58 protein-coding genes, 2 tRNA genes and 1 riboswitch (1 of these 61 cut by a window edge) are annotated in these 54079 nt (G+C 61.5%); of the genes, 39 read left to right on the forward strand and 21 right to left on the reverse strand.

Annotation, left to right across the window (positions count from 1 at the left end; genetic code table 11):
* Positions 1–200 precede the first annotated feature (200 nt).
* Entirely contained in the window at positions 201–683 is a 483-nt protein-coding gene (locus tag AC1DLT_RS12445; RefSeq protein ID WP_477486927.1) for an SRPBCC family protein, read from the reverse strand.
* A gap of 47 nt (positions 684–730) precedes the next feature.
* Here AC1DLT_RS12445 and AC1DLT_RS12450 point away from each other — a divergent pair, with 47 nt between their 5' ends.
* The gene (locus AC1DLT_RS12450; protein WP_247036427.1) at positions 731–1054 is read left to right on the forward strand and encodes an ArsR/SmtB family transcription factor; all 324 of its coding nucleotides are present in this window, start codon (positions 731–733) and stop codon (positions 1052–1054) included.
* On the opposite strand, the gene AC1DLT_RS12455 is transcribed toward AC1DLT_RS12450, so the two are convergent.
* Both AC1DLT_RS12455 and AC1DLT_RS12460 read right to left on the reverse strand, forming a co-directional pair.
* Positions 1051–1530, reverse strand: a complete 480-nt coding sequence (locus AC1DLT_RS12455; RefSeq protein WP_247036428.1) for a DUF2938 domain-containing protein — start codon at positions 1528–1530, stop codon at positions 1051–1053. The genes AC1DLT_RS12450 and AC1DLT_RS12455 overlap by 4 nt on opposite strands.
* 83 nt (positions 1531–1613) lie before the next feature.
* Positions 1614–1985 carry a phospholipid-binding protein gene (locus AC1DLT_RS12460; protein ID WP_247137127.1) on the reverse strand — a complete coding sequence of 124 codons (372 nt, stop codon included), beginning with the start codon at positions 1983–1985 and terminating at the stop codon, positions 1614–1616.
* Between the two features lie 281 nt (positions 1986–2266).
* Between AC1DLT_RS12460 and AC1DLT_RS12465 the strand changes: the two genes are divergently transcribed.
* Together AC1DLT_RS12465 and AC1DLT_RS12470 are read left to right on the forward strand one after the other, a co-directional pair.
* Positions 2267–3526, forward strand: coding sequence for a TCR/Tet family MFS transporter (locus AC1DLT_RS12465; protein WP_477486928.1), 1260 nt, complete (start codon positions 2267–2269; stop codon positions 3524–3526).
* A 128-nt stretch (positions 3527–3654) separates the two neighbouring features.
* Entirely contained in the window at positions 3655–5052 is a 1398-nt protein-coding gene (locus AC1DLT_RS12470) for an MATE family efflux transporter (RefSeq protein ID WP_477482921.1), read from the forward strand.
* Between the two features lie 25 nt (positions 5053–5077).
* Here AC1DLT_RS12470 and AC1DLT_RS12475 read toward each other — a convergent pair whose 3' ends face one another.
* Together AC1DLT_RS12475 and carA are read right to left on the reverse strand one after the other, a co-directional pair.
* On the reverse strand, positions 5078–5428 hold the full coding sequence (locus AC1DLT_RS12475; RefSeq protein ID WP_477486929.1) for an antibiotic biosynthesis monooxygenase: 351 nt from the start codon (positions 5426–5428) through the stop codon (positions 5078–5080).
* 99 nt (positions 5429–5527) lie between these two features.
* Positions 5528–6733 (reverse strand): glutamine-hydrolyzing carbamoyl-phosphate synthase small subunit, encoded by a 1206-nt coding sequence (gene carA / locus AC1DLT_RS12480; protein ID WP_477486930.1) that lies wholly within the window; start codon positions 6731–6733, stop codon positions 5528–5530.
* Positions 6734–7058: 325 nt separating this feature from the next.
* Here carA and AC1DLT_RS12485 point away from each other — a divergent pair, with 325 nt between their 5' ends.
* Positions 7059–7511 carry a GatB/YqeY domain-containing protein gene (locus tag AC1DLT_RS12485; protein ID WP_038544126.1) on the forward strand — a complete coding sequence of 151 codons (453 nt, stop codon included), beginning with the start codon at positions 7059–7061 and terminating at the stop codon, positions 7509–7511.
* A 332-nt stretch (positions 7512–7843) separates the two neighbouring features.
* Here AC1DLT_RS12485 and AC1DLT_RS12490 read toward each other — a convergent pair whose 3' ends face one another.
* Positions 7844–8176 carry a BrnA antitoxin family protein gene (locus tag AC1DLT_RS12490; RefSeq protein ID WP_477486931.1) on the reverse strand — a complete coding sequence of 111 codons (333 nt, stop codon included), beginning with the start codon at positions 8174–8176 and terminating at the stop codon, positions 7844–7846.
* The gene (locus AC1DLT_RS12495; protein ID WP_247137132.1) at positions 8139–8432 is read right to left on the reverse strand and encodes a BrnT family toxin; all 294 of its coding nucleotides are present in this window, start codon (positions 8430–8432) and stop codon (positions 8139–8141) included. Before AC1DLT_RS12495 ends, AC1DLT_RS12490 begins: the two co-directional genes overlap by 38 nt.
* A gap of 188 nt (positions 8433–8620) precedes the next feature.
* Here AC1DLT_RS12495 and dnaG point away from each other — a divergent pair, with 188 nt between their 5' ends.
* The 3 genes from dnaG to rpoD all read left to right on the forward strand — a co-directional run bounded on the left by dnaG (position 8621) and on the right by rpoD (position 13543).
* On the forward strand, positions 8621–10627 hold the full coding sequence (gene dnaG / locus AC1DLT_RS12500) for a DNA primase (protein WP_477486932.1): 2007 nt from the start codon (positions 8621–8623) through the stop codon (positions 10625–10627).
* Positions 10628–10716: 89 nt separating this feature from the next.
* Entirely contained in the window at positions 10717–11064 is a 348-nt protein-coding gene (locus AC1DLT_RS12505; RefSeq protein ID WP_477486933.1) for a GFA family protein, read from the forward strand.
* A 415-nt stretch (positions 11065–11479) separates the two neighbouring features.
* On the forward strand, positions 11480–13543 hold the full coding sequence (gene rpoD / locus AC1DLT_RS12510; protein WP_038544121.1) for an RNA polymerase sigma factor RpoD: 2064 nt from the start codon (positions 11480–11482) through the stop codon (positions 13541–13543).
* A 60-nt stretch (positions 13544–13603) separates the two neighbouring features.
* Here the strand turns inward: rpoD and AC1DLT_RS12515 are convergent, their stop codons facing one another.
* Genes AC1DLT_RS12515 through AC1DLT_RS12530 form a run of 4 tightly spaced genes read right to left on the reverse strand, consistent with a single transcriptional unit; the run spans position 13604 to position 15158 of the window.
* A complete protein-coding gene (locus AC1DLT_RS12515) occupies positions 13604–14026 on the reverse strand; it encodes a type II toxin-antitoxin system VapC family toxin (RefSeq protein WP_038544119.1) in 423 nt (140 codons plus the stop codon).
* Complete coding sequence (locus AC1DLT_RS12520; RefSeq protein WP_046633083.1) at positions 14026–14268, reverse strand: type II toxin-antitoxin system Phd/YefM family antitoxin; 243 nt, start codon at positions 14266–14268, stop codon at positions 14026–14028. The genes AC1DLT_RS12515 and AC1DLT_RS12520 overlap by 1 nt, the downstream gene beginning before the upstream one ends.
* A gap of 54 nt (positions 14269–14322) precedes the next feature.
* On the reverse strand, positions 14323–14655 hold the full coding sequence (locus AC1DLT_RS12525) for a DMT family transporter (protein WP_477487232.1): 333 nt from the start codon (positions 14653–14655) through the stop codon (positions 14323–14325).
* A gap of 17 nt (positions 14656–14672) precedes the next feature.
* Positions 14673–15158 carry a TetR/AcrR family transcriptional regulator gene (locus tag AC1DLT_RS12530; RefSeq protein WP_477486934.1) on the reverse strand — a complete coding sequence of 162 codons (486 nt, stop codon included), beginning with the start codon at positions 15156–15158 and terminating at the stop codon, positions 14673–14675.
* Between the two features lie 242 nt (positions 15159–15400).
* On the opposite strand from AC1DLT_RS12530, the gene AC1DLT_RS12535 reads away from it, so the two are divergent.
* The 6 genes from AC1DLT_RS12535 (at position 15401) to AC1DLT_RS12560 (ending at position 19724) form a co-directional block, all read left to right on the forward strand.
* Positions 15401–16528, forward strand: a complete 1128-nt coding sequence (locus tag AC1DLT_RS12535; RefSeq protein WP_477486935.1) for a DUF930 domain-containing protein — start codon at positions 15401–15403, stop codon at positions 16526–16528.
* A gap of 122 nt (positions 16529–16650) precedes the next feature.
* Positions 16651–17691: a zinc-dependent alcohol dehydrogenase family protein gene (locus AC1DLT_RS12540; protein WP_105437691.1), complete on the forward strand. Its 1041-nt coding sequence runs from the start codon at positions 16651–16653 to the stop codon at positions 17689–17691.
* Positions 17692–17807: 116 nt separating this feature from the next.
* The gene (locus AC1DLT_RS12545) at positions 17808–18206 is read left to right on the forward strand and encodes a DUF427 domain-containing protein (RefSeq protein ID WP_247039590.1); all 399 of its coding nucleotides are present in this window, start codon (positions 17808–17810) and stop codon (positions 18204–18206) included.
* Positions 18207–18355: 149 nt separating this feature from the next.
* Positions 18356–18709, forward strand: a complete 354-nt coding sequence (locus AC1DLT_RS12550) for a DUF1428 domain-containing protein (protein ID WP_477486936.1) — start codon at positions 18356–18358, stop codon at positions 18707–18709.
* 81 nt (positions 18710–18790) lie between these two features.
* Positions 18791–19213, forward strand: a complete 423-nt coding sequence (locus AC1DLT_RS12555; protein WP_477486937.1) for a secondary thiamine-phosphate synthase enzyme YjbQ — start codon at positions 18791–18793, stop codon at positions 19211–19213.
* A gap of 154 nt (positions 19214–19367) precedes the next feature.
* Positions 19368–19724 carry a hypothetical protein gene (locus AC1DLT_RS12560; protein ID WP_477486938.1) on the forward strand — a complete coding sequence of 119 codons (357 nt, stop codon included), beginning with the start codon at positions 19368–19370 and terminating at the stop codon, positions 19722–19724.
* A 164-nt stretch (positions 19725–19888) separates the two neighbouring features.
* On the opposite strand, the gene AC1DLT_RS12565 is transcribed toward AC1DLT_RS12560, so the two are convergent.
* Positions 19889–20638 carry an SIMPL domain-containing protein gene (locus tag AC1DLT_RS12565; protein ID WP_477486939.1) on the reverse strand — a complete coding sequence of 250 codons (750 nt, stop codon included), beginning with the start codon at positions 20636–20638 and terminating at the stop codon, positions 19889–19891.
* A 242-nt stretch (positions 20639–20880) separates the two neighbouring features.
* On the opposite strand from AC1DLT_RS12565, the gene AC1DLT_RS12570 reads away from it, so the two are divergent.
* The 8 genes from AC1DLT_RS12570 to AC1DLT_RS12605 all read left to right on the forward strand — a co-directional run bounded on the left by AC1DLT_RS12570 (position 20881) and on the right by AC1DLT_RS12605 (position 28700).
* Positions 20881–20956, forward strand: a tRNA-Ile gene (locus tag AC1DLT_RS12570).
* Positions 20957–21245: 289 nt separating this feature from the next.
* Entirely contained in the window at positions 21246–21542 is a 297-nt protein-coding gene (locus tag AC1DLT_RS12575) for a helix-turn-helix domain-containing protein (RefSeq protein WP_477487233.1), read from the forward strand.
* Positions 21539–23554, forward strand: a complete 2016-nt coding sequence (gene hyfB, locus AC1DLT_RS12580) for a hydrogenase 4 subunit B (protein ID WP_477486940.1) — start codon at positions 21539–21541, stop codon at positions 23552–23554. Before AC1DLT_RS12575 ends, hyfB begins: the two co-directional genes overlap by 4 nt.
* On the forward strand, positions 23545–24501 hold the full coding sequence (locus AC1DLT_RS12585) for a respiratory chain complex I subunit 1 family protein (protein ID WP_477486941.1): 957 nt from the start codon (positions 23545–23547) through the stop codon (positions 24499–24501). The genes hyfB and AC1DLT_RS12585 overlap by 10 nt, the downstream gene beginning before the upstream one ends.
* Positions 24501–25169 carry a hydrogenase-4 component E gene (locus AC1DLT_RS12590; protein WP_038543976.1) on the forward strand — a complete coding sequence of 223 codons (669 nt, stop codon included), beginning with the start codon at positions 24501–24503 and terminating at the stop codon, positions 25167–25169. Before AC1DLT_RS12585 ends, AC1DLT_RS12590 begins: the two co-directional genes overlap by 1 nt.
* On the forward strand, positions 25166–26626 hold the full coding sequence (locus AC1DLT_RS12595) for a hydrogenase 4 subunit F (protein ID WP_038543975.1): 1461 nt from the start codon (positions 25166–25168) through the stop codon (positions 26624–26626). Before AC1DLT_RS12590 ends, AC1DLT_RS12595 begins: the two co-directional genes overlap by 4 nt.
* 13 nt (positions 26627–26639) lie before the next feature.
* A complete protein-coding gene (locus AC1DLT_RS12600) occupies positions 26640–28151 on the forward strand; it encodes a hydrogenase large subunit (protein ID WP_477486942.1) in 1512 nt (503 codons plus the stop codon).
* Positions 28152–28166: 15 nt separating this feature from the next.
* Entirely contained in the window at positions 28167–28700 is a 534-nt protein-coding gene (locus AC1DLT_RS12605; protein WP_038543972.1) for an NADH-quinone oxidoreductase subunit B family protein, read from the forward strand.
* 170 nt (positions 28701–28870) lie between these two features.
* On the opposite strand, the gene AC1DLT_RS12610 is transcribed toward AC1DLT_RS12605, so the two are convergent.
* Entirely contained in the window at positions 28871–29089 is a 219-nt protein-coding gene (locus AC1DLT_RS12610) for a hypothetical protein (RefSeq protein ID WP_309493821.1), read from the reverse strand.
* A gap of 327 nt (positions 29090–29416) precedes the next feature.
* Between AC1DLT_RS12610 and coxB the strand changes: the two genes are divergently transcribed.
* The 5 genes from coxB (at position 29417) to AC1DLT_RS12635 (ending at position 36362) form a co-directional block, all read left to right on the forward strand.
* The gene (gene coxB / locus AC1DLT_RS12615) at positions 29417–30484 is read left to right on the forward strand and encodes a cytochrome c oxidase subunit II (RefSeq protein ID WP_477486943.1); all 1068 of its coding nucleotides are present in this window, start codon (positions 29417–29419) and stop codon (positions 30482–30484) included.
* Positions 30481–32997, forward strand: a complete 2517-nt coding sequence (gene ctaD / locus AC1DLT_RS12620) for a cytochrome c oxidase subunit I (protein WP_477486944.1) — start codon at positions 30481–30483, stop codon at positions 32995–32997. Before coxB ends, ctaD begins: the two co-directional genes overlap by 4 nt.
* On the forward strand, positions 32994–33377 hold the full coding sequence (locus tag AC1DLT_RS12625; RefSeq protein WP_247137657.1) for a hypothetical protein: 384 nt from the start codon (positions 32994–32996) through the stop codon (positions 33375–33377). Before ctaD ends, AC1DLT_RS12625 begins: the two co-directional genes overlap by 4 nt.
* Complete coding sequence (locus AC1DLT_RS12630; protein ID WP_477486945.1) at positions 33374–34000, forward strand: cytochrome c oxidase assembly protein; 627 nt, start codon at positions 33374–33376, stop codon at positions 33998–34000. The genes AC1DLT_RS12625 and AC1DLT_RS12630 overlap by 4 nt, the downstream gene beginning before the upstream one ends.
* A gap of 307 nt (positions 34001–34307) precedes the next feature.
* Positions 34308–36362, forward strand: a complete 2055-nt coding sequence (locus tag AC1DLT_RS12635; protein ID WP_477486946.1) for a response regulator — start codon at positions 34308–34310, stop codon at positions 36360–36362.
* Between the two features lie 21 nt (positions 36363–36383).
* Here the strand turns inward: AC1DLT_RS12635 and rfbA are convergent, their stop codons facing one another.
* The 6 genes from rfbA to AC1DLT_RS12665 form a co-directional block, all read right to left on the reverse strand.
* The gene (gene rfbA, locus AC1DLT_RS12640) at positions 36384–37292 is read right to left on the reverse strand and encodes a glucose-1-phosphate thymidylyltransferase RfbA (protein WP_477487234.1); all 909 of its coding nucleotides are present in this window, start codon (positions 37290–37292) and stop codon (positions 36384–36386) included.
* Positions 37293–37296: 4 nt separating this feature from the next.
* On the reverse strand, positions 37297–38226 hold the full coding sequence (gene rfbD, locus AC1DLT_RS12645; RefSeq protein ID WP_038543963.1) for a dTDP-4-dehydrorhamnose reductase: 930 nt from the start codon (positions 38224–38226) through the stop codon (positions 37297–37299).
* Entirely contained in the window at positions 38223–39281 is a 1059-nt protein-coding gene (gene rfbB / locus AC1DLT_RS12650; RefSeq protein ID WP_477486947.1) for a dTDP-glucose 4,6-dehydratase, read from the reverse strand. Before rfbB ends, rfbD begins: the two co-directional genes overlap by 4 nt.
* 27 nt (positions 39282–39308) lie before the next feature.
* The gene (rfbC, locus tag AC1DLT_RS12655; RefSeq protein ID WP_247137667.1) at positions 39309–39905 is read right to left on the reverse strand and encodes a dTDP-4-dehydrorhamnose 3,5-epimerase; all 597 of its coding nucleotides are present in this window, start codon (positions 39903–39905) and stop codon (positions 39309–39311) included.
* Between the two features lie 305 nt (positions 39906–40210).
* Positions 40211–40284, reverse strand: a tRNA-Gln gene (locus tag AC1DLT_RS12660).
* A 170-nt stretch (positions 40285–40454) separates the two neighbouring features.
* Complete coding sequence (locus tag AC1DLT_RS12665) at positions 40455–42305, reverse strand: PBP1A family penicillin-binding protein (protein WP_477487235.1); 1851 nt, start codon at positions 42303–42305, stop codon at positions 40455–40457.
* 693 nt (positions 42306–42998) lie between these two features.
* Here AC1DLT_RS12665 and AC1DLT_RS12670 point away from each other — a divergent pair.
* Positions 42999–43253, forward strand: coding sequence for a DUF982 domain-containing protein (locus AC1DLT_RS12670; protein WP_038543958.1), 255 nt, complete (start codon positions 42999–43001; stop codon positions 43251–43253).
* 28 nt (positions 43254–43281) lie between these two features.
* Here AC1DLT_RS12670 and AC1DLT_RS12675 read toward each other — a convergent pair whose 3' ends face one another.
* Positions 43282–43425, reverse strand: coding sequence for a hypothetical protein (locus AC1DLT_RS12675; protein WP_157885146.1), 144 nt, complete (start codon positions 43423–43425; stop codon positions 43282–43284).
* 10 nt (positions 43426–43435) lie between these two features.
* Positions 43436–43672 carry a BrnA antitoxin family protein gene (locus tag AC1DLT_RS12680; RefSeq protein ID WP_477486948.1) on the reverse strand — a complete coding sequence of 79 codons (237 nt, stop codon included), beginning with the start codon at positions 43670–43672 and terminating at the stop codon, positions 43436–43438.
* 362 nt (positions 43673–44034) lie between these two features.
* Between AC1DLT_RS12680 and AC1DLT_RS12685 the strand changes: the two genes are divergently transcribed.
* From AC1DLT_RS12685 to nadC, 12 genes are all read left to right on the forward strand, one after another.
* Positions 44035–44553, forward strand: a complete 519-nt coding sequence (locus AC1DLT_RS12685; protein WP_038543954.1) for a Dps family protein — start codon at positions 44035–44037, stop codon at positions 44551–44553.
* 110 nt (positions 44554–44663) lie between these two features.
* The gene (locus AC1DLT_RS12690) at positions 44664–45053 is read left to right on the forward strand and encodes a RidA family protein (protein ID WP_477486949.1); all 390 of its coding nucleotides are present in this window, start codon (positions 44664–44666) and stop codon (positions 45051–45053) included.
* A gap of 156 nt (positions 45054–45209) precedes the next feature.
* Positions 45210–45356: a DUF1127 domain-containing protein gene (locus AC1DLT_RS12695; protein ID WP_065814776.1), complete on the forward strand. Its 147-nt coding sequence runs from the start codon at positions 45210–45212 to the stop codon at positions 45354–45356.
* A gap of 788 nt (positions 45357–46144) precedes the next feature.
* Complete coding sequence (gene minC, locus AC1DLT_RS12700) at positions 46145–46873, forward strand: septum site-determining protein MinC (protein ID WP_038543950.1); 729 nt, start codon at positions 46145–46147, stop codon at positions 46871–46873.
* Positions 46874–46904: 31 nt separating this feature from the next.
* Positions 46905–47720: a septum site-determining protein MinD gene (minD, locus tag AC1DLT_RS12705; RefSeq protein WP_038543948.1), complete on the forward strand. Its 816-nt coding sequence runs from the start codon at positions 46905–46907 to the stop codon at positions 47718–47720.
* Complete coding sequence (minE, locus tag AC1DLT_RS12710) at positions 47717–47977, forward strand: cell division topological specificity factor MinE (RefSeq protein ID WP_038543946.1); 261 nt, start codon at positions 47717–47719, stop codon at positions 47975–47977. The genes minD and minE overlap by 4 nt, the downstream gene beginning before the upstream one ends.
* A 162-nt stretch (positions 47978–48139) precedes the next feature.
* Positions 48140–48243: riboswitch (TPP riboswitch) on the forward strand.
* Between the two features lie 135 nt (positions 48244–48378).
* Positions 48379–49161 carry an ABC transporter permease gene (locus AC1DLT_RS12715; RefSeq protein ID WP_477486950.1) on the forward strand — a complete coding sequence of 261 codons (783 nt, stop codon included), beginning with the start codon at positions 48379–48381 and terminating at the stop codon, positions 49159–49161.
* Positions 49158–50102 (forward strand): ABC transporter substrate-binding protein, encoded by a 945-nt coding sequence (locus AC1DLT_RS12720; protein ID WP_477486951.1) that lies wholly within the window; start codon positions 49158–49160, stop codon positions 50100–50102. Before AC1DLT_RS12715 ends, AC1DLT_RS12720 begins: the two co-directional genes overlap by 4 nt.
* Positions 50103–50199: 97 nt before the next feature.
* Positions 50200–51102, forward strand: a complete 903-nt coding sequence (locus AC1DLT_RS12725) for an NUDIX hydrolase (protein ID WP_247138530.1) — start codon at positions 50200–50202, stop codon at positions 51100–51102.
* Between the two features lie 68 nt (positions 51103–51170).
* A complete protein-coding gene (gene nadA, locus AC1DLT_RS12730; RefSeq protein ID WP_477486952.1) occupies positions 51171–52142 on the forward strand; it encodes a quinolinate synthase NadA in 972 nt (323 codons plus the stop codon).
* Positions 52139–53677: an L-aspartate oxidase gene (locus AC1DLT_RS12735; RefSeq protein WP_477486953.1), complete on the forward strand. Its 1539-nt coding sequence runs from the start codon at positions 52139–52141 to the stop codon at positions 53675–53677. Before nadA ends, AC1DLT_RS12735 begins: the two co-directional genes overlap by 4 nt.
* A 1-nt stretch (position 53678) precedes the next feature.
* Positions 53679–54079, forward strand: the start of a protein-coding gene (gene nadC, locus AC1DLT_RS12740) for a carboxylating nicotinate-nucleotide diphosphorylase (RefSeq protein ID WP_477486954.1). The gene runs 457 nt beyond the window's last position; 401 of the gene's 858 nt are visible here — the first part of the coding sequence; its start codon is at positions 53679–53681; the stop codon falls past the right edge of the window.

Below are 54079 nucleotides of genomic sequence, written 5' to 3' on the forward strand. Positions count from 1 at the left end.
ACCCAGGATCGTCGCCATCGTCGCCACCATGCGAAAGCTCCTCACAATCCTCAACGCCATCATCCGGGACAATAAACCATGGCAAAGCGCTTGACGCACAAGACAGTCGCTCTGCCCTGCCGGGCATCTCCCCCACAGGTGGGGAGATCACAACAGGCACGATCCCCGCTTCCAAATAAGCGGCACCCTCAAGAGCCAAATCACTTATACATGCCGTCACGCAGGTTGATGCCGTATTCCACATAGGCCTTCAAGGCGCAGAGCATCTGCGACCAGCCCTGGCAGTTGCCGTAGGAGGCTGAAAGGCCGCCGGGTGTTTCGCGCCAGCCTTCCTCGGCGATCGTCACCAGCGTGCGATCGCCCTCCAGTGGCTCGAAGGTCATGGTGACCGTCGTCTTGTAGTGGGCGGGGATGACGTTTTCCGGTCCCTGTTCGGCCGCATTGCCCTCCGTCGCGTCCCAACGCAGCACGATCTTGCTGTTCTTTTCCACCTCGACGACTTCAACAGGAAAAGCGCCCGGGAAATCGTGAAAGTCCCAGGTGACAGTCGTGCCGGTCTCTAACCGCCCCTTGGCGCCGCCAGTGGTGAAATAACCCGAAAGCTTTTTGGGATCGGCGACGGCCTCGAACACTTCCTTGACCGGTTTTGAAATCCGGCCGGATACCTTGAATTTCAGTTCCATGATCTTTCTCCCTTGTTTCTCCCTGCATTATGTTATAAAAATATAACATGTCAAGCAGTGAAAAAAACGACCGTATTTTCAAGGCTCTAGCAGCTCCGGTTCGCAGGGAGATTCTGGACGAGCTGAAGGACCGGCCACAGACGACGGGCGATCTCTGTGCCCGGTTTCCGAAGCTCGACCGCTGCACCGTCATGCAGCATCTGAAAGTTCTGGAGGGGGCCGACCTGGTGCTGGTGAAGCGCGAGGGCCGGGAGCGCTGGAACCATTTGAACCCGCTGCCGATCAAGGCGATCCACGACCGCTGGATCGGCGCCTATGCGGCGCATGCCGTGGATATGCTCGACCGGATGAAGCGGGATCTGGAAGACTAGCGGATCAGCAGCGCCGTGCCGTAAAGCCCGAGCGCGAAAACGGTGTGGGCGGCGAAGTTGAGAAAGCGAACCTTGTTCGGCCTCGGCGTCTTCGAAGCGGCCCAGCCGAGGCCAAGGCCGGGCTGCATCAGAAACCAGCCGGCGCCGATGGTGACGATGCCGAGGATCCACGCGGGAATGAAGGTGGGCGCGGCGAACCAGTTCTGCCCCATGACCAGGGCGAGGATCAGACCGTAGAGAACACCGATGGCGTAATGGCCGGCCCAGCCGAGAGCCAGTTCATGTTCGTAGGGTTCGGCTGCCGCGATGCTGTCGTGAAACACCTTTCCGCGGTGCAGGTGCCAGAACCAGCGCCCGGCCGGAGCCCAGTTGGCCTTGGGCTGGCCGAAGACCCTGTTCAGCACGATCGCCCAGAGGTCCATCAGGATGGTGGCGCCGAGCCCGATGAGAATGCCGCGCCAGAGAAGTTCGATCATGAGAGGCCGCCGGAGAGAGGGAAGTTCAATTCCAATCTCTATGAGGTCCGGTTTGGGCTGTCGAGATCCTCCGGGCTCCGAGACTAGGGAAACATCTTGTCGGCGGTGGCTGTCGCGAGCGTCTTGCCGCCGGCGTCCAGAGCATTCACCGTGAAGCGGTATTTGTGCTGGCCGGAGGGAGGGCAGGGGCCGGTATAGCTGAAGGCGCCGTAGGCGAGTGATTTCTGGCCGGAATAGTCCACCTTGCCGCCGCCGTGGTTATACTCCGGCGCGTTCATATCCTTCATGCGGATATCGAGCGCCTTGGTGCCGGCCGGCACGCCCGACAGCGAGATCGGCGGCGATTTCGAATCGAAACATTTTTTTGTCGGTCCCCAGTCGAAGGAGACCTTCATATCCGCCATTGCGGCGGTACACGATGCCAGGAGAAATGCGATCACCATCAATCCGCGCATGACAATCCCCAATCGATCACGGTCGAAGCAACAGGAGGTAGACTAGGCTTTCGCGTGCATCTGTCAACGGAAGTCGCGCATAGATGGTGGATGACCGGGCTGAGGAACTAACGTTCTGGAAGCAGAGGAGCGCCGGGTTGCATGACCATGCGTTGCGGTTGTGCCTTTCATCAAAAACTTTGAAATGTTCACGTATTGTTTCGGTTTTCCTTTACCGCTATGTAGGCAGCCCGGCGAATTGATCGTCTTTCAAGAAAACACCATTGCTAGAGAGACATTTAATGCTCGACCCGAAATTTGTCCGCCGAGGCCTTTTCCTCGTCTTCATGATCCTGTTCCTGGATATCATCGGGATCGCGATCATCATGCCGGTGCTGCCGACCTTCCTGCGCGAGCTGACCGGCGACGACATGAGTGCGGCGGCCGTCGACGGTGGCTGGCTGCTGCTTATCTATTCCGGCATGCAGTTTCTGTTTGCGCCGCTGCTTGGCAATCTCAGCGACCGTTTCGGCCGTCGGCCAATCCTGCTCGCCTCGGTCCTCACCTTCGCTCTCGACAACCTGATCTGCGCGGCCGCCACCAGTTTCTGGATGCTGTTCGTCGGTCGTGTGCTGGCCGGCATTTCCGGCGGCAGTTTTGCCACCTGCTCGGCCTATATTGCCGATATCAGCAATGAGAAAAATCGCGCCAAGAACTTTGGCCTAATCGGGATCGCCTTCGGCGTCGGTTTCACGGTCGGGCCGGTGATCGGAGGGCTGCTCGGCGAACTCGGGCCGCGTGTGCCGTTCCTTGGCGCCGGGCTCTTGTCGCTTGCCAATTTCGTCGCTTCCTGGTTCCTGCTGCCGGAGACGCTCGACAAGGCGAACCGCCGCAAGTTCGAGTTGAAGCGCGCCAATCCGCTCGGTGCGCTGCGCCAGATGCGCCATTATCCGGGCATCGGCTGGATCATGCTGGTGATGTTCCTCTATTGGTTGGCGCACGCGGTCTATCCGTCCGTCTGGTCCTTCGTGTCCACCTATCGTTACGGCTGGAGCGAGGGGCAGATCGGCCTGTCGCTCGGTCTGTTCGGTATCTGCGCCGCGTTTGTTATGGGCTTCATCCTGCCGAAACTGGTGCCTGTGCTCGGCGAATGGAAGACTGCGGTGCTCGGGCTTTGTTTCTGCTGTCTCGGCCTTACCGGTTATGCCTTCGCGTGGCAGGGGTGGATGGTCTATGCCATCATCCTTGTGACGACGATCGAGAACATCGCCGATCCGGCGCTGCGCAGCATTGCTTCGGCCAAGGTGCCGCCGTCGGCCCAAGGGGAGCTGCAGGGCGCGATGACGAGCCTCACCAGCCTGACGACGATCGTCGGTCCGGCGATCTTCACGCAGCTGTTCAGCGCGTTCACGGGGGAGCATGCGAAAATGGAGTTCGCGGGCGCGCCATACATGATGGCGGCGATTTTCATGGCTTGTGCCATTTTGGTGTTCCTGAGCCGGATTTCACGGAAAACACAGGTGGTTGGGCGCGAAACCGAGCTCACGCATCAGATTTCTTGAAGAAACGTCCAAAAATACTGCTGAATCGCCTGTAAGTGTTGCCGCACGGATGATGCTCCTCTATAGGCTGTGTCATCCGCCGCTCGCCAGTTTCTGGAAGCGGCTTTTTTCGTCTGCGGAGGAGTGTCATGTCGAGCCTTTCCACCACCATGGCTGTGACGGTGACGGACAATTCCTGGTCCACGCATATGCGCGCGACCCTTGCCCTCGGCGTGCCGCTGGTCGGCGCGCAGCTGGCACAGATGGCGATCAATACGACCGACGTCATCCTGGTCGGCTGGCTCGGCACGACCGAACTCGCCTCCGTCGTGCTCGCCACGCAGATGTTCTTCCTGGTCTTCATCTTCGGCACCGGTTTCACCAGCGCCGTGGTGCCGATGGTGGCGCAGGCGCTCGGGCATGGCGATAGCCGCTCGGTGCGTCGGTCGGTTCGCATGGGGCTGTGGATCGTGCTTGCATTCGGGGTGCTGACGGCGCCGATCCTGTGGTTCTCGGCACCCATCCTTCTGGCGCTCGGGCAGCAGCCGGATGTCGCGGCAAATGCACAGAGCTATTTGCGCATCGCCCAATGGGGCATTTTCCCGGCGCTGGGGCTGATGGCGCTTCGAAGCTTCGTCACCGGGCTCGAGAAGGGCGGCATCGTGCTTTACGTCACGATCGTGATGTTCCTCATCAATGCCAGCCTTGCCTATCTGCTGATCTTCGGTCATTTCGGTGCACCGGAAATGGGCCTGCACGGGGCGGCAATCGCTTCCGTCGCCGCCAACCTGTTCGGTTTCGTGGCCGCTCTCCTTTATGTGGAAAGCCAGCCGAAGATGCGCGCTTACGAGATCTTCGTGCGCTTCTGGCGGCCGGACTGGAGCATGGTGCGCGAGATTGTCGTGCTCGGCCTGCCGATCAGCTTCACCATTCTGGCGGAAACCAGCCTGTTTTCGGCTGCCTCCCTGCTGATGGGCATCATCGGCAAGCTGGAACTCGCAGCCCACGGCATCGCGCTGCAGCTCGCAGCGATCGCCTTCATGATCCCGCTCGGCCTGTCGCAGGTGGCGACGGTGCGCGTCGGGCTGGCCAATGGCCGCGGTGATCTTCTAGGCGTCAAGCGGGCGGCGCTTGCCGTGCTTGCGGTCAGCGTCCTGTTCACCACAATCGGCAGCGTGCTGTATGCGACGATCCCGCACTTCTTCGGCAATCTCTTCCTGGATACACGCAAGGAGGACGCCGCGACCGTGCTGAAATTGGCGGTGCCGCTGATCGTCATCGCCGGGGCTTTCCAGCTGGTCGACGGGCTACAGGTGGTCGGGGCCAGCCTGTTGCGTGGCCTCAAGGACACCAGGGTGCCAATGGTGCTGGCGCTGATCGCCTATTGGCCGATCGGTTTCGCCTGCGCCTGGGTCTTCGCGTTCCCGCTCGGGTTTCGCGGCGAAGGCGTCTGGTTTGGCTTCGTCACCGGCCTCGCAGCGGCCGCGGTTCTGCTTTGCGGCCGCTTCTGGCTGCTGGTGAGACGCCAGGCCAGAACGACCCGCTGAAGAGCCAGCGGACCGTCTTTGTTGGTCAGGCCGGTTGGAGCTCTTGTAAAACCGCCCTGTGGTAGAAGCCGACATTGGTCTCTACGCCGAGGCGTCGGCTCAACGCCTGCCTATCGATGCCTGCCTCCTCATCGGATTTTGCGACTGCGGCAATGACCGGCTGAAGAGCGTGCTCGCCTTCGAACTGGAGGATGGTGATGATGTTGAACAGTCCGGCGCTGGAAGCCTGTTCCAGGATCAGGTCGTCGACGAAGCCCGGCTGGGCACGGATAACCTTATGCGTTCTGTGAACCAACGCCATGAATTCTTCGCGCCCTTCGACCGGGACCGCAAACCTGTTGACGCGAAAAATGCGTCGATTCTGTATTTCGCTCATATGAAAAACCCCTGCTCGATCTTGAACAGGGGCGTTTATGGGACCTCAACCAATGTTGAGGTCAATAGGCGGCTGCGGATTTTTTAAGCGCGCTGGAATTCAGCGCTCGGCGAGGGCGGGCTCGCCCTTCTTCTCGCGCACCATGTTGATGAAGCGACGGAAGAGATAGTGGCTGTCCTGTGGGCCGGGCGAGGCTTCCGGATGATGCTGGACCGAGAACACCTGCTTGCCAGTGACGCGCAGGCCGCAATTGCTGCCGTCGAAGAGGGAAATGTGAGTCTCCTCAACGCCTTGCGGCAGAGACTTCGAATCCACCGCGAAGCCGTGATTCATCGAGACGATCTCGACCTTGCCGGTGGTGTGGTCCTTGACCGGGTGGTTGGCGCCGTGATGGCCCTGATGCATCTTTTCGGTCTTGGCGCCGAGCGCCAGGCCGAGCATCTGGTGGCCAAGGCAGATGCCGAAGGTCGGGATATCCGTCTTGATGACGTCCCTGATGACCGGCACGGCATATTCGCCGGTCGCGGCCGGGTCGCCCGGGCCGTTCGACAGGAAGATGCCATCCGGCTTCAGAGCCATGATGTCTTCCGCAGAGGTCTGGGCGGGCACCACCGTCACCTTGCAGTCGAGGCCAGCGAAAAGGCGCAGGATGTTGCGCTTTACGCCGTAGTCGACGCAGACGATATGGTATTTTGCGTCTTCCGGCTTCAGGTCGTCATACCCTTCATTCCAGACCCAGGGCTTCTGGTTCCATTGCGAGGACTGACCGGAAGTCGCTTCCTTGGCGAGGTCGAGGCCTTCGAGCCCGCTCCATGCCCTGGCTTCGGCCTTCAGAGCCTCGATATCGAAGACGCCGTTGGGGTCATGGGCGATGACGGCGTTCGGTGCGCCGTTCTGGCGGATCCAGGCGGTGAGCGCGCGGGTGTCGATGCCCGAAAGGCCAATGATGCCGCGGGCTTTCAGCCAGCCGTCGAGATCCTTAGAGGCGCGGTAGTTGGAGGATTCGGTGATGTCGGCCTTGAAGATGGTGCCGACCGCGCCGCGGCGAGCTGCCGGCGTCAGGTCCTCGACGTCTTCTTCGTTGGTGCCGATATTGCCGATATGCGGGAAGGTGAAGGTGACGATCTGGCCGAGATAGGAAGGGTCGGTCAGGATCTCCTGGTAACCGGTCAGCGCGGTGTTGAACACCACTTCGGCCGGCACCTTGCCGGTTGCGCCGATCCCGGTTCCTTCGATCACGGTGCCATCGGCCAGAACGAGCAATGCGGTGGGTTTCTTGGTGGTCCAGGGAGCGGTCGCGGTCATATCCATCCTTCTGCCTCACCGGTCCCGTCCCTTGAAGAGACAGGCTGCGAGGGCCATTTATGGTCGTGAGAGACGGGCGCGCGGAATCCCGGCGCAAGCCCTAACCCTCTAAATCTCGTGCAGGTGCCGGAAAATAGACAAAGCAGGCGAGGTGGTCAATCTCGGCGCCGAAGAATTCCATGGGGATTATAAGCCATCGGATTCAAGGATTTGGGCGAATTGATTTGATCGCCTCCGGCCCGTCGTCTATGACAGCGGTGTGAATGCCAAGGAAAAGCCACAATTCACGATGCCTGCGCCCAGGCTTTTCCCAAGGAGAAAAATGATGTTGCGCGACAAGCTTTCGGATGCGCTCAAGGACGCCATGAGGGCCAGGGAAACCCGCCGGCTTTCGACCGTGCGGCTGATCCAGACTGCGATCAAGGATCGCGATATCGCCAATCGCGGTCTCGGCAAGGACCCGGTCAGCGACGACGATATCCTGCAGATTCTGCAGAAGATGGTGAAGCAGCGCGAGGAATCGGCGAAGATCTACGAAGACGCCGGCCGTGCCGAACTTGCGACGCAGGAACGCGAGGAAATTGACGTCATCAAAGGTTTCATGCCCGAGCAGCTGTCGGACGAGACGGTGCAGGAATTGATCAAGGCGGCGATCGCCGAGTCCGGCGCCCAAGGCCTGCGCGACATGGGCAAGGTCATGGCGGTGCTGAAGGAAAAGCATCCGGGTCAGATGGATTTCGCCAAGGCTTCCGGCGTGGTGAAAGAGCTTTTGAAGTAGGCGGCCCTTTTTTAGGCCGGTGAACGAAAGGCGGGAATCCGGTCACCGGATTCCCGCCTTTTTGCTCTTTCGGATCTTGCCGGCCGACAGCGGACTTGCCGCCGGCGAGATGGTCCGGGGCGCTGCGAAACACTGCGACACGCCCCGTCCGAAGAGCGAAGGAGCTGGACGGTCGAAAAGGCCGTGCCCGATGGCATTTTCGCTGGGGGCTTCGACGCTTTCGATTTTGAGGTGAGGCTAGACGCGCCAATCTGTGTTTGCAAATTACAAAAAGATAATCCGGATTGCTTGTTTCCGGCCTGAAATTTGCCGAATATCGAAGCATGGGAGTGTCATTTCTTGTGACTCTTCTGTTCGCGCATGTAGTGCCTGAGCACCGCGTTGATGCGGGTCTGGTAACCCTTGCCGGTGGACTTAAAGAAATCGATGACGTCCTCATCCACGCGAAGGGAGATTGACTTCTTGGGCTTCGGCACGACGAGCACGGCCTTGGACCAGTCGATATCCTTGAACTCCGCCCAATCGGGATCGTCCGCAATCGCGCGGTCGATATCCTCATCGGTCATGGCGTCGACACGCGCCCAGTCGGTCTGGCTTTTTTCGCCCTGGGCACGCTTCAAGCGAAGTTCATCGAGGGTAACGGTCGTAATAGAGTCTTTGCTCATTCTGTCTGGCCGCCCGTGCTGAGATGATCCGGCATTTTTCGCCTCTCATGGTATAAACGACTGCTATGAGGCGATCCGTATCGGGACAAATTGCAAGGGTGCGGACTTCTCCATTTCGATCCGAGCGAAGTTCGAGACGGGGCTCTTGGAGGGCGAACACCACATCTTCGAAATCGATCTGATGCTTTTCAAGATTGGTTCTCCGCTTGCCTTCATTCCACTCGAAGAGGGAGAGCGGTTCTTGCTCACGATTCATAACGATACCTAAAAGACTTCAGTTGCCTTCAGGCACGTAATGCGCCATGTGTGTAGGCAATATGTATATACAGAGGCGCAAGTTAGTCAAGCCTTTGGACAGCTTGCCTGTGAATAGCGGGCAGCATTTCTCTTGTTGGTGGCGTTCCTTTCGAGCCGTGCTTATATGGACGCCAAGCAGAGGTGAAGATGCGCTTTTCCAACAGTTTTCTCGACGAGATTCGCGACCGCGTGCCGATATCGGGCGTGATCGGCCGGCGGGTGACGTGGGATCGGAAGAAGACCAACGTCTCGCGCGGCGACTACTGGGCCTGCTGCCCCTTCCATGGCGAGAAGAGCCCAAGCTTTCATTGCGAGGACCGCAAGGGCCGATACCACTGCTTCGGCTGCGGTGTCACAGGCGACCATTTCCGGTTCCTGACCGATCTCGAAGGGCAGAGTTTTCCCGAAGCGGTGCAGACTGTCGCAGACATGGCCGGCATCGCCATGCCGCAGCCGGACCCCCAGGCGGAGAAGCGCGAGAAGGAACGCACGACGCTGCTCGACGTCATGGAGCTGGCGACGCAATTTTTCCAGGACCAGCTCCAGAGCGCCGTCGGGGCCAAAGCGCGCGCCTACCTGCGCGACCGCGGGCTGACCGGCCGCACGATCGAGACCTTCCGTCTCGGTTACGCATCGGAAAGCCGCAATGCGCTGAAGGAACATCTGGCCGGCAAAGGCGTGCCGAAGGACCAGATCGAGGCTTGCGGCCTTGTGGTGCACGGGGAGGGGATCGCTGTCTCCTATGACCGCTTTCGCGACCGGGTGATGTTCCCGATCCTGTCGTCGCGGGAAAAGGTGATCGCGTTCGGCGGCCGTGCCATGGCGCCGGATGCGCCGGCGAAATATCTCAACTCCAATGAGACCGAGCTCTTCCACAAGGGGCAGGTGCTCTACAATTTTTCACGGGCACGACGGGCTCAGGGTGTCGGCAAGCCTGGACAGGGCGAGGGCACGATCATCGCCGTCGAAGGCTACATGGACGTCATTGCGCTGCATCAGGCGGGCGTCGAGAATGCCGTGGCGCCGCTTGGCACGGCGCTTACCGAAAACCAGCTCGAGCTTCTCTGGCGGATGACTTCCCAGCCGGTGCTCTGCTTTGACGGCGACGACGCCGGCCTCAGGGCAGCAAGCCGTGCCGCGGATCTGGCGCTGCCGTTCCTGAAGCCGGGAAAATCGGTGCGTTTCGCGCTGCTTCCCGACGGCAAGGATCCGGACGATCTCGTTCGCCATGAAGGCCGCGCGCCCTTCGACAAGGTGCTCAAGGAAGCAAAGCCGCTGGTGGAGATGATCTGGCAGCGCGAGGCGGCGTCGGCAAGTTTCGATACGCCGGAAAAGCGTGCCGAACTCGAAGCGCGGCTGAAGCAGATCGTTTCCGTCATCGCCGACGAAAACGTGCGCCGGCATTACCAACAGGCCATCCGTGACCGGCTGAACAGCTTCTTCGCGCCGGCTCAGCGCGGCGGCAATGATCGGCGCCAGAATTTTCAGCGCGGCGGCGGTGCTGGTGGCAGGCCGGGGCAGGGTGGCCCGCCGCAGGGGCCGCGTGCTGCGGGAAGGGCCGCCGGCGTTTCCGACCGGCTTGCGCGCTCTGGTCTCGTGCGTGGTTACCGCGACCTGCCAGCGCTGCGGGAAAGCGTGCTGGCGCTCACCATCGTCAACCATCCCCAGTTGCTGCTGGAGGAATATGACGAGATTGCCGCGATCGATTTCGAGAACCGCGCCCTGCAGCGCTTCTGGTCGGCGATGTTGCCGGCAGCCGCGACTGTGGGCGCCAACCTTTCGCGCGAATATCTGATGCAGCGGCTTGCCGGCGAGGGGTTTGACGTCATCCTGAAGTCGCTGGACCAGCAGGTGCGCAACGCGCGGCTCTGGACTGCGACCGAGATCGCCGCGCTGGAGGATGCCCGCGAGGGGTATCGCCAGGCGCTGTCGCTGCACAAGCGCACCAAGGCGCTCAGGCTCCAGAAGATCGATCTGGAGCGGGAAATCGCCGAAACGACGGAAGCGGGCGATGCCGGCGAGATCGAGCCGCTGCTACGTGCGCTGTCGGAAGTCCAGCTCGAAATCCTCCGCATGGAAAACCAGGAAGCGATCATCGACGGGTTCGGTGTGCTTTCGGGCCGGGTAAAGGGGGCGGCCGTCAGCCACGGCTGAGGGACCTGCGGTTGGTGAAATCCTGCCCTTGCCGAATGATGACGTGGCTCTATCCTATGCGGCATCGAGTCGCTTGAGCGGGGAGCTTGATGCGGATTACCGGAAGCTGTCATTGCGGCAATATCGCTTTCAATGCGGAAGGCGAGTTCGATACGGCGATGGAATGCAACTGTTCTTTCTGCTGGCGCAAAGGGGTGTTGCTGGCTTTCGTTCCGCGCAGTCAGTTCCAGCTCGCTACCTCGCGGGAGAAACTATCTTCCTACCAGTTCAACAGGCATGTGATCACGCATTACTTCTGCGCCTATTGCGGCATCGCGCCGTTCAGTGAGGCGACGATGCCGAATGGTACGGAGATGGCGGCGATCAATCTGAGATGCGTGCCAGAAATCGACATTGCTACACTGACGGTAACCCAGTATGACGGCGCTTCCCGCTAAGGAATATGCCGGACCAAAAGCATAAACCTTTATGTCTAGGCAAACCCTTGTCTTTCAGGGCCTGCCGCCTACATATCGGTTAAATCTGGTGAGCGTACCCCTATTAGACCCCCTCAAAGGGCATATTTTCGACTTTTCCTGGGTATGACCTATGGAAAAGCTTGACGGAACGTTAATTTGTGGGAATCACCATTTCAGGCAAAATAGGCGGAGTGGGTCAATAGCACCGAACATGACCGGTGATCCTCTAGTAGGACGGTCCTGAGTCAAAAACGGCCGCCGAATGGTAATCGGGAATTAAAGGTCATTCCGTTACGTGTTGGACAGTGATTCGCGGCAAAGGCGGTCAAACCCGTCTTCAGCCGGTGGCCACGAAGCGCGGCGAAAGTGGCGTTCAGGGAAAGTGACTAAATACATGGCAACAAAAGTCAAAGAAAACGAAGAAGCTGAGAACGAACGCGAAGGCTCGCACGACGGTCCGCTTCTCGACCTTTCTGACGACGCCGTCAAGAAGATGATCAAAGCCGCCAAGAAGCGCGGCTATGTGACCATGGACGAGCTGAATTCGGTCCTTCCGTCGGAGGAAGTCACCTCCGAGCAGATCGAAGACACGATGGCGATGCTGTCGGACATGGGCATCAACGTCGTCGAAGACGAAGAGGCAGAAGAAGCCACCGCCAGCGACGATGATGCTGACGGCGATAGCGACGATAACGAGAGCGAAGGCGGCGAAATCGCCACCACCTCCAGCACCGCGCTCGCGACTGCGAAGAAGAAAGAGCCGACCGACCGTACCGACGACCCGGTGCGCATGTATCTGCGCGAAATGGGCTCCGTCGAGCTTCTGTCGCGCGAAGGCGAAATTGCGATCGCCAAGCGCATCGAGGCCGGCCGCGAAACGATGATCGCCGGGCTCTGTGAGAGCCCGCTGACCTTCCAGGCGTTGATCATCTGGCGTGACGAACTGAACGAAGGCACGACGCTGCTTCGCGAGATCATCGATCTCGAAACGACCTATTCTGGTCCCGAAGCCAAGGCTGCGCCGCAGTTCCAGAGCCCGGAAAAGATCGAGGCCGACCGCAAGGCTGCCGAAGAAAAGGAAAAGACCCGCAAGGCTCGGTTCTCCGCGGCCAATGACGACGACATCACCGCCGTCGGCGGCGAAGGCATGAACCTCGAGGAAGAGGAAGAGGACGACGACGAGTCGAGCCTTTCTCTTGCCGCGATGGAAGCCGAGCTGCGTCCGCAGGTCATGGAGACGCTCGACACGATCGCCGACACCTACAAGAAGCTGCGCAAGCTGCAGGACCAGCAGGTAGAGCAGCGTCTGGCGGCAACCGGTACGCTGTCGTCCGCCCAGGAGCGCCGTTACAAGGAACTCAAGGACGAGCTGATCACCGCGGTGAAGTCGCTGTCGCTCAACCAGAATCGCGTCGATTCTCTGGTCGAGCAGCTTTACGACATCTCCAAGCGCCTGATGCAGAACGAGGGCCGCCTGTTGCGTCTCGCCGAATCCTACGGCGTCAAGCGTGATAGTTTCCTCGAACAGTACCAGGGTGCGGAACTCGATCCGAACTGGATGAAGTCGATCGCCAATCTGGCCGCCCGCGGCTGGAAGGAGTTCGCGCGCGCCGAGAACACGACGATCCGCGATATCCGCCAGGAGATCCAGAACCTTGCAACGGAAACCGGCATCTCGATCGCCGAATTCCGCCGGATCGTCTCGATGGTGCAGAAGGGCGAGCGCGAAGCGCGTATCGCCAAGAAGGAAATGGTCGAAGCGAACCTTCGCCTCGTCATCTCGATCGCCAAGAAGTACACGAACCGCGGACTGCAGTTCCTCGACCTCATTCAGGAAGGCAATATCGGCCTGATGAAGGCGGTCGACAAGTTCGAATACCGTCGTGGTTACAAGTTCTCGACCTATGCCACATGGTGGATCCGGCAGGCGATCACCCGTTCGATCGCCGACCAGGCCCGCACGATCCGCATTCCGGTGCACATGATCGAGACGATCAACAAGATCGTCCGCACATCGCGCCAGATGCTGCACGAGATCGGCCGCGAGCCGACCCCGGAAGAACTGGCCGAAAAGCTCGCCATGCCGCTCGAAAAGGTCCGCAAGGTCCTGAAGATCGCCAAGGAGCCGATCTCGCTCGAAACCCCGGTGGGTGACGAAGAGGATAGCCATCTCGGCGATTTCATCGAGGACAAGAACGCCCTTCTGCCGATCGACGCCGCCATCCAGGCGAACCTGCGCGAAACCACGACCCGTGTTCTCGCCTCGCTCACCCCGCGTGAAGAACGCGTGCTGCGCATGCGCTTCGGCATCGGCATGAACACCGACCACACGCTCGAAGAAGTCGGCCAGCAGTTCTCGGTTACCCGCGAACGTATCCGTCAGATCGAAGCCAAGGCGCTGCGCAAGCTCAAGCATCCGAGCCGCAGCCGCAAGCTGCGGAGCTTCCTGGATAGCTGAGCGGTTTCAGCGGTTGGAAAATCAGAGACCCGGTTTGCGAGAGCAGGCTGGGTTTTTCCGTTACAGGAGGATGCTGCGCCCGCCGAGGGCGTTTGCCGCGGAAGCGAACCGCTTGTCCAGCGTAATGATTTCCGCGCCGGCTTCCATTGCGACGGCGAGATGCAGTGCGTCGCCCGAGCGGAGGCCAACGTCGATATCGTCGGCGAGCCGCGCGGCCGCGACGAAATGGCGAGAGAATATCGGGAGTATTTCGAGGGATTGAGAGGCCATGCGATTGAATCCCGCCAGTGCCAGTTGCCGCAGTTCCTGGGGCATTCGTTCGTGTCTCGCTTTCACCGAGAGTGCGGACGAAAACTCGGTGATTGTCCACTCGCTGACGAGAGTTCGCCGGTCTCCGTTCTTCGCAAACCAGTCGAGCACTCTTTCGACGGATGTCTCTCCCACCAGCAAAGCAATCAGGGCTGATGTATCGATGTAGAACATCAGTAGCGTTCGTCGTCCCTGAAACGTCGCATGAACGTTCCGGCGTCTTCACTTTGCGGAGGCATTTTCTCCCGGATCGCCTTGAGCATCTCGAAGTCGATTGGCTGCTTTTTCGATCTCGGCGGCGCCAGCTGCGCGACAGGCTGACCATCACGTAGAATCTCAACCGTCTCGCCTTGGGCGACGCGGTCAATCAATTCGCCGAGTTTTTCTTTTGCTTCCGCCAGAGTGATCGCAGTCATCGTGATCTCCTGATCATTCCCTGCAAATATACGTCCGAAGCGTCGTTTCCGCAATCAATGCCCGACCGAGCTCGAAAACACGTTGACCACGACGACGCCGGAGATGATTAGGCCGAGGCCGATGATGGCGGCGGTGTCGAGGGTCTGGCGGAACAGGATCAGGCCGACGGCCGAGATCAGCACGATGCCGAGGCCGCTCCAGATCGCGTAGGCGATGCCGACCGGCAGGGTGCGCAATGCGATCGACAGGAGATAGAAGGCAGTCGCATAACACATCCCCATCAGGATGGTCGGCAATGCGCGGGTGAACTGCTGGCTCTGCTGCAGGAAGGTGGTGCCGATGACTTCCAGCACGATTGCGCCGGCGAGCGAGCCGTAGGTGAGGATTGCCGGGTTCATTTTCGTTACTCTTGTTTCGTGAGGTTATGCAGCTGGTCGCGGAGTTCTGCGAGTTCTTTTGCCGGTAAACCGTCCGCCTCCATGAGATTGGCAAGCCAGATGCCGTCGGCCGCGTAGCGCGCGAGCTTGAAGGCCGGATGATTGTCGGTCTGCGCATGTTGCGCGAGCCGATCGCGCATCCATTCCGACCAGATTTGCCTGAGCCGCGCGTCGGTCATGCAGGAGATCGACAGCGCAGCCCAGGGGCTTTCAGGTCCGTCGCGGGTCACCTGGAAAAAGGCGTCGACATAAGCGCGCGTGAACCGGCCCCGGCCGATTTCATCCTCGCTCATCAGCCGGTCGATCTCCATATCGAGCTTGCCGAGCAGGTCTTCGAAGACGGCTTCGATCAGCGCCTGTTTGCTCGGGAAATGATGCAGCAATCCGCCCTTGGTGACGGAGGCCGCGTCGGCGACCGCCTGCAGGGTCAGGCTGCCGAGACCTTCGTCCACGGCGCATCGCGCCGCATGATCCAGGAGGGATCGCCGCACTTGTTCGGGTTGTTTTTCGCGTCTGTGAGCTTTCGACATGAATTAAAAATACCGCATGGTCGGTTTGTTTGCAACGGCAAACTCCTTCCGAATCCCATGGGAGAGGGGCGGCAGCGCAACTCGCTCCCGGAAAGCTGGATTTTGCGTCGTTTTGATCATTCGGGGACTCGATCCGGCCGGCTTTCCATCTTACATCCGCTGCCATGACGGATTTATCTGGAAAGCCGCGCGGCGACATAAGATGGGGCATTCCTGCCTCCATCCTGGTGCATGTCGTTTTCGTGGCGGCCCTGTTCTTGCACCTGCCGGCCGATTCCTCCGAGCCGCAGAAGGAGGAGACCGTCCAGGTCGAAATCGTGCCTCCGCCGGAAGAGCCCGAGAAGAAACAGGAAGAGAAGAAGAAGCCCGAGGAAAGGAAGGCCGAGGAGGCGAAACCGGAGGAGAAGAAACCTCCGGAACCTGCAAAACAGGAAGAGGCTAAGAAGGCGGAGCCTCCACCCCCGCCGCCCCCGCCGCCAAAGCAGGAGGAGGCGAAAAAGCAGGAGCCACCCCCGCCTCCGCCGACGCCTGAGGAAAAGCCCGCCGAGGAGGCCAAGAAGCAGCCTTTGCCGGTTCTGCGCCCCGTCGTTGAATTCGGTGAGAAGGATGCCGGGCCGAAGAAATCTCTGACCGGTAATGCATCGAAGGAAACGACCAATCCGCCGGCAGAGAGCAAGGCGGATGCGAAATCCGTCGAACCGGTAAAGCAGGCAAAGGAAGCACCTAAAGTCGTGGAGGCACCACCGGCCAATCCGGTGCCTGACGATATCCAACTGCCGGAGATCGGCATTGCGGCAACCAACGGATTGCAGAACGGCCCGATTGCCGGCACCTCGCCGGACACGACCAAGACCGAGATCGTGACGGCGCCGCCAACCGCGTCGCCCAAGAACGACCCGTCCAAGACGCCGACCCCTGGCAAGCCGGTCGAACTGACCGAGGCAAAGACGCTGTTTTCACAGAGCGAGACGGGTGATGCGATCGCCACGACAGCGATGGGCAATGTGCCGCGCGGGGTGCGTGCCGGTCAGCTCTGCGCGACGGAACTTCGCGAGCAACTGCGACATTCGGCTCAATCCTACAGACCGGAAATGTTGCCGGCTTATCGGCTTCCGAGCGGTACGGTGCTCGAAGTCAGGCGGGGCGCATTCCGTGCCAACGCGCAATGGTATGACCTGAGTTTCCGCTGCGAGGTTGACGAGGATGCCACCAAAATCGTCTCATTTGCGTTCGACATCGGCGCGCCGGTTCCGCAAAGCGAGTGGCGCAAGCGCGGCTTTCCGGAATTGTGAAACCCTCCGGCGACGCCTCGTCGTGACGTAGTCGATGTAGGCATCGCAAAAGGCGCCGCGTGGGTTGATTGACCCGCGAGCCGCGTCGACTATGCTGCGCCACATTCAAGATGAGGCCCGCCATGAAAGCCATGTTCTACGATGCCTTTGAAAAGGCGCCGGAAATCCGCAATGTTCCCGATCCGGAGCCGACATTTGATGGTGTCGTGGTCAAGGTCGGCGCGAGCGGGCTCTGCCGCAGCGATTGGCATGGCTGGATGGGGCATGACCCGGATATTCGCCTGCCGCATGTGCCGGGACATGAACTGGCCGGCAAGGTGGTGGCGACCGGCAAGGGCGTCATGCGTTTCAAGATCGGCGACCGGGTGACGGTGCCGTTCGTGTCGGGCTGCGGCCATTGTTCGGAATGCCATTCCGGCAACCAGCAGGTCTGCCCCAACCAGTTCCAGCCGGGCTTTACCCATTGGGGTTCGTTCGCCGAATATGTGGCGATCGACTATGCCGACACCAACCTCGTGCATCTGCCCGAAGAGATCGACGACGCGACGGCGGCGAGCCTCGGCTGCCGGTTCGCCACCTCCTTCCGGGCAGTTGCCGACCAGGCCCGCACCGGGCCTGGCGACTGGGTCGCGGTGCATGGCTGCGGCGGCGTCGGCCTGTCGGCGATCATGATCGCCACGGCGCTTGGAGCGAACGCGATCGGCATCGATCTTTCCGAAGACAAGCTGGCGTTCGCCCGCCAATGCGGAGCGGTCGCAACCATCAATGCGAGCACGGTTGCCGATGTGGTCGAGGCGGTCCGCGAGATCACCGGGGGCGGCGCGCATGTGTCGATCGACGCGCTCGGCCATCCCGTCACCTGCTTCAATTCGATCAAGAATCTCCGCCGCCGCGGCCGGCATGTGCAGGTCGGGCTGATGCTCGGCGAGCACGCCACGCCCTCGATCCCGATGGCGCAGGTGATCGGCCACGAATTGGAAATCTATGGCAGCCACGGCATGCAAGCCTGGCGCTACGACGCGATGCTCGCCATGCTGAAGGCCGGCAAGATGAAGCCGCAGCAGCTGATCGCCAAGCGGATCAGCCTGGAGGAGGCGGTTCCCGGCCTGATGACTCTCGACAGATCCGAAACACCGGGCATCAGCGTGATCACCACGTTCTGACGCGTGACCCGGCGATTGTTCGCTATCGATGGCCGGAGCATTCCGCTTCGGCCGCTTGGGCGGCGGTTTGGGGCGCCCTATATCGAACACATGCGTCGAACCCGAAAGGACGAACCATGAATGTCAGGGCACAGAAAATTCCAGGGCCGGATCACCCGATCACCGTCGAGCATAACCCCTCGCGGGTGGTCGTGAAGCTCGGCGGCAGGGTGATCGCCGACAGCGTCAATTCGCTGACCTTGCGCGAGTCCTCCTATCCGCCGGTCCACTATATCCCGCGCAAGGATGTGGATATGTCGCTCCTTGAGCGGACCGACCACCAGAGCTATTGCCCGTATAAGGGAGAGGCTTCCTATTTCAGCATTCCGGCTGGCGGCGAACGTTCGAAGAATGCCATCTGGTCCTATGAAAACCCTTACGAAGCCGTCTCCGGGATCAAGGAACATGTCGCCTTCTATCCGGACCGGGTCGATTCCATCGAGGAGCTTGGCGCGCCTGAAGCAGGTCAGTTCTGACAGGCGGATGGGCGGTCGAGGGCGCGCTTGCCGCCCTTCGGAGCGTGTGCGGGTGAAAACCTGAAGGGTGAAGAAAAATCCTCTGCCCTTGTCGACTACGCTGTTATTCCCACGTCCTTGGGGGGGTGACCCAACCAAGGAGGAAAACCATGCCTTATGTCGACGGGTTTATTCTTGCCGTGCCCAAGGCCAATCTCGAACGCTACAAGGACATGGCGCGCGTTGCCGGCGCTGTGTGGATGGAGAACGGCGCGTTGTCCTATGTGGAATGCGTAGCCGACGACGTGCCTTATGGGGAACTCACCTCCTTTCCGCGGGCCGTGCAGGCCAAGGAGGACGAGACTGTCATCTTCTCCTGGATCACCTATGAAAGCCGGGCCCGCCGGGACGAGATCAATGCCAGGGTGATGAAGGACGAGCGGTTCTCTGGAGACGAATGGACGCAGGTCTTCGACGGCAAACGGATGATCTTCGGCGGCTTCGAGCCCTTCCTGACATTGTAGACCGCCGGTGATAGGAGTGCCGTCTCACTGTCGGCGCTTCTATTTCTGCTGCCGGCGCCTTCGCCGATAAAGGATCCCTCCATGTCCCAGACCGTGATTTCGATCTCCACAAGCGGCCAGGGGCTCTACGAATTCACCGACGCGGCGCAGGACTTTTTGCGCCGCGCGCAGGTGGGCGAGGGGTTGCTTACGGTGTTCGTGCGTCATACGTCCTGCTCCTTGATCATTCAGGAAAATGCCGACCCGGATGTCCGACGCGACCTGAAGACCTTCTTCTCCCGTCTGGTGCCGCCGACCACCGATCCCCAAATGCGCTGGGTCACCCACACGACCGAAGGGCCGGACGACATGCCGGCGCATATCAAGGCGGCGTTGACCGCCACTTCGCTCGGCATTCCCGTCCGGGACGGCCGGTTGATGCTCGGCACCTGGCAGGGCATCTACCTCTTCGAACATCGCGACCAGCCGCATGTCCGCCAGGTCGTGCTGCATCTTTCACCATGATTCCGGCTTTGAGCCGGTTATGAATACCGGCTGAATGAGCAGTTAGGATGTTGTTCAGACCCCTTGGGCTAGGGTCGCGCCAATCGCTGGGGAAGGCGAGAGCAACAACCTTGGGGCCTGCGAAAACTGACCCGGATTTCGGAGAAGCAATTTTATGACCAGCATGATTGTCAAAGCCGGCGTGGCCGTTTTCGTCGCGCTTACTGGCCTTTCCGCAACGGCCCCGGTGGCTGCTGCCGCCGGTCCGGACTTCGCCATTCAGGTGCAGTATCGCGACCGTGACCGCGATTGGCGTCCGGATCGTGGCGGTGATCGCGACTGGCGTCCGGATCGCGGTCCGCGCGGTTGCGCTCCGGGGCTGGCAGAAGAAAAGGCAAGCCGCATGGGCCTGCGCCGCGCCCGCGTCGTGGATGCCGGCCGCCGCGTCGTGGTCGTCGCCGGCTTCGGTTATCGGGGTCCGGAGCGCATCCTGTTCGCCAACGAGCGCGGCTGCCCGGTCATCCGCCGCTAGGCTTTAACCCAAAGAGCCCTTCCGTCTCCATCGCCCGTTGACGGAGGACAAGCGCCCCCACCAGGTCTGACGATCTGGTGGGGGCGTTTTATTTTTCGCCTTATCTGCCGGACGGGGGCGGGCGCCATTGGGAAGGGCGTCCGGCTCTGTTCGACAACCCGTCATTATTGCTCGAGGGCAAAGGTGACGTTGACGGTCACCGTATAGGTGTTTTCGCCGCCGGCGACCGGAACTGCCTCGGCGGCCGTATCCTTGGCCATCGCCATGCGCATCATCGGCTGGGGTGCGGGGCGCATGGAATTCTCGCTGATTTCCAGGATCCGCCCGAGCTTGACGCCGGCCGCTTCCGTCAGCGTCTTTGCCTTGGCAAGCGCCTCGGCGACCGCCTTCTTGCGGGCCTCCGTCATCGTGTCGTCCGGCTTGTCGTTGGTGAAGGTGATTTGACCGCCCTGGTTGACGCCGAGCTTCACCGAACGGTCGATCAGGCCGCCGAGCTTCTCGAGATCGCGGACCTTGAGGGTCAAGGTGTTGGAGACCTCATAACCGATGACCTGCGGCGGCTGCATGACGCCGTTCTTCGCCTCGGGCTGGCGGTATTGCGGGTAGATCGAGAAATTGCTGGTCTGGATATCGCGATCGGCGATGCCGTCGCTTTTCAGCGCCGACAGCACATCCTTCATGGCGGCGCTGCTGGCCGAAAGTGCGGCTTGCGCCGTCTGGCCGTTGCGAACCACCGCAAGCGTCAGGATGGCCATGTCGGGCGCCACGGAGGCCTGGCCTTCGCCGAGCACATTGATGACCGGTTCGCGGGGACGAACATCCTGGGCAAAACCCTGACCCGCAGAAGAAATGGCGATCGCACCGGCAAATGCGGCTGCAAGGACGATACGTGACGACGAAAGCGCAGCGCGCATGGATGTTCTCCCCGATCTGTCCGGGCGGAAGGGACGTTTCTCCCTCGACCCGCCCGTCATGTTGCATCTACCCCGCGAACAAATCCAACCGGGAATCGGCTCGGCATATTCGCGCCAGACGAGCCTACCTGCCGGTTGATTGTGAAGCTATTGCGGCAACGGCTTGTGGCTTCCGATGAATTACGTTAGAGCGAACCTCCGGGTGAGGGCGGACCATTGCGCCCCACTTCTGCCGGATCGGCGGGCCTGTAGCTCAATGGTTAGAGCCGGCGGCTCATAACCGCTTGGTTGGGGGTTCGAGTCCCTCCGGGCCCACCAATTCTCTGTCTGTCTGACCGGAGACATAGGTAACAAAACGTACCTAAGACATGGGTGACAACCTCGTGCCGAACGGGTTGTCGATGGTTTGCAATGTCCTCTGCTCCAGGTCGATTTATCCCAGATCATGTCGTCGTCTGCCTGACGGGCACATAACCCGTCAGCCCTCAAAGATGCGTCGTCACCCATCGAAATATTGATCTGAAACATCAGTAGGTATATTATAAACATCGAATATCCGGGTCTGCACAATAAAAGCGATGGTTGAATCGTGATTACTGCTGCTCAGATGCGCGCCGCGAGGGCTCTTCTCGGCATCGACCAGCGGAAGCTGGCGGAGCTGGCGGGGATTTCGGTGCCGACGATCCAGCGCATGGAAGCGAGCGCCGACGTGGTGCGGGGAAACGTCGATTCCCTGATGCGCCTGCTGGCGGCGCTCGACAGGGCCGGGATCGAGCTGATCGGCGAGGGGGCGGCCAGCGAAAATGGGGGGCGGGGGGTCCGGCTGAGGGCTGGAGCGGGACCTTCCGGAAACGAGAAGCCGGAACCATCCGGACGCACGCATGGAGCGAGGAGGCGCCCATGACGTCGGTACTTGTCATGCTGCTATGCGTTGCCGCGCTTCTGGCGACAGCGGCGCTCGCGGTTTTCATGGCCCGATCGAAGCAGGCAACGCCTGTCATCTACGGGCTGAGCCTTTCCATTGCGGCTGTCGCCTTTGCAACCGGGTTGGTGCAGCTCGTCTCGCCGCCCGCCGAGGTTCCGATCCTCATGCTTCCCTTCAGCCTGCCCTGGCTCGGGGCGCATTTCAGGCTCGACCCGCTGGCCGCCTTCTTTCTTCTCGTCGTCGATCTGGGCGGTGCCTTCGCCAGTCTCTATGGCCTCGGCTACGGACGTCACGAACATGCGCCCCACAGGGTCCTGCCCTTCTTCCCGGCGTTCCTTGCCGGCATGAACCTTGTGATCCTGGCGGACGACGCATTCACTTTCCTGCTGTCCTGGGAATTCATGTCGCTGGCCTCGTGGGCGCTGGTGATGGCGCATCACCGCGACGCCGAGAACCGCCGGGCGGGCTATCTCTACATCGTCATGGCGAGCTTCGGTACACTCGCCCTGCTGCTCGCCTTCGGCCTCTTGGCCGGGCCTGACGGCGCCTATGGCTTCGCCGCCATGCGGGGCATGGACCACACTCCACTCGCGACCGGCCTCGTCCTTGTCCTGCTGCTGGTCGGCGCCGGTTCGAAGGCCGGTCTTGTGCCGCTGCATGTCTGGTTGCCGCTGGCACATCCGGCCGCACCCAGCCATGTCTCGGCCTTGATGAGCGGCGTCATGACCAAGGTTGCCGTCTACGGCTTCATCCGCGTCCTCTTCGACCTCGTCGGCACGCCGGCCTGGTGGTCGGGCCTCCTCGTCCTGCTGATCGGCAGCGGCACCGCTGTGCTCGGCATCCTGCATGCCCTGATGGAGCGGGATCTCAAGCGCATGCTCGCCTACAGCACGATCGAGAATATCGGCGTGGTCTTCGTCGGCCTCGGACTGGCGCTCGCGTTCAAGGACGCCGGCATGGAACTGGCGGCGGCGCTTGCCATGACCGCCGCGCTCTTCCACGTCCTCAACCATTCCTTCTTCAAGAGCCTCCTTTTCTTCGGCGCCGGAGCCGTCCTGACCCGGACGGGCGAACGCGACATGGAAAAGCTCGGTGGCCTGATCCATCGCATGCCGGTCACCGCCTTTACTTTCCTAGTCGGGTGCATGGCGATTTCGGCGCTGCCGCCGTTCAACGGCTTTGCGTCGGAATGGCTGGCCTTCCAGGCGATCCTGCAAAGCCCCGACCTGCCCCAATGGGCGCTGACCATTCTCGTGCCGGCCGTCGGCGGATTGCTGGCCCTGTCGGCGGCGCTGGCGGCGGCCTGTTTCGTCAGCGCGTTCGGCATCGCCTTCCTCGGTCGGCCGAGAACCGACCCGGCCGCGAATGCCTCGGAAGCGGACCGCTTCTCGCTGGCGGCCATGTCCATTCTGGCGGCTCTGTGCCTGCTGGCCGGCATCCTGCCCGGGATCGTCATCGACGCCCTCGCGCCGGTCACGCAGCTTCTCGTCGGCGGCCGGATGCCGGTACAAACCGACATGCCGTGGCTGTCGATCGTGCCGGTCACGGAAAGCCGCAGTTCCTATAACGGCCTGCTCGTGTTCCTGTTCATCGGGTTCTCGGCCTGGCTCGCCGCCGGTCTCGTCCACCGTTTCGCTTCGCGTGCCCTTCGCCGGGCGCCGGCCTGGGACTGCGGCTTTGCGCAGATCGACGCCACGATGCAATATTCGGCCGGCAGCTTTGCCCAGCCGGTCCGGCGGGTCTTCGGGACGCTGGTTTTCCGCGTCCGCGAGCGGGTCGACATGCCGCCGCCCGGTACGCTGAGCCCGGCACGCTTTGCATTGGAGACCCATGATCTCGTCTGGGAAGGTCTCTATCTGCCGATCGCCGGCGCCGTGGGTTACGTGGCCGAGAAGCTCAACTATCTGCAATTCCTCACCATCCGGCGCTATCTGAGCCTCGTCTTCCTCGCGCTCGTCCTCCTGCTTCTGGTGCTGGCGTTATGGTCCTGATCCACGACCTTCTCGTCCAGATCGTCCAGATGGCGTTCGTCGTGGCGCTTGCGCCGCTGCTGACCGGCTTCGTCCGCAAGGCGAAGGCGCGGCTCCTGCGCCGGCGCGGAGCATCGGTCATTCAGCCCTATCGCGACCTGTCGAGACTTCTGCGCAAGGAGGCGGTGGTGGCGGAAAACGCATCCTGGCTGTTCAGGATGGCGCCCTACCTTATCTTCGCGGCGACCTGGGTTGCAGCCTCGGTTATTCCCACCTTCGCGACAGGCCTCATTTTCAGCTGGACGGTCGATCTGATCGCCATCGTCGGCCTGCTCGGCAGCGCCCGTTTTTTCCTGGCGCTCGCGGGCATGGATGTCGGCACCAGTTTCGGCGGGATAGGATCGAGCCGCGAAATGCTGATCGCCACGCTCGCCGAACCGGCGATGCTGCTGATCATCTTCGCGGTGGCACTTATTGCCGGTTCCACCCAGCTTTCGACGATCGCCGCTTTCATGACGTCCCCGCAGGTGGGATTGCGCGTTTCGCTGGCCGTGGCGCTGATCGCCATCATCATGGTCGCGATCGCCGAGAACGCGCGCATCCCGATTGACAATCCGGCGACCCACCTCGAACTCACCATGGTGCACGAGGCCATGGTGCTCGAATATTCCGGCCGGCATCTGGCGATGATCGAGCTCGCGGCCATGCTCAAGCTGCTGCTCTATCTCTCCATGATCGTCTGCATCTTCGTGCCCTGGAACATCAAGGGCCCGGAGGCGGGGTATCCGGCCTACCTCGTCGGCTTTGCATCCTACGTCGTCAAGCTTGCGGTCGGCGGCGCGATGCTTGCGCTGTTCGAGACGGCGACGGCCAAGATGCGAGTCTTCCGGGTGCCGCAGTTCCTCGGCGCAGCGCTGATGCTCGGCCTGCTTGCCACGCTGCTCAGATTCGTATCGAGGAGCCTGTGATGCAGGGACCGGTCTATTTCGACATCGCCCACATGCTCGCTGGCGGCCTCGTCCTGGTCAGCATGATGATGCTCTACCAGGACCGGCTCTATGCGCTGCTCAACGTGTTCGCCCTGCATTCGCTGCTGCTCACCCTTTCGGTCGCCTGGCAGGCCTTCATCCAGGGCGCCCCGCATCTCTATGTCACGGCGGCGATCGCGCTCGTCTTTAAGGTCGTCGTCATCCCGGTCGCGCTCCATCATATGATCCGCAAGCTCGGCATCCACCGGGAGATCGAGACGGTGGTTGGCATAGGCCTCACCATGCTGGCCGGCATCGGCCTCGTGGCGCTGTCGATCGTGGTGATGCTGCGGGTGACGCCCGAAGCCGACCCGCTGACCCGCGAGGACCTCGCCTTCGCGCTCTCCGTCCTGCTGCTCGGGCTGCTGATCATGGTGACGCGGCGCAATGCCGTCAGCCAGGTCGTCGGCTTCATGTCGCTCGAAAACGGACTGGTGCTCGCCGCGACCGGCGCCAAGGGCATGCCGCTGGTGGTGGAGATCAGTGTCGCCTTCTCGATCCTGATCGCCTTCATCGTCATCGGCGTCTTCCTGTTCCGGATCCGCGAGCGGTTCGACACCGTCGATGTCAGGGCGCTCGACGACGTCAGGGGAAGGCGGCGGAAATGAACGCATCCTCCCTCTTCGCCTTCGATGCGGTCGCGGCCATTTTGGCGATCCCGGTCGTCGCGGCGACGCTGCTCGCTCTCATGCCTGGCTACAAGGTGACGGCGCGCGTCAACGTGGCGGCCAGCCTGCTGACGCTCGTCGCCGCCCTTTGCCTGTTCGTCACCGAGCGGCCGGAGCCGGGCCGGTACCTGCTGGTCGACGACCTCAACATCGTCTTCATCGTTCTCAACACCTTCGTCGGCTTCACGACCAGCCTGTTCAGCGCCAGCTATATCGCCCACGAACTGGAGACCGGCCGGCTGACGCCGGCGAACCTGCGCTTCTACCACGCCATGTATCAGATCATGATGTTCGGCATGAACCTGGCGTTCGTCTCGAACAATATCGGCCTGATGTGGGTGGCCGTGGAACTGGCGACGCTGACCACCGTGCTGATGGTCGGCATCTATCGCACCCATGAGGCGCTGGAAGCGGCCTGGAAATACTTCATTCTGGGCAGCGTCGGTATCGCCTTCGCGCTGTTCGGCACCATTCTCGTCTATCTGGCAGCACAGCCGGTGGTCGGAGAAGGGTACGACGCCATGGTCTGGACCCTTCTCGTCGAGCGGGTCGCAGACTTCGACCCGGCGCTGCTCAACGTCGCCTTCATCTTTCTGCTGCTCGGTTACGGCACCAAGGTCGGCCTCGCGCCGCTGCATGCCTGGCTGCCGGACGCGCATGCCGAGGGGCCGACGCCAATTTCCGCCGTGCTGTCGGGACTGCTCCTGAATGTCGCGCTTTATGCCGTGCTGCGCTTCAAGATCCTGCTCGCCGCCAGTCCGGAAGCGATCAGCCCTGGGCCGCTGATGATGACCATGGGGCTGGCGTCGCTGATCTTCGCGGCGTTCATGCTTTACCGGCGCCGCGATATTAAGCGTATGTTCGCCTATTCCTCGATCGAGCATATGGGCATCATCGTTTTCGCCTTCGGCCTCGGCGGCCCGCTCGCCAATTTCGCCGGGCTGCTGCATATGGTCATGCATTCGCTGACCAAATCGGCGATCTTCTTCGCCGTCGGCCACATCTCCCAGATCAAGGGAACCCAGCGGCTTTCGGCGATCCGCGGCCTCACCGAAACCCATCCGGTCCTCGGCTGGGGTCTGGTGATCAGCGTTGCAGCCATTGCCGGCCTGCCACCCATGGGCGTCTTCATGAGCGAGTTTCTGCTTGTCAGCTCCACCTTCGCGCGACATCCCCTGCTGGCCGTGCCGCTGGTGTTCGGGCTGCTGGTGGCGTTCGGGGCCCTGTTGCTGCGGCTGACGGGCGTCGCCTTTGGCCAGCCGCGCGGCAGCCGGAAACCGGCCGATGCCTCTTATCTGCCGATGTATTCGCATCTCGTGCTGGTCTTGATCGCCGGCATCTATCTGCCGCCGCCGCTGGTCGCCTGGTTCCAGCATATCGCCAACCTGCTCCGATGAAGGACTGTTTGTCATGCCGGCCTTGATCGCCACCGCCCCGGAGAGCCGTCTGGTCCAGCACCATCGTCCATGGCCGCGCGCGGTCGCCAATACTGCGGGCTGGATTGCGGTAACAGAGACCCTTGCGGACAGGCAAAGGACATTGCTCGGGCTCTGGGGAGAAGCGGATGCCGTGCACATGGCGGTGTTCGACGAGACCGACGGCACCGTCGGCGTTATCAGCCTGGAAGGGCTTGAAGGCAACTATCCTTCGGTGGCTCGCCGTCATCCTCCCGCTCTTCGGCTGGAACGGGCGCTACGGGACCTGACCGGCCTTGAACCGCAGGGCCTGCCCGACAGCCGGCCGTGGCTCGACCATGGCCGCTGGACCCTGCGCTTTCCGCTGGGTGAGAAGGCCATCGGGCCTGCGGAAGCTGTGCCTTACGAATTCCTGCCGGCGGAAGGCGAAAGCCTGCACCGGATTCCGGTCGGTCCGGTGCATGCGGGCATCATCGAGCCGGGACATTTCCGCTTCACGGCCAATGGCGAGACGGTCGTCCGCCTCGAAGAGCGCCTCGGTTATGTCCATAAGGGCATCGAAGGCCTGATGGCGGGGGCCGATCTCGGCAGGGCACTCCAGCTTGCCGGCCGGACCTCCGGCGACAGCACTGTCGCCTATGCCTATGCCTTCTCGCGGGCGGCCGAGGCAGCGCTCGGGCTCGACATCCCGCCGCGCGCAGTCTGGCTCCGGGCGCTGATGGCGGAGTTGGAACGGCTCGCCAACCATCTCGGCGATATCGGCGCCATCTGCAACGACGCCGCCTTCCCGCTGATGCTTGCCCATTGCGGCGCGCTGCGTGAGCGTGTGCTGAGGGTTGCCGATGCCGCTTTCGGCCATCGCCTGATGCGCGACTGCATCGTGCCCGGCGGCGTCGCCGCCGATCTCGACGAGGCCGGTGCGGCGGGCCTGCGCACGCTGCTTGCCGAGATCCGCAGAAAGTTTCCGGCATTGGTGGATCTCTATGACAATACCGCGTCTTTGCAGGACCGGATGGTGGGCACAGGCATCCTCGTGCCGAATCTCGCCCGTCTTTACGGCGCCGGGGGCTATGTCGGGCGTGCGTCCGGGCGCGCCTTCGATGTCCGGCGCGCTTTGCCCTATCCGCCCTACGATGTTCTCCGCTTCGATGTGCCGGTACTCGACCAAGGAGACGTCAACGCGCGCATCTGGATCCGCATCCGTGAGGTCGAGCAGAGCCTCTCGCTCATCGAACAGATTCTCGACCAGTTGCCGCCCGGCCCCACACGGCATGACGTAGCCGACAACGGGGAGGTGCGCGAAGGCATGGCCGTCGTGGAAGGTTTTCGCGGCGACATCCTTGTCTGGCTCAGGCTTGCCGGCAACCGGGTGGATCGCTGCCATCTGCGCGATCCTTCGTGGTTCCAGTGGCCGTTGCTGGAAGCCGCCATCGAAGGGAACATCGTTGCCGATTTCCCGCTCTGCAACAAATCCTTCAACTGCTCCTATTCCGGCCACGATCTCTAACGGAGGCAGATAGCCATGCGCAGGCTCCTTTTCGAAAGTCTGATCCGGCCGCCGCTCACAGAAGCGGCCCCGCGACAATCCGATGCGGCGATAGAGGAGCTTGCCACGGCCGTCGACAGGTCGGCCCGTCGCCGGCTTGGCCGCAGCCTGTCGATCCGCGCCGTCGACGCAGGCTCCTGCAACGGCTGCGAATTGGAAATGCACGCGCTGAGCAACGTCTTCTACGATATCGAGCGTTTCGGCATCCGCTTCGTCGCCTCGCCGCGGCATGCCGACGTGCTGATGGTCACCGGTCCGGTGACGCGGAACATGGCCGAGGCGCTGGAACGGACCTACAACGCCACGCCCGGCCCCAAATGGGTCGTGGCGCTCGGCAGTTGCGCCCGCGACGGCGGCTGCTTCGCAGATAGCTATGCGGTCATCGGCGGGGTTTCGAAGGTCGTGCCGGTGGACCTTCATATTCCAGGCTGCCCGCCGCCCCCGACAGAGATCCTGAAGGGCCTGCTTGCATTGCTCGATCAGGCGGACAAGGGAGCCCGCGCTTCGTGAGGCTACTCCAATGGCCCGACCTCTTCAGACCACAGGGCGAATGACAGGTATCCGGAAGGGGCCGGTTGCGGCGCTGTCTTGCAGGTTCGCCGTCGTCCGGAACCTGCTGTGGCCTGAGCAGCCTCCACGTCTTCAGGTGCTATATTGGCTGGGCCTGGAGCATCCGACATCTATCGGCCGATATTGCGCCACGTGCGGACGTCCTCGGACGTCACGCGAATATGGCCGGTCGGATCGAATTGTTTTCCGTCGAACTTGTCGCTCGCAATCCGGCTGAAGACTTCGATATGTTCCTGCAGCCTGAATTCATCGGCGCGTGGGGGATCGGCGATGGCCTCAAGCGCATTGTGGGTAACCACGACGACCTGGTCGCCGATCCCTGTATCCATCAACAGGCGACCCTCCTGTCCGGAGGATGTCAAGAATCCTGACTTCAATTTCAGCGGCATGGTAACCTCCCTTTTGGGTTAAAAGGTGAAACTACGCGCATCAGCAGCGTCATCAGTGATCGAGATCAATCCGGGCACTATTTTCGAGTGCTCACGGGATCGGATGCGCGGCGACCGGTCGCTACTTCGCTCGTGCTGATTTCCCTTCGGAGGCCGACCTGTTTTAAACATCTTGGTCCGGTCTTCTTTCCTGGAACAAAGCCTCAGGTCGTGCGTTGCGGCTCCATGTCCGGCTGACGGCCGAATGGCACGATGGGTGCTTGTCGAATGGATGATGACCGCTTGACCGGCGTTGGCCGGCCAATCCGATCAGGACGAGACATCGGCCGGGACGGCATTTCGGGCGGCCATCGGCCGGCAATCCGAGCCACGATCATCCTTCTTCTGTTTCCGCTTTTGGCATCATGTTCCGGCGTCCAGTCGGCATTCGATCCGGCAGGCAGCGAGGCCAGCGCGGTCGCAACCCTCTTTTTCGTCATGCTGATCGGCGGCGCGGTGATCTGGGCGGGTGTCGTCGGGCTGCTGTTCCATGCCGCGCGCAAGCGTCGAACCTATTCGGAAAAAGGCGCGGGGCAGCTCATCCTCTGGGGCGGGGCTGTTTTGCCGTCGGTCATCCTTGCGGCCCTCCTTTCCTATGCCGTCTGGCTGATGCCCAATGTCCGGCCCTGGTTCCAGGCAGAAGATCGCGGCCTGCGGCGCGTCGAGGTGACGGGCGAGCAGTTCTGGTGGCGGGTGCGTTATCTCGATGACGGTGGCGCGGTCGTTTTCGAAACGGCCAATGAAGTGCGCGTACCGACCGGAGAGCGCGTCGTCTTTCTGCTGAAATCGCCCGACGTTATCCATTCCTTCTGGATACCCGTGCTCGGCGGCAAGATGGACATGATACCCGGCCGTGAGAACCGCCTCACATTGCAGGCGGAAAAGCCCGGTACCTATCGGGGCGTCTGCGCAGAGTTCTGCGGCGCCAGTCACGCGCTGATGGCTTTCACCGTCCATGCGATGGAACCGGAAGCGTACGAGGACTGGTACAAGGCGCGGCAGGGATCCTCCGCCACCCGTGACGCACAGGGGTTGGAGCTGTTCCTCAGACATGGCTGTGGTGCCTGCCATGGCATTTCCGGCACCGAGGCAGGGGGAACGATAGGCCCCGACCTTACTGCCTTCGGCGAGCGGGGCTCGGTCGGAGCCGGCACCCTGGCCAATGAGAAGGACCAAATTGCGCGGTTTCTGCGCGATCCCGATACCGTGAAGCCGGAGGCCCGCATGCCTCATTTCAGCATGCTGCCGGAGGCCGAGATCGATCGGATCGCCGCCTACCTGAAGGGGCTCAGATGACCATGGAGCTCGGCAATTTTTCGCCGGAGGAGAGGGCGGCGCAGGAGGAACGGCTCCGCAAGGTATGGGAGACGCCGAAGGGCATCCGCTACTGGACCTCTGTCAACAACAGCGAGATCGGCCTTTGGTACGGCGTCACCGCCTTTGCCTTCATGCTGTTCGCCGGCCTGCTCGGGCTCCTGATGCGCCTGCAACTGGCGGTGCCGCAGAATGACTTCATCTCCGCCGAACTCTTCAACCAGGCCTTCACGCTGCATGGGACGGTGATGATGTTCCTGTTCGCGGTGCCGATCTTCGAAGCCGTCGCGATCTTTCTGCTGCCGTCGATGCTCGGCGCCCGGGAGCTGCCGTTTCCGCGGCTGTCCGGCTTCGGCTTCTGGAGTTTTCTGATCGGCGGCGTCTTCGTCTGCGGCTCGATCTTCTTCAACGCCGCCCCGAACGCCGGCTGGTTCATGTATCCGCCGCTTGCGACCGACGACGAATATGCCGGCATCGGCGCGGATATCTGGCTGCTCGGCCTGTCCTTCATCGAAGTGGCGTCGATTGCCGCAGCCGTCGAGATCATCGTCGGCATCATGAAATGCCGGGCGCCCGGCATGCGTATCAACATCATGCCGATGTTCGCCTGGTACCTGCTGATCGTCGCGGGCATGATCCTTTTTGCCTTTCCGCCGTTGATCGCGGGCGACATCCTGTTCGAGATGGAGCGGATGTTCGACTGGCCGTTCTTCGACGCGAGGCGAGGCGGCGATCCGCTGCTTTGGCAGCACCTGTTCTGGATCTTCGGCCACCCGGAAGTCTACATCATCTTCCTGCCCGCAATCGCTTTGATGGCGATGATCGTGCCGACCTTCTCGCAGCGGCCGATCGTTGGTTATTCGTGGATCGTCCTGGCTGCCGTCGGTACGGGTTTCCTAAGTTTCGGGCTCTGGGTGCACCATATGTTCGCGACCGGCCTGCCGCAGATCTCGCTTGCCTTTTTCTCGGCGGCATCGGAGGCGGTGGCGATCCCGACCGGCGTGCAGATCTTTGTGTTCATCGCCACCATGCTCGCCGGCCGGGTGGTCTTTTCGGTGCCGATGCTGTTCGGGGCCGGCGGGCTGATCATCTTCGTGATCGGCGGACTGACGGGCGTCATGGTGGCGCTCGTGCCGTTCGACTGGCAGGCGCATGACACGTATTTCGTCGTCGCGCACCTGCACTACGTGCTGATCGGCGGCATGCTGTTTCCGGTCGTCGCCGGCATCTATTATTATTTTCCGTTCGTGACGGGTAAGAAGCTCAGCGATGCCTGGGGCAGGGCCGCTTTCTGGCTGATGTTTGCCGGGTTCAACGTCGCCTTCTTCCCCATGCACTTCTCCGGCCTGCGCGGCATGCCGCGGCGAGTCTTCACCTATCCGGAAGATATCGGCTGGGACTGGTTCAACCTCATCTCGACCATCGGTGCCTTCGTCTTCGCCGCCGGTGTTGCGACCTTCGTCATCGACATTTTTCGCCCGAAGCAACAACCGGCAGGGCGCGATCTCAACCCTTGGAATTCCGGGACGCTCGAATGGACCAACGATCCATCGGAAAGCTGGGGCATGCGGTCGGTGCCGATCATCAACAGCCGTTATCCGCTCTGGGATCAGCCAAACCTGCAGGCGGATATCGAGGCCGGGCGCTTTTATTTGCCGGATGCGAAGTCCGGCAAGCGCGAGACCCTGGTGACCTCTGTTCTGGATGCCAAGCCGATCCAGTGCCTGAGGGTCGGCGGCGTTTCCTACGTGACGATCATCGCGGCGATCGCGCTCGGCGGCGTGTTCATCGCGCTGACCTTCAAATTGTGGATCACGACGATCGTCTTCGCGATCATCACCTTCATCGCCATCATTCACTGGCTGTGGAAGGGGACTGCGCCGATCCCCGAAGCGTCGGAGATCGATGTCGGGCTTGGCCTTAAATTGCCGATCTATGTCTCCGGGCCGGCGTCAGTCGGCTGGTGGGCGATGTTCATCACCATGGTCGGCGACGGCACGGCGTTCGCGAGCCTGATCTTCGGCTATTTCTTCTACTGGACCGACCATGACAACTTCACCACGGTCGCCAATGGACCCGGCGTCCTGTGGCCGATGGCGGCGCTGGTGCTCTACGTCATCGCCTGGGGCCTGACGTTGCTGGCGCGCGAACTCAACGACAAGGGCCGGCCGGATGCGCGGTTGGCGCTCACCGCCGCCTTCGCCGTTTCGGTCGCCGCCTCGCTTGCGGGCCTTGCCGGTCCCTATCTGCATGGCATGGATCCGACAGCGAATGTCTATCCGGCCATCGTCTGGATCGTCGCAATCTGGACGGTGACGCACGGCGTGGTCGGCGCGATCATGCAGGCCTATTGCCTCGCCCGCAGCGTCGCTGGACGGATGACCGCGGAATATGACCAGGATATCCGCAACGTCGCACTCTACTGGCATTTCATGGCCTTCACCGCCGTCGTCACTTTCGCGGTTATCGGCCTTTTCCCGCTGGTGGCGTCATGAAAAGCATCATTCCGCGCGAAGTCGAAACGCTTTGGACCCTATTTACGGCGCCGACCGTCTGGGCGCTGCATTTCATTGCCTGTTACGTCACGGTTGCGGTCTTCTGCGCGAAACGGCTGCCGTCCTCTTTCACTTTCGACGGCGTGCGGATCGCACTTGTCATCGTGACTGTGCTGGCGCTGGCGATGATCGTGCTGTCGGGGTATCTCGCCTGGCGGCAATGGGGTTTCGGAGCGGCCGATCCGCCGCATGACGAGCCGACCCGCGATGCCCGTACCCTGTTCCAAGGCTTTGCGACACTGCTGCTGTCTGGCCTCAGCTTCGTCGCCGTGGTTTTCGCGTCCATCCCGCTGATCTTCATCGCCGAGTGTCAGCCATGACAAAGGCGGCGCTCACAACCGGCCTCGTCATGCTGCTGTTGTTATGGGCGGTGCTGTTGCCCTTTGCCGATCGCAGCTCTTTTTCCGTCCACATGATTGCGCATATGGGAGTGGTGGCCGGCGCTGCGCCGCTGGTTGCTGTCGGAATATCGGGGACGGAGCGGGACCTTACCGCCGGCCGAGCGTGGTTCACTCCCCTGCTTGCCTCCGTCATCGAGCTTTTCGCGGTCTGGATCTGGCATATCCCGGCGCTTCGGGCGCTTTCCGAAAGCTCGATTGCTTTCGCGGCACTCGAGCAGGCAATCTTTTTCGGGGCAGGGCTGGCGCTTTGGCTCGCCTGCCTCGGCAGCGGCTTAGCCGGAAGGGAGGAGCGGCGCCTTGCCGGCACGTTCGGCCTGCTTTTAACATCCATGCATATGACCCTGCTTGGCGCGCTGCTGGCACTTTCGCCGCGCCCGCTTTATGGAGAAGGAGAAGTGACCTGCCTCGGCGTCACTCTCGATGCCGCCGCGGATCAGCAGGTCGGCGGCGTTGTCATGCTGCTGGTCGGCGCTGCGGTCTATTTGGCCGGCGGCGTGGTGCTATTGGCCCGCATGCTGAACGCGCCGGTGCCGGATCGCTGAGTCGCGGCGGAAAAGTGGATATGCTTCGCTCCGGTTGGTTGGAAGAGCAGGTCCACAGGTCTGCGGTTGCGGGACAGGTCGCCTCCGGTCATTGCAGAATCCGATCTTACGGAGAACATGTCGTTGTGGCGTGGAAAAGGCGGAGGAAAGAACGGTCGACCGTTGACATCGTCGTTTGCATGACGCTGATCGATGCCATCTCTCCAGCCATCCGGCGCGGCGCTGACCTTCCGGCCCAAATTGGCGTTGCAAGTTTCAGGCTCTGGCTTATTTGATGGAACGTGAACAACGGATATCGGAGTATCAGTTGAATCAAACCCGGCCAGCGCTCCTTCTCGTTACTGCGTCGCTCATCCCGCTCATCATTCTCGCCGCAGTGATGGGCAGGTTCTTCATTCAGGAGCAGCAGAACGCGCTCGACGCCGACATTCGCAGCAAAGCGACGGCCATGGCCGCCACGCTTCAGCGCGAGCTTAAAAGCCAGATTCAGCTTCTGACCGTCGTTGCAGATTCGCCCCGTCTCGATCCGCCGATTCCCCGTTCCGCCTTCGCCGAGACCGCTCGACGCCTGCGGGAGCGAGTACCTGAATGGGAGCAGATCCGGATATCGGACGAAAAAGGCGAGGTGGTGCTGTCGCTGCCGCCGCTGGAGGGTTCGGTTGAAAAACAGGTCGTCGACATCGAGAGCCACCAGGCCGTGGTTCGCACGGGCGGCGCTGTGATCGGCAATGTTTCGATCGGCCCCCGGGGGCAGGCCGCCTTTGCCGTGAGGGTTCCGATCCAGAGGAATGACAAGCTTCGAGCCATTCTGTCGGTTGTCATCCGCCCGACGATCGTGACGAACCTCCTCTATGCCAACGGGCTGCCGGAAAACTGGGCTGCCTGGATCGTCGACGGTCAGGATCGCCTTGTCGCTTCCACCGGCGCTCCTGCTCTCGCCGGCAATGCGGCAAGCGAGTTCGCAAGCTTTTCCGGAACGGATTTTGGCCTGGCGACGCTCAAAAACGGGCAGGAGTTGCGGGTTGCCGAAGTTGCGCTTGGGGAAACCCCATGGCGGGTGAGGGTAGGTCTGCCGGTTGCCGAATATGACAGGCTGGCACGCAAGGCGACCTTGCTGCTCGCCGCAGCCAGCTGCTTTACGCTGCTGCTCTCAGGTTCGGCTGCATTTCTCTTTCACAGGGAGATTCGGGCCAGGAACCGCGAACGCGAAAGCATGGCAAACTGGCAGCGAATGGATGCGCTTGGAAAGCTGACGGGCCAGGCAGCCCATGATTTCAACAACCTGCTCATGGTGTTTCAGTCGGGCGTCGAGGGCATCAGGAGGAGGCGGAACGATGAGCAGCGGGTGACGCAGCTCCTTTCGCACATGAGTGACGGAGTGACGAGGGGAAAGACGATCACCCAACGACTGCTGTCTTTCTCCAGGCGCTCCAACCAAGGTGCCGGACATGTGGAGCTGGACATCAAGCTTGCCGAATTGAGACCGCTGCTGCGACAAGCCGTCGATGACACGATTGTCATGGACATCAACGTTCCGGATGACATCTGGCCCGTTCACGTGGATCCCGCGGGTCTTGAGATCGCGCTGATCAATTTCCTGACCAATGCGCGCGAGGCGATGGGCAGCGGTGGTCAGGTAACGATTTCGGCAAGAAATGTCCTCGATGGCGCTGCGGAAGATCCGACGCTTCAAGGACAATTTATTGCCTTGACGATCGCAGACACCGGAACAGGCGTCGCATCCGAGCATCTGGGGCGGGTGTTCGAGCCGTTTTTCTCCACGAAGAAGAACGGCGGCCCAGGTCTCGGACTGACCCAGGTCCATAGCTTTGCGAAAGGGAGCGGCGGTGCCGTCAAGGTGTCGAGCGTGGTTGGCCACGGCAGTGCCTTCACGTTGCTGCTTCCTCGCTCGAACGAACAGCGCATTCCACGCGAACCCGCAAAGCCAGGGGTAGATCTTCCTGGCCAGCTGTTGATAGTGGACGACACGCCGTCTTCGCTGGAATCGGTGCGCCTGGCTTTGGAAGGATTGGTTTCCACGATTTTCGTGGCGACAAGCGGCAGCGAGGCAATCGAGGTTCTCGAACGTCACCCGGAGATCGAGGCGGTGATCAGCGACATCATGATGCCGGGCATGTCCGGCATCGAGCTTGCCGAAGAAATACGTCGGAAGAACTCGCGCCTGCCGGTTGTTCTGATGACCGGCTACAGCGACAAGCTTGAGGCTGGCACGGAGGTCGGGTGCCCGGTTGTGGCCAAGCCGTTCAAGATCGAAGACCTGACTGCTTCACTGGAGGCGGCCCAGATTTCGACGGAGAAATCAACAAACGTCGTGCGCCTGGAGATCCCGGCGAAAAGCTGATCGGCGCGAGAGCGCTTCAACTTACCCGACCAGGCTAAGCGGTTTGTGGACCTGCAGCGGTTCGGGAGCCTCCAGAAGCCCCGTCAGATAGCGTCCATAGGCGCTCTTCCCATATTGCTTGGCGAGGCATTCGAGCTGAACGGCGTCGATGAAGTTCAGGCGATAGGCAATCTCCTCGGGGCAGGAAATCTTGACGCCCTGGCGGCGTTCCAGCGTCGACACGAATTCCGACGCTTCCAGCAGGCTGTCCGGTGTTCCTGTGTCGAGCCAGGCATACCCGCGTCCCATCATCTCGACATGGAGCGTGCCGCGATCGAGATAGGCCCGATTGACGTCGGTGATCTCCAGTTCGCCTCGGGCGGAAGGTCTCAGGTTGGCAGCAATGTCGACGACGTCCTTGTCATAGAAATAGAGGCCGGTAACGGCCCAGTTCGAACGAGGGCGTTCCGGCTTTTCTTCAATCGAAGCCGCTTTCATCTGCTTGTCGAACTCGACCACGCCGTAACGCTGCGGATCGTTGACATGGTAGGCAAAAACCGTGGCGCCGCTTTCCCGCGCCATGGCGCTTTTGAAGAGGTCGGTAATGCCATGGCCGAAAAAGATGTTGTCGCCGAGGACGAGGCAGGACGAGCTGGAGCCAATGAAGTCCGCCCCGATGATATAGGCCTGCGCAAGGCCGTCAGGAGAGGGCTGTTCCGCATAGGACAACGAGAGACCCCATTTGGAACCGTCGCCGAGCAGCAGCTGGAAATTCGGGAGATCCTTGGGCGTCGATATGATCAGGATGTCGCGGATCCCCGCCAGCATCAGCGTCGACAGGGGATAATAGATCATCGGCTTGTCATAGATCGGCATCAACTGTTTGGACAGCACCTGGGTCATCGGGTGTAGCCGCGTACCGCTGCCTCCGGCGAGAATAATCCCCTTCATCATTTCATCTCCCGAACTTTCTGTTTTCAAGATCGGCCGGCTCCAGCAGGCGCCTGACGACATATCCCGTCGAACCCCGCCAATCGGGCATGACGATGCCGTGGCGCCTGTAGAGTCTTGAACAGTCCAGTTGCGAATTGGCGGGTCGCCGGGCGGGTGTCGGGTAGGCGCTGGTGGGGATGCGGACGACCCTTGCGGAAGGCCCGCCATTTGCCGCCGAAATTTTGAAAATCTCGTCTGCGAAGTCTGCCCAGCTCGCCGCGCCCGTTCCGGCCATATGAAAGATGCCGCGCAGTGCACGGTCGTTTGAAGCCAGCAGATTTTGCCCGACGGCGATGATGGCATCGGCAATATCGATCGCCGAAGTCGGGTTTCCGATCTGATCCTCGACGACCTGCACCTCTTCCCTTGCCTCGGCGACCCTCAGCATGGTGCGCAAGAAATTCCGGCTGAACGGGCTGTAGACCCAGGCGGTGCGGAGGATGGCATGGTTTTCGGTTGCGGCCGCCACGTTCCGCTCGCCTACCAATTTGTCGCGGCCATAGACGCCAAGCGGTGCGACCGGATCGGATTCGACATAGGGGGAGGACTTGCTGCCGTCGAAGACATAGTCTGTGGACAGGTGGACGATCGGCACTTGGAGTGCTGCCGCTACGCGCGCCAGTTCCGCAGGACCTGTTGCGTTGACGGTGAAGGCCACTTCCCTGTCGATTTCGGCCTGATCCACCCCGGTGAAGGCGGCTGCGGAGACGATCAGGTCGGGACGCGCGGCTTCGACGGCTGCAGCGATCGTCTCCGGCATCGCCAGATCGAGTTCAGGGCGGCCGAGCGCAATGATCTCGACATCGGTTCGCTTCTTCGTGTTTTCGAGGAGAGACTGAACGACCTGTCCCTTGAGCCCGGTGACCACGTATCGCTTGGGATTGCCCATCATCCAGCCCCGGCCTTGAGAAGCCCGAGGCGACTGCCGTCATATCCCTGGCGAAGCGGCGCCCACCACCATTCATTGTCGAGATACCAGCGCACCGTCTTTTTGATCCCGGTCTCGAAGCTCTCCTGCGCCTTCCAGCCCAGTTCCGTTTCCAGTTTGCTCGCGTCGATCGCGTAACGTGCATCATGCCCCGGCCTGTCGGTCACGAACCGGACCAGATTTTCATGGCGGCCTCCGCCCGGCCGCAAATCGTCGAGGATCGCGCAGATGTGCTTTACTACGTCGATATTGCTGCGCTCATTGCCGCCTCCGACGTTGTAGGTTTCGCCGACCCTGCCGCGCTCGGCGATGAGATCCAGTGCCCGGGCATGATCCTCGACGTAAAGCCAGTCGCGAATATTCGCGCCGCTCCCATAGACTGGCAGAGATTTGCCTTCGAGCGCATTGAGGATCGTCAGCGGGATCAGCTTTTCCGGAAAGTGGAAGGGGCCGTAATTGTTCGAGCAGTTGGAGACGATGACCGGCATGTCGTAGGTGCGTGCCCATGCCTTGGCGAGATGGTCCGATGCGGCCTTCGATGCAGAATAGGGTGAACTCGGGTCGTAGGGCGTCGTTTCCGAGAACAGCCCATCTCGCCCCAGCGAGCCGTAGACCTCATCCGTCGAAACATGCAGGAAGCGGAAAGCATCCTTTTTCCGACGCTCAAGCGACGCCCAGTACTCCCGGACACATTCGAGCATGGTGAAAGAACCGAGAATATTGGTTTCGACGAATTGGCGCGCACCGAGGATGGAACGGTCGACATGGCTTTCGGCGGCCAGATGCATCACGCGGTTTGGCCCGAATGTCGAAATCGCGGAACTCACCGCCGCAGCATCGCATATGTCTATCTTGAAGAACCGATAAGACGGCTTGCCTTCAACCGACCTCAGCGATGTCAGCGTGCCGGCATAGGTCAATTTATCGATGTTCAGGACCTCGTACCCCTTTTCGAGCACGAGGTAGCGGATGACCGCCGATCCAATGAACCCCGCCCCACCGGTCACAAGCACGCGCATGCCTTGGATTACCCCCAAAAGCTCTCGTCAACCGCTGCGGCTGAGTCTGCCGAATTGATCGTTGACGGCATAACTGAAGTTGGACTGAAGCTCGGCGAGCGTCGGCTGCCCCCGATCCTTTTCCGAGAGAATCGCCTTGTCTGCCGCGACAGGCCATTCGATCCCAAGCTCGGGATCGTTCCAGAGCAGGCCGCGCTCATGTTCTGCGCTGTAATAGTCGGTCACTTTGTAGGTGATGACCGTATCTGCCGTCAGGGTGCAGAACCCATGTGCGAAACCCGGCGGCAGCCAAAGCTGAAGGGCATTTTCGGCCGATAGTTCCACCGAGACGAACTTGCCATAGGTCGGCGATCCGGTACGGATATCAACCGCCACATCCAGGAATGCGCCGCTGGAACACGAGACCAGCTTGCCTTGCGCACGAGGATTGGTTTGAAAGTGAAGACCGCGGACAGTTCCTGCTTCTGCCGAATAGGACCGGTTGTCCTGAACGAACGTGAAAGGACCTACTTCGGATTCAAAAAGGCTTTTCCGAAATGTCTCCAGGAAATAACCTCGGGAATCTCCGAATTTCTTCGGAACCAGTAGTAAAACGTCCTCAATGATCGTTTTATCGAAGCGCACAGGGCCCCCATGATCCTGAAACTGCGGAATGTCTAGTGATAAGGCCACATGGATATTCGCAGCGCAATTCAGACGCGGCTCATCAGATCGGCCATGGATCGTCCAATAGCGGTAGTGAAGCCTACGCCCGCTATCTTCCGTCGTTCCGACGGCAAAAGTGTTGGGGGAACGAATACGGGCAGATCGACGCCGCGGTAAATCGTCGTCTGGGTGCTCGACCGAGATCACCCGTTCGGGACGAAAGTGTTACCTATGTCCCAGGAATAAACCGTAACCCATGTGTCCAGAACGGACCCGGAAATAGCTGGCTGGGGCGCCTGGATTCGAACCAGGGATGACGGTACCAAAAACCGTTGCCTTACCGCTTGGCGACGCCCCACCATGACGGCGGTGATGATACCGCCCAGGCAATGCGGCTTGCTCTAGCAAAGCTTCATTCGGCGAGCAATCACAGAGCGGTCGTTTTTTGTTAAATCTCATACTTTCATTTGGCTTGGGAAATTTGCTCGGAGCTGGTGCGCGACCACTCCGCGCTCCGAATGCCAGCGTTCACCTTTCGCAAAGCCTGCGCTCACCCCGAAAAGGTTGATAGGTGCAGTCGGAGGCCCGGAAAGAGCGGTAGCTGCGGGAGCAGGCGGTGATATTGCAGGAGGGCGCAGCGCCCGGCTCGCCGGTCGCCAGACCCTTGTCCAGATCGAAATCGGGAGCGGGCTCGGTCATTGCCGCGCGGATGAAGTCCCGCCAAATCCGGGCTGGAAGCGAGCCGCCCGTCACGCCTTTCATCGGCGTGTCGTCATCATTTCCGACCCAGACGCCGACGACCAGGGGCTCGGTGAAGCCGACGAACCAGGCATCGCGATTGTTCTGGCTGGTGCCCGTCTTGCCGGCCGCGAACGTGCCGGGATCTGCGTCGCGGCCGGTACCGCGTTCGATGACGAGCTGCAGCAGGCCGAGTAGGTCGGACTCGTAGGGCGACAGATCGATGGAGGGTGTCGTCTTTTCGCCAACTCTGAAAGTCTGGGATTGCCCCGATGCTCGAAAATCAACAATCCCCCATGGCTCGACCGGCGCCTTGCCGAGGCGAACCGACGCATAGGCGCTGGTGAGGTCGAGCAGGTTCACCTCCGATGTTCCGAGCGCCAGAGATGGGGTCGGTGCCAGGGGTGTATCGATGCCGAGCTCCTTGGCGGCGGCAACGACGTTGTCGAGCCCGACATCCTGGGCGAGGGCGACGGTTGCGGCGTTCAACGAACGGGCGAAAGCTTCCGCTAATGTGACCCAGCCGCGGTAGGCGCCGCCGGAATTTTCAGGTGACCACCCGTCGATTTCGATCGGTGCGTCGAGGACGCGGTCGAAAAGGGTCAGTCCTCTCTTCAGGGCGGCGTAATAGACGAAAAGTTTGAACGTGGAGCCGGGCTGCCGCATCGCCGTGACGGCGCGGTTGAACTGGCTCGTCTTGTAGTCGTGCCCGCCGACCATGGCGACGACGGCGCCCTCTGGCGTCATCGCCACAAGCGCCGCCTGGCTGGCGCCAAGCGACTTTCCGTCTTCGTCGAGAGCCTGTGTTATCACCTTTTCGGCAATGCGCTGAAGACGCGGGACCAGGGTTGTGCGTACCGTCGTCGAGCCTGGGGTGGCGCCTGCGATCTCGCTTGCCTGCGGCGAAATCCAGTCGGCGAACCAGCTTCCCGAACGGGGTGTCGGCGTCGTCGGGCGGAGCTTGCCAAATTCCGCCCTGGCGGCGGCTGCTTCGTCTGGCGTCAGCTTGGCATTGTCAACCATCGCGGCGAGCACAGTCGCTGTCCGTTGGCGGGCGCCCTCGATATTGTCGATCGGGTTCAACTGGCTCGGCGCCTTCAAGAGGCCCGCGAGTAGCGCTGATTCCGAGACGTTGAGGTCTCGGATGTCTTTGTTGAAGTAAATCCGTGCGGCGGCCGGCATTCCGGTCGCACCCGAACCGAGATAGGCGGCATTCAGATAGCGGGTCAGGATTTCCTGCTTGCCCAGTTTCCATTCCAGCCAGAACGCAATGACCACTTCCTGGATCTTCCGCTTCAGCGTCCGATCGCTTTGCAGATATTGCAGCTTGATCAATTGCTGGGTGATCGTGCTGCCGCCCTGGACCACCGAGCCTGCCTGAAAATTCCTGATGAATGCGCGGCCGATTCCCTGCGGATCGACACCGTAGTGGGTCATGAACCGCCTGTCCTCGATCGACAGGACAGCGTCGACGAGGGACTTCGGAAACTGATTGTAAGCCGCATATGGTCCCTGATACGGGCCTTGCCGCACAAGCGGCGCGCCATCCGCCGTTTCAAGCACGATGACAGGCTTCAGTGTGCCTGCCGCGATCTCCCGCCACGGCACGTCCTTCAAGGCCCATACTAGAACGCCCGCCATGACGAGGACGCAGGCAAATGATGCGAGTGCAGCCACGGTTATCCAGGACAACCGTCTTGACTGCCGGTTCTGCCTTGAAATTGGCCGCCAATGCCGCAAGGCGACCATTGCGGAGAGGGCTTTGCTGCGGAGGCCTGAAAGGCGTTCCGCTGCCGCCCTGGATGTCGGGTCCCGTTCTCGCTTTTTCGGCCTTGCGTGTTTCCCCCAAAGCGTAGCGGCGGCGTTGCTTATCCAGAGAGAGCCCGATTGCCACGACGTCCCGATATCCTGGCGGAGCGCGGTCAGCAATTCACGGACGGCCCGCCCGCTTTGCCCAAAGACAGGAGCAGAATTGCCGCTGGCTTTCTGCTCGTCTGGCGATTCACCCAGGGGCAAGCCTTCTTCGTGAAGCTCGCCCGTCTCCGGCACGCCTTTGGGTGCCGCCTCTGTGTCAGTCATCGGCGCGGGCTCGCTGAGGGCACGTTCATCCGGTTTCTTCGAGTTGTCCTCAGGGCGGGTCATTCACTGCGGTGCGGTTGGATCTCGTAAATGAAATAGTGCGTGACAGCACAAAAGGAAGGTGCTGCCGCGCCTATCGGTGATCAGAAGCCGTGATGCTCTACTCCCAATGAAGTAAGCGCGGTCAAATAGATAGACGGCGAAAGCCATGTCACTATCGGATCTGCAAGTTTGATCTGCAAGCGGAGGAAATGCATGAAAAAACGGGTGATGAGCGATCCGAACTGGCCGGAGCCGGTGATCGTAACAGTCGGGCGGAGGTCTCCGGAAATTATTCGAACTCCTGCAGAGGCCTTGATCTACCTTACCAACAAATGGCCTGGCGCGCGCAACGAGCGCTACAGAACAGCAACCGAGTTCTGCTCGGCTGCGCTGCGCAGACAGGTAGACGCCGCATCTGCACGTGAGACGTTTCTGTCCGCCGCACTCGAAGCGGGAATGCTCCAATAAGCCTGATCTTTTGCGACACAGCCAATCTTCATGGACCTGTTCGCGGATGGATATAGCGAAGCGCCGAAAAATCCCGGGCCGCAAGACGGTGGCTGTCGAGCAGCGTCGGTTGGGCGCTGCTTGTACGGCCGGAAGCGAGGCCGAAGATCACCTGCCATAGCGTGGTGACCATGCCATGTCGTTCAATCCCTGTCGTTCATGGCCGCACGGAGCGTATCGTTGATGCGATCCTGCCAGCCGGGGCCATCGTCCTGAAAATAGGCGAGCACGTCGCTATCGAGCTTCAGCGACACGAGTTCCTTGACATTGGGTGGCGCCCGCCGCTCGACGGCGGGAGCCGGGGCGGCCTTCTTGGTCGGCGAGAACAGTGCCTCGGCAGCTTCGAGTGGATTGACGGGCCGGCGCGGGGGACGTGTCATGATGATCTCCGTAGTCAAAAGGGGAGGGTATTCGCCGTCGCAGTTCTGGCCTGCAGACGCGGCTCTTTTCTCGAACTATCAGCAAGCTTGGCGAAATAGCAATCACGGAGCAGGGCGGTCAGCGGGAAGAGGCATTGCCAATCGGTATGTGGGCCGTACCGGCATCCGCAAACCTCGGAAACCCACTATGGGATTTCTGCTCTTGGTCGTATAACCGTCCTCGATCCTGAGAACGCTCTCCCGAGCACTTCTGTTGACGCACGCTGTCTCCGCCGATCGTCCTCGGATCAGTCCCGTTCGACTGGCCTCCGGTCAGTCTGTCCAAGTCCGAAGCCCATCCGTCTCACCCAAGGAGAACGACCATGGATCGTACCGCCGTTGAAAACCGCCGCAAGGCATCGTTGAACACTCCCTCCGATCTGCCCTCCAACGCCACCGCCGATATTGCCGGTGCGCTTGCGGCGCTGCTGGCGGATACGTTCGCGCTCTATCTCAAGACCAAGAATTTTCACTGGCATATGAGCGGCCCGCATTTTCGCGATTACCACGTGATGCTTGACGAACAGGGCGAGCAGATTTTTGCCATGACCGACGCGATTGCCGAACGTGCCCGCAAGATCGGCGGCACGACGATCCGCTCGATCGGCCATATCGGCCGGCTGCAGCGCCTTCTCGACAACGACGCCGATTTCGTCACCCCGCGCGACATGCTTGCCGAATTGAAGGACGACAACCAGCAACTCGTGTCGTTCCTGCGCCAGGCCCACGAAGTCTGCGCCGAACATAACGACGTAGCCACCACGAGCCTGCTGGAAGTCTGGATCGACGAGACGGAACGCCGCGCCTGGTTCCTGTTCGAGACGACACGCGGCGCCGAATAAATCGGTCACCAATTGAAATCTATAAAGAACCCCACGGCGGCAACGGCATCGCTGCCGCCGATCGTCGCGATGACATCTCATCCACCGTTCAGAACCAGTACAGGCATTTCATGAAACAAGACTTCTCCTCCATCATCGACCGCTTCGGTATCGGCAGCCGCGGAAGTTCGGCTGTCGTGCATCAAGGCACCGGCTATTTCGCCGTGACGCCTCAATCCCCTTATGACGGTGATTTGAGCACTGCCGAACAGACCCGGCAACTGCTCGCCAAAGCCGAAGCGCGGCTTGCCGAAATCGGCAGCGCCAAGCAGGGCCTGATCTTCTGCGCGATCATATTGGCCGACATGGACGGTTATGCCGAAATGAACGAGGTCTGGGACGCCTGGGTTTCGGGCATGGCTCCGCCCGCCCGGGCCTGTTTCGAGGCGCGGCTTGCCAATCCCAATCTGAAGGTGGAGATGATCATGGTGTGCGCTGCGGCATCGACCAAGGCGGCATAACAGGCGTTCCCGCAAGACCAATGCAGGTTTTGCATGGGTGCCCTGAGGCTTTGTTGCTTTTACAGGCAGGTGGGAAGGATTATATCCCTGTCATCGAACGACGCCGGAGCCAGAACGGTTGCTGACGTCAGACAGTCTCAGGAAAGGGACCCGATCATGAACGTAGCACGCTCTTTCAACAACTGGCGCAAGTATCGTCAGACCGTCACCGAACTCGGCCGCATGACCAGCCGCGAACTGCAGGACCTCGGCATCGACCGCTCCGACATTCGCAACGTCGCCCGCGCAGCCATCGGTCGCTAATCGCGATATAGCCCGCCCGGACCATGCACGACGCCCGCCATTGCCGCGGGCGTTTCTGCGTCAGAAGATGTTCTGCGCGCCAGACCTCTTTGAGACTTCACTACCCGTTTGCAGGTATGCATTTTTCGTATAGCTGCACTGCAACATAATGACTATCAATAGTGCAGGATCGTTGTATAGTCATACTTATCGAAGCGATGCACCTCCTCCCGCAGAGCTTCGTGTTATCAGACGGCCCACTCCTCCTCCCAGGGACGTCTGTAGGAACGGCGGCACTCCTCCTCCCAGCCGCTGTTCGGTTCTTTACGGAAAGCCTGCCGCACCTCCTCCCGCGGCAGGCTTTTTCGTTTTGAGGCTGAGGGTTTTTCAGAATTCAAAATCGCGCGTTTAACCGAGGTCGCTCAGGTGGCATCCGGCGATGTCGATTCGTGCCTGAAAGTCGAAGACGCGGCGAGGCGATCCGTTGCCGCATCGCGGAGAAGGGGCACTCGCCGGAAAACGGTCTTCTACGGATTCTCACGGCAACCGAATCTCCATGGCAGCCCAGAATCACAGCCACCATCGAAGTGCCGGGAGAGATGATTCGCGCCTGGCGCATCGCCTTGTCGACCGCCCCTTTTCTTCCTCGCGCCCGGTCTTCTCTTCATTGCGAAGCCTATGTCGGCGAGGTGGGCCTGGTGCAAGGGAAGATCGTAACGATCGGTTAAAACCAGGCCGTCCAAGAGCTTCTTGTTTACCAATTGTTAACCATATCGGGGCTAAAAAACGGTCACGATTTCTTTACGCAGATGACCAAAATGCTAACAGACGCTCGCGCTATCCGTATCAAGGGCCGTTCTTTTCTGGCGGTCGTGCTTGCTCCCGATCTTCCTTTCGACGATTGGCTCGTCCGGCTGGATGATCTCGCGGCGCGTTCCGCCGGGTTCTTCCTTGGCCGACCGGTCGTGCTCGATGTTACCGATCTGCCAATCGATCGCGCTCAGTTGAAAGAGCTCATCGCCGAGCTTGCCGGGCGCAGTGTCAATATCATGGGTATCGAAGGCGGCCGTCCTTCGATCCTGGGGCCAGGCATGCCTCCGGCACTCAAAGGTGGTCGGCCGGTCTCCGACGAAGCCGTCGCCAAGGAGCCGATCATCGAGTTGCACAACAGCGAGCCGAAACCGTCGGTGCCCGAGATGCGCCCGACCTTGCAGTCTATCGTCATTCGCGATCCGGTGCGGTCGGGGCAGTCGGTGATCTTCCCCGAAGGCGACGTGACGATTATCGGATCGGTCGCCTCGGGAGCTGAAATCATCGCTGGTGGCTCGATCCACATTTACGGGACCCTGCGTGGCAGGGCCATGGCAGGATCGCTCGGAAACGCATCGGCACGCATCTTCTGCCGCAAGCTCGAAGCCGAGCTTTTGGCAATCGACGGCATCTACAAGATGGCGGACGACATGGCCCCCGGCCTTCGCGGACATTCAGTCCAGCTTTGGCTCGAAGGGGATTCGATCATGGCAGAGAAACTTATTTGAGCCGCAACCGGCCAGCAAACAGGAGAGCAAGATGGGGAAAGTCATCGTAGTCACTTCAGGCAAGGGCGGGGTTGGCAAGACGACCTCGACTGCCGCACTCGGAGCGGCTCTGGCCCAGCGAAACGAACGGGTTGTCGTCGTCGATTTTGACGTCGGGCTGCGCAACCTCGACCTCGTGATGGGCGCCGAACGTCGGGTCGTTTACGATCTGATCAACGTCATCCAGGGCGAGGCGAAGCTCTCGCAGGCTCTGATTCGCGACAAGCGCCTGGAGACGCTGTTCCTGCTGCCGGCATCGCAGACGCGCGACAAGGACAACCTGACGCCCGAGGGCGTGGAGCGGGTCATTACCGAATTGAAGCGGGTCTTCGACTGGGTTATCTGCGATAGCCCCGCCGGTATCGAGAGCGGCGCCACGCTTGCCATGCGCCACGCCGACATGGCTGTGGTGGTCACCAATCCGGAAGTCTCGTCCGTCCGCGACTCGGACCGCATCATCGGCCTGCTGGACTCGAAGACGATGAAGGCCGAGCGCGGCGAGCGGATGGAAAAGCACCTGCTTCTGACGCGCTACGACGCCAACCGCGCTGAGCGGGGCGATATGCTGAAGGTCGAGGACGTGCTGGAGATCCTCTCCATCCCGCTGATCGGCATCATCCCCGAAAGCATGGATGTCCTGCGCGCCTCGAATATCGGTGCGCCGGTCACCCTGGCGGATGCACGCAGCGCACCGGCCATGGCCTATTTCGATGCCGCACGCCGGCTTGCAGGAGAAGTTCTGCCGATCACGATCCCCGGGGAAAAGCGGGGGATATTCGGCAAGATCTTCGCACGGAGGGCCGCATGACCATATTCAACCTTTTCCGCAAACAGCGCTCCGCACCCACGGCCCGCGAACGCCTGCAGGTGCTTCTCGCCCACGAACGCTCATCGAACGGCTCGGACCTCGTATCCTTGCTTCGCGAAGAAATCCTTGCGGTGATCGCCAAGCACGTGCAGGTCGACAGCGACAAGGTGCAGGTCAAGATGGACCGCGACGAGAACGTCACGATCCTCGAGATCGACGTCGAGATCCCGTTGGATGCTGTCAGCCAGGCTGCCTGAGCCGACAGCATTCGGCAAACTCGAATTTTGAAACGCGGACAACCAGGTTGTCCGCGTTTCGTATTTCGCTTTCTTGCGCGAAGGAAGACGGCGACGCGCTGAGTGGAAACGGCCGCCAATCCGGTCCGCTTGACAGGATTGCTGAAAACCGACAGTTATCGTCGTAATTCCGAGGGGGGCATCTTGACGATGCTGAGATGGCGGCGAGCCGGACCCTTGAACCTGATCCGGGTCATGCCGGCGTAGGAACGGAAATAGGCGTCGTCCGACGGCACTTTCTCTTCTCCGCTTCACCTGGGTCTCCGTGATTGACTGATCTGGAGATCGACCGATGACATCCATTCTTTCCGTTGTCCCCAACGGGTATCCGGCCGTCACGTGCAGGTTCGACGCGTAGCGTCATGCGTGCGTCCCATGCGGTCATCGGCCTCGTCCTGCTTGTCGCCCTCTGGCAAGCCGGCGTCTGGCTGTTTGCTCCGCCCCGCTATATTCTGCCGTCGCCTGTAGCCGTCGCGTCCGCCTTCCTGCGGCAGCCTGGTTTCCTGCTGCAGAACAGCGCCGTCACGCTGATCGAAATCGCGCTAGGCCTCGCGATCGGCGCAGGCCTCGGCATTGCCACGGCCTTCGGCGTTGCGGCGCTGCCGCGGCTCGGCCGTCTCGTCTGGCCGATGGTGCTGATCCTGCAGGCCTTTCCCGTCTTCGTGCTGGCGCCGATCCTGGTTCTCTGGCTGGGTTTCGGCCTTGCCTCGAAAGTGGCGATGACGACGATCATCATCTTCTTTCCGGTCGCCTCCGCTTTTGCCGACGGCCTTCGCCGCACCGATCAGGAAATCCTCGACGCTGTCTCGCTGGAGGGCGCCAGCCATTGGCAGACGCTGGTGTCGATGCGCGTGCCGCTGGCGATCCCGAGCCTCGTTTCCGGCCTTCGGGTCGCCGCCCCGCTGGCGCCGCTCGGTGCCGTTGTCGGGGAATGGGTCGGGGCGTCCGGCGGGCTCGGCTTCGTGATGGTCCAGGCCAATGCCCGCATGCAGACCGACACGGTGTTCGCGGCGATGGCCATACTGGCAATCCTTACCCTCATTCTAAGGCTTCTCATCGACCGGCTGACCGCCGGGCTCGCCCCGTGGGCAAGCGAAGCCGACCCTTCATCTTCATCCGCATCAGGGAGTTCCGTCCGATCATGATCCGTATCCTCACCGCGTCCTTCATCGCGCTGGCCAGCCTTGCCACCCCGATTTCTGCGCAGGCCGCCGACAAGCTGAGCGTGCTGCTCGAATGGTTCGTCAATCCGGACCACGCGCCGATGGTGATCGCCCAGCAGCGCGGGCTGTTTGGCGATGCCAATCTCGACGTCGAGCTCATCCCGCCGTCCGATGCCTCCGCGGTGCCGCGGCTGGTTTCGGCGGGCGAGGCGGATATCGGCATCCACTATCAGCCAAACCTCTATCTCGACCACGAAGCGGGCCTGCCGCTTGTGCGGTTCGGCACGCTGGTCGAAACGCCGCTCAACACCGTCACTGTGCTGGCGGACGGTCCGATCAAGAGCCTCAAGGACCTGAAAGGCAAGAAGGTCGGCTTTTCCGTGACCGGTTTCGAGGATGCGATGCTGAAGCGCATGCTGGCCTCGGAAGGGCTTTCCAACGACGACGTGGAGCTGATCAACGTCAACTTTTCGCTGTCGCCGTCGCTGATCGGGGGCAAGGTGGATGCGACGCTCGGTGGGTTCCGCAATTTCGAGCTGACCCAGATGAAGCTGGAAGGCCATGCGGGGCGGGCGTTTTTCCCTGAAGAGCACGGGGTTCCTGCTTATGACGAACTGATCTTCGTCACCCGCCGCGATTCTGCTGGCGATAACCGGCTGCCGCGTTTCCTGCATGCAGTCGAACAGGCCTCGATCTACATCACCAACCATCCGCTGGAGGCCTGGCAGCTTTTTGTCAAGGCCTATCCGAGCCTCGACGACGAGTTGAACCGCACCGCGTTCTTCGACACGCTGCCGCGTTTTGCCAAGCGTCCGGCCGCACTCGACCAAGGCCGCTACCAGCGCTTCGCCGCCTTCATGAAGGAAACGGGACTGATCAAGGCAGTGCCTCCGGTCTCCGACGTTGCTGTCGAAATCAAATAGGCCAAGTTGCTGATATCGTTTGATTTGAGCTCCGGGGTTCGCGTAACGTGATTTTCATGCCAGACAGGCTTTCCACGTTACGTGACCCGGAGTTTGCTTGACCATCGGACTTGCCCATGCGGAACTGATCGCGGTTCTGTCCGCCGTCACCGGCGACGAGCCGCGCGTGATGACGGTACGCTCGGGAGATGCGCTGCCGTCCGGCCCTTTCGAGCTCGGCCATCGCAGCCTACAGGCCGGGCTTCGCGAATGGGTCGGCGACCAGACAGGCCATCCGCTCGGTTATCTCGAACAGCTCTATACGTTCGCCGACCGCGACCGCACCCATGAGGATGCCGAGGGGCGGACGATCTCGATCAGCTATCTCGGCCTCGTCCGCGAGCAGGCCGCACCCGGCGCCGGAAAACCCGGCTGGCACGGCTGGTACGAATATTTCCCCTGGGAGGACCATCGCGGGGGGAGGCCGGAGATACAGGCGGCCATCACCGACCGCCTGCAGGATTGGGTCGCTTCGGAAACGGCGCGCCGCGAACACCGCCAGCGTCGCGTCGATTTTGCCTTCGGGCTAGACGGTGCCGCCTGGAACGAGGATCTCGGCCTGCAGCGTTACGAGTTGATGTATGAGGCAGGCCTTGTGACCGAGGCCGGTTGTCCGCCGGCCAAAAATTTCGGTCGATCGATGTTTGCCGATCACCGCCGTATCCTGGCGACCGGGATCGCGCGGCTGCGCGCCAAGATCAAATATCGCCCGGTAGTCTTCGAACTGATGCCGGAGAGTTTTACGCTGTCGCAATTGCAGCGCACCGTCGAAGCGCTGGCCGGCCTGACGCTGCACAAGCCGAACTTCCGCAGGCTGATCGACCAGCAGGAGCTGATCGAGGAAACCGGGGAGGCGACCAGCGAGACTGGCGGCCGGCCGGCCAAGCTCTTCCGCTACCGTCATGCGGTACTCGAAGAGCGCGCGCTTTCCGGTTCGAAACTTCCGCTTTCACGCAATTGACATAAACTCTAAACGAGAATATGTCTCTGCGCCGGATATACTCACTTCGAGTATAAAAGGAGTCGCTCATGAATTCCCCGGTTTCGGTTTCCCAGCTTTACGATCGTGTCAGCCGCGTCATCCCGAAGGCCGAGTGGATGAGCTACGAGGCGGATGTCGCCGCGATCCTGGAGCTCAAGCGCACCCGCAACGCCGTCATCCTCGCTCACAATTACCAGACGCCGGAAATCTTCCATGGCGTCGCGGATATCGTCGGCGACAGTCTGGCGCTCGCCCGCAAGGCGATCGACGTGGATGCGGATGTGATCGTGCTCGCCGGCGTGCATTTCATGGCGGAGACGGCAAAGCTGCTGAACCCGGGGAAGACGGTACTGATCCCGGACATGGCGGCGGGCTGTTCGCTGGCGGATTCGATCACGCCCGAGGACATCGCGCTGCTGCGGCAGGCGCATCCGGGCGTGCCGATCATCACCTACGTGAACACGTCTGCGGCGGTGAAGGCGGCGTCCGATATCTGCTGCACCTCCGGCAATGCTAAACAGGTGGTGGAGTCGCTCGGTGTCCCGAAAGTGCTGATGATCCCGGACGAATACCTGGCGCAGAACGTCGCGCGGGAAACCAGTGTCGAGATCATCGCCTGGCACGGCCATTGCGAAGTGCACGAGTTGTTCAACGCGCAGGACGTCCGCGATCTGCGCGAGGCGCATCCGGGCGTCGTTGTGCTGGCGCATCCGGAATGCCCGCCGGAAGTGGTGGCAGAAGCCGATTTTGCCGGTTCCACGGCTGTCATGTCCGATTATGTCGGCCAAAAGAAGCCGGCCCGCGTCGTGCTTCTGACCGAGTGCTCGATGAGTGACAATGTCGCCGTGCATCATCCGGACGTGGAATTCGTGCGGCCCTGCAACCTCTGCCCGCACATGAAGCGGATCACGCTCGCCAACATCCGCAAGGCGCTGGAGGAAAACCAGCACGAGGTGACCGTCGATCCGTCGATCGCGGTTGCCGCCCGCCGCGCGGTCGAGAGGATGCTCGCCATATGACCGAGATCCTCGACCATCTCGCCGGCCGCATCGCGATCGTCGGCAGCGGCCTGGCGGGCCTTGTGACGGCGCTGACCTTGGCGCCGCAGCCCGTCGTGCTGATCACCCGCGCCGCCTTGGGTGCGGAAACGTCGAGCGCCTGGGCACAGGGCGGCATTGCTGCGAGCCTCGGGGCCGACGACAGCGCTAACCTGCATCTGGCCGATACGCTCGCAGCCGGCGACGGACTTTGTGATCCGGCAGTCGCCGCTTCGATCCTGACGCAAGCCCCGAACGCCATCGCCATCCTGGAAAAATTCGGCGTGCGTTTCGACCGGGCCGCTGACGGTTCGCTTTCGCTCGGGCTGGAGGCTGCCCATTCGCGCCGCCGTATCGTGCACGTGGCGGGCGACGGCTCGGGCGCGGCGATCGTCCGGGCGTTGGTCGAAGCCGTTTCCAGAACGCCGTCGATCACGGTGTTTGATGGTGTTGAGGTTCGTCGGCTTTTGACGAATGGCGATGCGGTGTCCGGCCTGCTCTGCGCGGCGGGCTCGGGAGCGGTTGTTGTTCCGACCACGCGGGTGGTTCTGGCGACCGGCGGCCTTGGGGGGCTTTATGATGCGACCACCAATCCCACCGGCAATTTCGGCCAGGGCGTGATGCTTGCAGCACGGGCCGGCGCGGTGCTTGCGGATATGGAATTCGTGCAGTTCCACCCGACGGCGCTCGATTCCCAGCGGCGGCCACTGGCGCTGGTCAGCGAGGCGGTGCGCGGCGAGGGTGCGGTGCTGGTCAACGAAAAGGGCGAGCGTTTTCTCGCCCGCGAACCGGGGGCCGAACTGGCTGCGCGGGATATCGTGGCGCGTGCCATCAGTGCCGAGATCGCCCGCGGCGGGCGTGTCTTTCTCGATGCCCGGCCGGCGCTCGGAAACGGGTTCTCCAGACGGTTTCCGGCGATCGACGCGTTCTGCCGGGAAGCGAGCGTCGATCCCAATTCCGACCTCATCCCGGTCCGTCCCGCCGTTCATTACCATATGGGTGGTGTGGCGACTGACGGGAACGGCCGTAGCTCGTTGCAGGGGCTGTGGGTGGTCGGGGAGGCGGCTTCGACCGGTCTCCACGGCGCCAACCGGCTCGCCAGCAACTCGCTTCTGGAAGCCGCCGTCATGGGCATGCGGGCCGCGCTAGATCTCTCGGCAACGTCCGCCGGAACGTATCAGATCACCGATGCCGAGCTGCCGGTGCCGGTGGATATTTCTACCGTGCGGCCGATCGTATCGCGGCATCTCGGCGTTCTTAGAAATGCCGGCGCCATCCATGGTGCGATCGCGAGCCTGCTGCCGCTCGTCGAAAGCGAAGGATCCGCCGCTGATCCGGCGATCGTCGCGCTGCTGATTGCAGTCTTCGCCTCGCTGCGAAAGGAATCCCGTGGCGCGCATGCCCGCACCGATTTCCCGCTGAAGCTCGCCTATGCGGAACGGCAGCAGATGCGCCTTGCCGATGCGCTGGATATTGCCCGCGCGACCGCTTCCCATCCTCTTGCCCGGAGTGCCTGACATGATCCTTGCCGCCCTTCCGCGACTTCTCGTCGAACCGCCGGTGCGCGCCGCACTTCTGGAAGACCTCGGCCTAGCCGGCGACGTCACCTCCACGGCCGTCATTCCGGCCGATCATCGCTCGACGGTTGTCATGGCCGCCCGCAAGCCCGGCGTCATCGCCGGCCTCGATGCGGCGGAACTGGCCTTCCAGCTCGTCGACCCGAAGATCGTCATGACCCGCCATATCGAGGATGGCGGGGCGGTGAAGCCGGGTGACGTGATCGCCACTATCGAAGGCCCGTCGCGCGGCCTTCTGACCGGCGAACGGACGGCGCTCAATTTCCTCGGTCATCTCTCCGGTATCGCTAGCGTCACGGCCGGCATTGTCGCGGCGATCGAAGGGACCAAGGCTTCGGTCGT

The sequence above is a fragment of the Neorhizobium sp. 05N33 genome, assembly GCF_056397445.1.

Excerpts from the sequence above, each read along its gene's own strand:
- AC1DLT_RS12445 (WP_477486927.1), bottom strand. The coding sequence starts at position 683 with ATGGAACTGAAATTCAAGGTATCCGGCCGGATTTCAAAACCGGTCAAG.
- AC1DLT_RS12450 (WP_247036427.1), top strand. The coding sequence starts at position 731 with ATGTCAAGCAGTGAAAAAAACGACCGTATTTTCAAGGCTCTAGCAGCT.
- AC1DLT_RS12455 (WP_247036428.1), bottom strand. The coding sequence starts at position 1,530 with ATGATCGAACTTCTCTGGCGCGGCATTCTCATCGGGCTCGGCGCCACC.
- AC1DLT_RS12460 (WP_247137127.1), bottom strand. The coding sequence starts at position 1,985 with ATGCGCGGATTGATGGTGATCGCATTTCTCCTGGCATCGTGTACCGCC.
- AC1DLT_RS12465 (WP_477486928.1), top strand. The coding sequence starts at position 2,267 with ATGCTCGACCCGAAATTTGTCCGCCGAGGCCTTTTCCTCGTCTTCATG.
- AC1DLT_RS12470 (WP_477482921.1), top strand. The coding sequence starts at position 3,655 with ATGTCGAGCCTTTCCACCACCATGGCTGTGACGGTGACGGACAATTCC.
- AC1DLT_RS12475 (WP_477486929.1), bottom strand. The coding sequence starts at position 5,428 with ATGAGCGAAATACAGAATCGACGCATTTTTCGCGTCAACAGGTTTGCG.
- carA (WP_477486930.1), bottom strand. The coding sequence starts at position 6,733 with ATGACCGCGACCGCTCCCTGGACCACCAAGAAACCCACCGCATTGCTC.
- AC1DLT_RS12485 (WP_038544126.1), top strand. The coding sequence starts at position 7,059 with ATGTTGCGCGACAAGCTTTCGGATGCGCTCAAGGACGCCATGAGGGCC.
- AC1DLT_RS12490 (WP_477486931.1), bottom strand. The coding sequence starts at position 8,176 with ATGAGCAAAGACTCTATTACGACCGTTACCCTCGATGAACTTCGCTTG.
- AC1DLT_RS12495 (WP_247137132.1), bottom strand. The coding sequence starts at position 8,432 with ATGAATCGTGAGCAAGAACCGCTCTCCCTCTTCGAGTGGAATGAAGGC.
- dnaG (WP_477486932.1), top strand. The coding sequence starts at position 8,621 with ATGCGCTTTTCCAACAGTTTTCTCGACGAGATTCGCGACCGCGTGCCG.
- AC1DLT_RS12505 (WP_477486933.1), top strand. The coding sequence starts at position 10,717 with ATGCGGATTACCGGAAGCTGTCATTGCGGCAATATCGCTTTCAATGCG.
- rpoD (WP_038544121.1), top strand. The coding sequence starts at position 11,480 with ATGGCAACAAAAGTCAAAGAAAACGAAGAAGCTGAGAACGAACGCGAA.
- AC1DLT_RS12515 (WP_038544119.1), bottom strand. The coding sequence starts at position 14,026 with ATGTTCTACATCGATACATCAGCCCTGATTGCTTTGCTGGTGGGAGAG.
- AC1DLT_RS12520 (WP_046633083.1), bottom strand. The coding sequence starts at position 14,268 with ATGACTGCGATCACTCTGGCGGAAGCAAAAGAAAAACTCGGCGAATTG.
- AC1DLT_RS12535 (WP_477486935.1), top strand. The coding sequence starts at position 15,401 with ATGACGGATTTATCTGGAAAGCCGCGCGGCGACATAAGATGGGGCATT.
- AC1DLT_RS12540 (WP_105437691.1), top strand. The coding sequence starts at position 16,651 with ATGAAAGCCATGTTCTACGATGCCTTTGAAAAGGCGCCGGAAATCCGC.
- AC1DLT_RS12545 (WP_247039590.1), top strand. The coding sequence starts at position 17,808 with ATGAATGTCAGGGCACAGAAAATTCCAGGGCCGGATCACCCGATCACC.
- AC1DLT_RS12550 (WP_477486936.1), top strand. The coding sequence starts at position 18,356 with ATGCCTTATGTCGACGGGTTTATTCTTGCCGTGCCCAAGGCCAATCTC.
- AC1DLT_RS12555 (WP_477486937.1), top strand. The coding sequence starts at position 18,791 with ATGTCCCAGACCGTGATTTCGATCTCCACAAGCGGCCAGGGGCTCTAC.
- AC1DLT_RS12560 (WP_477486938.1), top strand. The coding sequence starts at position 19,368 with ATGACCAGCATGATTGTCAAAGCCGGCGTGGCCGTTTTCGTCGCGCTT.
- AC1DLT_RS12565 (WP_477486939.1), bottom strand. The coding sequence starts at position 20,638 with ATGCGCGCTGCGCTTTCGTCGTCACGTATCGTCCTTGCAGCCGCATTT.
- AC1DLT_RS12575 (WP_477487233.1), top strand. The coding sequence starts at position 21,246 with ATGCGCGCCGCGAGGGCTCTTCTCGGCATCGACCAGCGGAAGCTGGCG.
- hyfB (WP_477486940.1), top strand. The coding sequence starts at position 21,539 with ATGACGTCGGTACTTGTCATGCTGCTATGCGTTGCCGCGCTTCTGGCG.
- AC1DLT_RS12585 (WP_477486941.1), top strand. The coding sequence starts at position 23,545 with ATGGTCCTGATCCACGACCTTCTCGTCCAGATCGTCCAGATGGCGTTC.
- AC1DLT_RS12590 (WP_038543976.1), top strand. The coding sequence starts at position 24,501 with ATGCAGGGACCGGTCTATTTCGACATCGCCCACATGCTCGCTGGCGGC.
- AC1DLT_RS12595 (WP_038543975.1), top strand. The coding sequence starts at position 25,166 with ATGAACGCATCCTCCCTCTTCGCCTTCGATGCGGTCGCGGCCATTTTG.
- AC1DLT_RS12600 (WP_477486942.1), top strand. The coding sequence starts at position 26,640 with ATGCCGGCCTTGATCGCCACCGCCCCGGAGAGCCGTCTGGTCCAGCAC.
- AC1DLT_RS12605 (WP_038543972.1), top strand. The coding sequence starts at position 28,167 with ATGCGCAGGCTCCTTTTCGAAAGTCTGATCCGGCCGCCGCTCACAGAA.
- AC1DLT_RS12610 (WP_309493821.1), bottom strand. The coding sequence starts at position 29,089 with ATGGATACAGGGATCGGCGACCAGGTCGTCGTGGTTACCCACAATGCG.
- coxB (WP_477486943.1), top strand. The coding sequence starts at position 29,417 with ATGGATGATGACCGCTTGACCGGCGTTGGCCGGCCAATCCGATCAGGA.
- ctaD (WP_477486944.1), top strand. The coding sequence starts at position 30,481 with ATGACCATGGAGCTCGGCAATTTTTCGCCGGAGGAGAGGGCGGCGCAG.
- AC1DLT_RS12625 (WP_247137657.1), top strand. The coding sequence starts at position 32,994 with ATGAAAAGCATCATTCCGCGCGAAGTCGAAACGCTTTGGACCCTATTT.
- AC1DLT_RS12630 (WP_477486945.1), top strand. The coding sequence starts at position 33,374 with ATGACAAAGGCGGCGCTCACAACCGGCCTCGTCATGCTGCTGTTGTTA.
- rfbA (WP_477487234.1), bottom strand. The coding sequence starts at position 37,292 with ATGAAGGGGATTATTCTCGCCGGAGGCAGCGGTACGCGGCTACACCCG.
- rfbD (WP_038543963.1), bottom strand. The coding sequence starts at position 38,226 with ATGATGGGCAATCCCAAGCGATACGTGGTCACCGGGCTCAAGGGACAG.
- rfbB (WP_477486947.1), bottom strand. The coding sequence starts at position 39,281 with ATGCGCGTGCTTGTGACCGGTGGGGCGGGGTTCATTGGATCGGCGGTC.
- AC1DLT_RS12665 (WP_477487235.1), bottom strand. The coding sequence starts at position 42,305 with ATGGCGGGCGTTCTAGTATGGGCCTTGAAGGACGTGCCGTGGCGGGAG.
- AC1DLT_RS12670 (WP_038543958.1), top strand. The coding sequence starts at position 42,999 with ATGAAAAAACGGGTGATGAGCGATCCGAACTGGCCGGAGCCGGTGATC.
- AC1DLT_RS12675 (WP_157885146.1), bottom strand. The coding sequence starts at position 43,425 with ATGGTCACCACGCTATGGCAGGTGATCTTCGGCCTCGCTTCCGGCCGT.
- AC1DLT_RS12680 (WP_477486948.1), bottom strand. The coding sequence starts at position 43,672 with ATGACACGTCCCCCGCGCCGGCCCGTCAATCCACTCGAAGCTGCCGAG.
- AC1DLT_RS12685 (WP_038543954.1), top strand. The coding sequence starts at position 44,035 with ATGGATCGTACCGCCGTTGAAAACCGCCGCAAGGCATCGTTGAACACT.
- AC1DLT_RS12690 (WP_477486949.1), top strand. The coding sequence starts at position 44,664 with ATGAAACAAGACTTCTCCTCCATCATCGACCGCTTCGGTATCGGCAGC.
- AC1DLT_RS12695 (WP_065814776.1), top strand. The coding sequence starts at position 45,210 with ATGAACGTAGCACGCTCTTTCAACAACTGGCGCAAGTATCGTCAGACC.
- minC (WP_038543950.1), top strand. The coding sequence starts at position 46,145 with ATGACCAAAATGCTAACAGACGCTCGCGCTATCCGTATCAAGGGCCGT.
- minD (WP_038543948.1), top strand. The coding sequence starts at position 46,905 with ATGGGGAAAGTCATCGTAGTCACTTCAGGCAAGGGCGGGGTTGGCAAG.
- minE (WP_038543946.1), top strand. The coding sequence starts at position 47,717 with ATGACCATATTCAACCTTTTCCGCAAACAGCGCTCCGCACCCACGGCC.
- AC1DLT_RS12715 (WP_477486950.1), top strand. The coding sequence starts at position 48,379 with ATGCGTGCGTCCCATGCGGTCATCGGCCTCGTCCTGCTTGTCGCCCTC.
- AC1DLT_RS12720 (WP_477486951.1), top strand. The coding sequence starts at position 49,158 with ATGATCCGTATCCTCACCGCGTCCTTCATCGCGCTGGCCAGCCTTGCC.
- nadA (WP_477486952.1), top strand. The coding sequence starts at position 51,171 with ATGAATTCCCCGGTTTCGGTTTCCCAGCTTTACGATCGTGTCAGCCGC.
- AC1DLT_RS12735 (WP_477486953.1), top strand. The coding sequence starts at position 52,139 with ATGACCGAGATCCTCGACCATCTCGCCGGCCGCATCGCGATCGTCGGC.